This is a genomic window from Deltaproteobacteria bacterium HGW-Deltaproteobacteria-2, assembly GCA_002840505.1.
GTDB lineage: Bacteria > Desulfobacterota > Syntrophia > Syntrophales > Smithellaceae > Smithella.
On record PHBC01000005.1, the window covers coordinates 173,015 to 230,685 of the forward strand.

At 45.4% G+C, this 57,671-nt stretch carries 49 protein-coding genes and 1 tRNA gene (2 of these 50 running past the window's edge); 18 read left to right on the forward strand and 32 right to left on the reverse strand.

From position 1 onward, the window contains the following. Together CVU62_11440 and CVU62_11445 are read right to left on the reverse strand one after the other, a co-directional pair. Positions 1–1,116, reverse strand: the 5' portion of a protein-coding gene (locus CVU62_11440) for a hypothetical protein (GenBank protein ID PKN37209.1). The gene continues 150 nt to the left of window position 1, outside the view; the window shows 1,116 of its 1,266 coding nt (coding positions 1–1,116); it begins with the start codon at positions 1,114–1,116; the stop codon falls past the left edge of the window. Positions 1,117–1,311: 195 nt separating this feature from the next. Next, positions 1,312–1,512: a hypothetical protein gene (locus CVU62_11445; protein PKN37210.1), complete on the reverse strand. Its 201-nt coding sequence runs from the start codon at positions 1,510–1,512 to the stop codon at positions 1,312–1,314. A 140-nt stretch (positions 1,513–1,652) separates the two neighbouring features. Here CVU62_11445 and acs point away from each other — a divergent pair, with 140 nt between their 5' ends. After that, positions 1,653–3,632 (forward strand): acetate--CoA ligase, encoded by a 1,980-nt coding sequence (gene acs / locus CVU62_11450; protein PKN37211.1) that lies wholly within the window; start codon positions 1,653–1,655, stop codon positions 3,630–3,632. Between the two features lie 192 nt (positions 3,633–3,824). Here acs and CVU62_11455 read toward each other — a convergent pair whose 3' ends face one another. The 3 genes from CVU62_11455 to CVU62_11465 all read right to left on the reverse strand — a co-directional run bounded on the left by CVU62_11455 (position 3,825) and on the right by CVU62_11465 (position 8,877). Next, the gene (locus CVU62_11455) at positions 3,825–6,509 is read right to left on the reverse strand and encodes an acyl-CoA synthetase (protein ID PKN37212.1); all 2,685 of its coding nucleotides are present in this window, start codon (positions 6,507–6,509) and stop codon (positions 3,825–3,827) included. Positions 6,510–6,718: 209 nt separating this feature from the next. Beyond that, the gene (locus tag CVU62_11460; protein PKN37213.1) at positions 6,719–7,351 is read right to left on the reverse strand and encodes a DNA-binding response regulator; all 633 of its coding nucleotides are present in this window, start codon (positions 7,349–7,351) and stop codon (positions 6,719–6,721) included. Continuing rightward, a complete protein-coding gene (locus CVU62_11465) occupies positions 7,348–8,877 on the reverse strand; it encodes a hypothetical protein (protein PKN37214.1) in 1,530 nt (509 codons plus the stop codon). Before CVU62_11465 ends, CVU62_11460 begins: the two co-directional genes overlap by 4 nt. Positions 8,878–9,005: 128 nt before the next feature. Between CVU62_11465 and CVU62_11470 the strand changes: the two genes are divergently transcribed. After that, positions 9,006–10,463, forward strand: a complete 1,458-nt coding sequence (locus CVU62_11470; GenBank protein PKN37215.1) for a hypothetical protein — start codon at positions 9,006–9,008, stop codon at positions 10,461–10,463. A 1-nt stretch (position 10,464) separates the two neighbouring features. On the opposite strand, the gene CVU62_11475 is transcribed toward CVU62_11470, so the two are convergent. The 13 genes from CVU62_11475 to CVU62_11535 all read right to left on the reverse strand — a co-directional run bounded on the left by CVU62_11475 (position 10,465) and on the right by CVU62_11535 (position 24,488). Next, positions 10,465–10,540: transfer RNA gene (locus tag CVU62_11475), tRNA-Arg, on the reverse strand. 27 nt (positions 10,541–10,567) lie between these two features. Then, positions 10,568–12,034, reverse strand: a complete 1,467-nt coding sequence (locus tag CVU62_11480) for a B12-binding domain-containing radical SAM protein (protein ID PKN37216.1) — start codon at positions 12,032–12,034, stop codon at positions 10,568–10,570. A gap of 156 nt (positions 12,035–12,190) precedes the next feature. Next, the gene (locus CVU62_11485; GenBank protein ID PKN37217.1) at positions 12,191–13,348 is read right to left on the reverse strand and encodes a hypothetical protein; all 1,158 of its coding nucleotides are present in this window, start codon (positions 13,346–13,348) and stop codon (positions 12,191–12,193) included. Between the two features lie 334 nt (positions 13,349–13,682). Then, positions 13,683–14,843, reverse strand: a complete 1,161-nt coding sequence (locus CVU62_11490) for a hypothetical protein (protein ID PKN37218.1) — start codon at positions 14,841–14,843, stop codon at positions 13,683–13,685. Beyond that, on the reverse strand, positions 14,840–15,151 hold the full coding sequence (locus CVU62_11495) for an acyl carrier protein (protein PKN37219.1): 312 nt from the start codon (positions 15,149–15,151) through the stop codon (positions 14,840–14,842). Before CVU62_11495 ends, CVU62_11490 begins: the two co-directional genes overlap by 4 nt. Next, entirely contained in the window at positions 15,142–16,263 is a 1,122-nt protein-coding gene (locus tag CVU62_11500; GenBank protein PKN37220.1) for a hypothetical protein, read from the reverse strand. The genes CVU62_11495 and CVU62_11500 overlap by 10 nt, the downstream gene beginning before the upstream one ends. A gap of 188 nt (positions 16,264–16,451) precedes the next feature. Further along, positions 16,452–17,195, reverse strand: a complete 744-nt coding sequence (locus CVU62_11505) for an ABC transporter (GenBank protein PKN37221.1) — start codon at positions 17,193–17,195, stop codon at positions 16,452–16,454. Next, the gene (locus CVU62_11510) at positions 17,192–18,235 is read right to left on the reverse strand and encodes a peptidase (protein PKN37222.1); all 1,044 of its coding nucleotides are present in this window, start codon (positions 18,233–18,235) and stop codon (positions 17,192–17,194) included. Before CVU62_11510 ends, CVU62_11505 begins: the two co-directional genes overlap by 4 nt. 12 nt (positions 18,236–18,247) lie before the next feature. After that, positions 18,248–18,631, reverse strand: coding sequence for a hypothetical protein (locus tag CVU62_11515; GenBank protein PKN37223.1), 384 nt, complete (start codon positions 18,629–18,631; stop codon positions 18,248–18,250). A gap of 149 nt (positions 18,632–18,780) precedes the next feature. Next, the gene (locus CVU62_11520; GenBank protein PKN37224.1) at positions 18,781–19,833 is read right to left on the reverse strand and encodes a peptidase; all 1,053 of its coding nucleotides are present in this window, start codon (positions 19,831–19,833) and stop codon (positions 18,781–18,783) included. 18 nt (positions 19,834–19,851) lie between these two features. Next, the gene (locus CVU62_11525) at positions 19,852–20,262 is read right to left on the reverse strand and encodes a hypothetical protein (GenBank protein PKN37225.1); all 411 of its coding nucleotides are present in this window, start codon (positions 20,260–20,262) and stop codon (positions 19,852–19,854) included. A gap of 87 nt (positions 20,263–20,349) precedes the next feature. Beyond that, entirely contained in the window at positions 20,350–21,294 is a 945-nt protein-coding gene (locus CVU62_11530) for a lauroyl acyltransferase (protein PKN37226.1), read from the reverse strand. Positions 21,295–21,425: 131 nt separating this feature from the next. Next, entirely contained in the window at positions 21,426–24,488 is a 3,063-nt protein-coding gene (locus CVU62_11535; GenBank protein ID PKN37227.1) for a hypothetical protein, read from the reverse strand. Between the two features lie 540 nt (positions 24,489–25,028). On the opposite strand from CVU62_11535, the gene CVU62_11540 reads away from it, so the two are divergent. Both CVU62_11540 and CVU62_11545 read left to right on the forward strand, forming a co-directional pair. Continuing rightward, positions 25,029–25,373, forward strand: a complete 345-nt coding sequence (locus CVU62_11540; GenBank protein ID PKN37228.1) for a hypothetical protein — start codon at positions 25,029–25,031, stop codon at positions 25,371–25,373. After that, positions 25,373–27,355, forward strand: coding sequence for an amino acid transporter (locus tag CVU62_11545; protein PKN37229.1), 1,983 nt, complete (start codon positions 25,373–25,375; stop codon positions 27,353–27,355). Before CVU62_11540 ends, CVU62_11545 begins: the two co-directional genes overlap by 1 nt. Before the next feature lie 242 nt (positions 27,356–27,597). Here CVU62_11545 and CVU62_11550 read toward each other — a convergent pair whose 3' ends face one another. After that, complete coding sequence (locus tag CVU62_11550) at positions 27,598–28,311, reverse strand: glycosyltransferase family 2 protein (protein PKN37230.1); 714 nt, start codon at positions 28,309–28,311, stop codon at positions 27,598–27,600. 321 nt (positions 28,312–28,632) lie between these two features. On the opposite strand from CVU62_11550, the gene CVU62_11555 reads away from it, so the two are divergent. Further along, positions 28,633–29,352 (forward strand): FkbM family methyltransferase, encoded by a 720-nt coding sequence (locus CVU62_11555; protein PKN37231.1) that lies wholly within the window; start codon positions 28,633–28,635, stop codon positions 29,350–29,352. 73 nt (positions 29,353–29,425) lie between these two features. On the opposite strand, the gene CVU62_11560 is transcribed toward CVU62_11555, so the two are convergent. From CVU62_11560 to CVU62_11575, 4 genes are read right to left on the reverse strand one after another with little or no spacing between them, the layout of a single operon-like run. Continuing rightward, positions 29,426–31,144 (reverse strand): hypothetical protein, encoded by a 1,719-nt coding sequence (locus tag CVU62_11560; GenBank protein PKN37232.1) that lies wholly within the window; start codon positions 31,142–31,144, stop codon positions 29,426–29,428. A 1-nt stretch (position 31,145) separates the two neighbouring features. Beyond that, positions 31,146–31,562, reverse strand: a complete 417-nt coding sequence (locus tag CVU62_11565; GenBank protein PKN37233.1) for an acyl-CoA thioesterase — start codon at positions 31,560–31,562, stop codon at positions 31,146–31,148. Then, positions 31,559–33,112: a histidine ammonia-lyase gene (locus CVU62_11570; GenBank protein PKN37234.1), complete on the reverse strand. Its 1,554-nt coding sequence runs from the start codon at positions 33,110–33,112 to the stop codon at positions 31,559–31,561. Before CVU62_11570 ends, CVU62_11565 begins: the two co-directional genes overlap by 4 nt. 3 nt (positions 33,113–33,115) lie before the next feature. Beyond that, entirely contained in the window at positions 33,116–34,369 is a 1,254-nt protein-coding gene (locus tag CVU62_11575; GenBank protein ID PKN37235.1) for a radical SAM protein, read from the reverse strand. 214 nt (positions 34,370–34,583) lie between these two features. Between CVU62_11575 and CVU62_11580 the strand changes: the two genes are divergently transcribed. The 4 genes from CVU62_11580 to CVU62_11595 all read left to right on the forward strand — a co-directional run bounded on the left by CVU62_11580 (position 34,584) and on the right by CVU62_11595 (position 36,986). Continuing rightward, entirely contained in the window at positions 34,584–34,814 is a 231-nt protein-coding gene (locus tag CVU62_11580) for a DUF2905 domain-containing protein (protein ID PKN37236.1), read from the forward strand. A gap of 95 nt (positions 34,815–34,909) precedes the next feature. Next, complete coding sequence (locus CVU62_11585) at positions 34,910–35,698, forward strand: NAD-dependent protein deacylase (GenBank protein PKN37237.1); 789 nt, start codon at positions 34,910–34,912, stop codon at positions 35,696–35,698. Between the two features lie 226 nt (positions 35,699–35,924). Next, entirely contained in the window at positions 35,925–36,431 is a 507-nt protein-coding gene (locus tag CVU62_11590; protein ID PKN37238.1) for a hypothetical protein, read from the forward strand. A gap of 99 nt (positions 36,432–36,530) precedes the next feature. Beyond that, positions 36,531–36,986 (forward strand): hypothetical protein, encoded by a 456-nt coding sequence (locus tag CVU62_11595; protein ID PKN37239.1) that lies wholly within the window; start codon positions 36,531–36,533, stop codon positions 36,984–36,986. 257 nt (positions 36,987–37,243) lie between these two features. Here CVU62_11595 and CVU62_11600 read toward each other — a convergent pair whose 3' ends face one another. The 3 genes from CVU62_11600 to CVU62_11610 all read right to left on the reverse strand — a co-directional run bounded on the left by CVU62_11600 (position 37,244) and on the right by CVU62_11610 (position 41,004). Next, on the reverse strand, positions 37,244–38,293 hold the full coding sequence (locus CVU62_11600; protein ID PKN37240.1) for a C4-dicarboxylate ABC transporter substrate-binding protein: 1,050 nt from the start codon (positions 38,291–38,293) through the stop codon (positions 37,244–37,246). Positions 38,294–38,495: 202 nt separating this feature from the next. Then, positions 38,496–39,767 (reverse strand): hypothetical protein, encoded by a 1,272-nt coding sequence (locus CVU62_11605; GenBank protein PKN37241.1) that lies wholly within the window; start codon positions 39,765–39,767, stop codon positions 38,496–38,498. Then, the gene (locus CVU62_11610) at positions 39,760–41,004 is read right to left on the reverse strand and encodes a beta-ketoacyl-[acyl-carrier-protein] synthase family protein (protein ID PKN37242.1); all 1,245 of its coding nucleotides are present in this window, start codon (positions 41,002–41,004) and stop codon (positions 39,760–39,762) included. Before CVU62_11610 ends, CVU62_11605 begins: the two co-directional genes overlap by 8 nt. Before the next feature lie 302 nt (positions 41,005–41,306). Here CVU62_11610 and CVU62_11615 point away from each other — a divergent pair, with 302 nt between their 5' ends. The 5 genes from CVU62_11615 to CVU62_11635 all read left to right on the forward strand — a co-directional run bounded on the left by CVU62_11615 (position 41,307) and on the right by CVU62_11635 (position 46,662). Further along, the gene (locus tag CVU62_11615) at positions 41,307–42,182 is read left to right on the forward strand and encodes a hypothetical protein (protein ID PKN37243.1); all 876 of its coding nucleotides are present in this window, start codon (positions 41,307–41,309) and stop codon (positions 42,180–42,182) included. Between the two features lie 158 nt (positions 42,183–42,340). Beyond that, the gene (locus CVU62_11620; protein PKN37244.1) at positions 42,341–44,302 is read left to right on the forward strand and encodes a carbon starvation protein A; all 1,962 of its coding nucleotides are present in this window, start codon (positions 42,341–42,343) and stop codon (positions 44,300–44,302) included. A 57-nt stretch (positions 44,303–44,359) separates the two neighbouring features. Next, positions 44,360–45,394, forward strand: coding sequence for a hypothetical protein (locus CVU62_11625; GenBank protein PKN37245.1), 1,035 nt, complete (start codon positions 44,360–44,362; stop codon positions 45,392–45,394). Positions 45,395–45,500: 106 nt separating this feature from the next. Continuing rightward, positions 45,501–45,833: a hypothetical protein gene (locus tag CVU62_11630; GenBank protein ID PKN37246.1), complete on the forward strand. Its 333-nt coding sequence runs from the start codon at positions 45,501–45,503 to the stop codon at positions 45,831–45,833. Positions 45,834–45,999: 166 nt separating this feature from the next. After that, complete coding sequence (locus CVU62_11635; protein ID PKN37247.1) at positions 46,000–46,662, forward strand: flavodoxin; 663 nt, start codon at positions 46,000–46,002, stop codon at positions 46,660–46,662. A gap of 189 nt (positions 46,663–46,851) precedes the next feature. On the opposite strand, the gene CVU62_11640 is transcribed toward CVU62_11635, so the two are convergent. Then, entirely contained in the window at positions 46,852–47,064 is a 213-nt protein-coding gene (locus CVU62_11640; protein PKN37248.1) for a hypothetical protein, read from the reverse strand. A 219-nt stretch (positions 47,065–47,283) separates the two neighbouring features. On the opposite strand from CVU62_11640, the gene CVU62_11645 reads away from it, so the two are divergent. The 4 genes from CVU62_11645 to CVU62_11660 all read left to right on the forward strand — a co-directional run bounded on the left by CVU62_11645 (position 47,284) and on the right by CVU62_11660 (position 51,569). Beyond that, complete coding sequence (locus CVU62_11645; GenBank protein PKN37249.1) at positions 47,284–48,006, forward strand: peptidylprolyl isomerase; 723 nt, start codon at positions 47,284–47,286, stop codon at positions 48,004–48,006. A gap of 137 nt (positions 48,007–48,143) precedes the next feature. Further along, positions 48,144–49,052 carry an ATPase gene (locus tag CVU62_11650; GenBank protein ID PKN37250.1) on the forward strand — a complete coding sequence of 303 codons (909 nt, stop codon included), beginning with the start codon at positions 48,144–48,146 and terminating at the stop codon, positions 49,050–49,052. Positions 49,053–49,063: 11 nt separating this feature from the next. Beyond that, complete coding sequence (locus tag CVU62_11655) at positions 49,064–50,443, forward strand: hypothetical protein (protein PKN37251.1); 1,380 nt, start codon at positions 49,064–49,066, stop codon at positions 50,441–50,443. Continuing rightward, positions 50,379–51,569 (forward strand): hypothetical protein, encoded by a 1,191-nt coding sequence (locus tag CVU62_11660; protein PKN37252.1) that lies wholly within the window; start codon positions 50,379–50,381, stop codon positions 51,567–51,569. The genes CVU62_11655 and CVU62_11660 overlap by 65 nt, the downstream gene beginning before the upstream one ends. A 36-nt stretch (positions 51,570–51,605) precedes the next feature. Here the strand turns inward: CVU62_11660 and CVU62_11665 are convergent, their stop codons facing one another. The 5 genes from CVU62_11665 to CVU62_11685 all read right to left on the reverse strand — a co-directional run. After that, complete coding sequence (locus CVU62_11665; protein PKN37253.1) at positions 51,606–51,866, reverse strand: hypothetical protein; 261 nt, start codon at positions 51,864–51,866, stop codon at positions 51,606–51,608. Between the two features lie 460 nt (positions 51,867–52,326). Then, entirely contained in the window at positions 52,327–53,118 is a 792-nt protein-coding gene (locus tag CVU62_11670) for an activase (GenBank protein ID PKN37254.1), read from the reverse strand. Positions 53,119–53,160: 42 nt separating this feature from the next. Continuing rightward, positions 53,161–54,471: a 4Fe-4S ferredoxin gene (locus CVU62_11675; GenBank protein ID PKN37255.1), complete on the reverse strand. Its 1,311-nt coding sequence runs from the start codon at positions 54,469–54,471 to the stop codon at positions 53,161–53,163. Positions 54,472–54,513: 42 nt separating this feature from the next. Further along, entirely contained in the window at positions 54,514–56,034 is a 1,521-nt protein-coding gene (locus tag CVU62_11680) for a 2-hydroxyacyl-CoA dehydratase (protein PKN37256.1), read from the reverse strand. 243 nt (positions 56,035–56,277) lie between these two features. Further along, positions 56,278–57,671 carry the 3' portion of a 2-hydroxyacyl-CoA dehydratase gene (locus tag CVU62_11685; GenBank protein ID PKN37257.1) on the reverse strand. The gene runs 127 nt beyond the window's last position, so only the last 1,394 of its 1,521 coding nucleotides appear in the window; its start codon lies beyond the right edge, outside the window; it ends in the stop codon at positions 56,278–56,280.

Sequence of the window (57,671 nt, forward strand, 5' to 3'; positions counted from 1 at the left end):
CCAGCTTTTTTTAGAAATAATTTTTGCCTCTTTCATATCGGCAATAAAACATTTAACCAGATCGCCGGTGAGACTTTGCGGATCTTCCACTCCGATACAGCCGATTAAATTGGCCGCGTCATATAGTTCACTTTTATATCCGCAGAATTCCCAGTCAATCACACATTTAATATTGTCGGCGGACCAGATAACATTCAGCGGATGATAATCGCCGTGACAAAAAGCCACAGGCAGTTTTTCATACATGGGCATAAAATCTTTTTCCAGAAACCTGGCCACGTTTTTAATTTCATCTTTTATATCTTTATTGTAAAGATTAATTTCGCGGATTAGTTTGTAGATGTAATCTTTGAGAGAAAAAACGTTGCCTGGATTTTGAAAAGGCAGGCTTTTCGATTTACGTCGTAAATCAATCAAGAATGCGGCCAGCGCCGGACCTCGCCATTTATCATAAATGTATTTTCCGCGGTCAAGTTCGACACCCGGCACAAAAGGAATCATTTGCCAGAAATTGTTTCTGTGTTCGATGATAAAATCTCCTTTTCCCGAGGCCAGATAAGGCTGCACGCCCACTAGATTTTTCTTTGCTAAAAAATCAATCGTTGTAGCTATCCGTTTTTTGTTTTCGAAAGATTTCGGCGGAATTTGCTCCAGCACGAAATATTTACCATTTTCATCCTCCAGAACAATGCGAAAAACAGAACGTTCCGGGCTTCCCTGAATAGGAATATTTTTGTGTATTCTTTTTAGATTTACTTGCCAGAGAGTGGCTACGGATTTCAAAATTTCTTTGCGGAAAGGAATTCTCTCGGTAACACGGACAACGGATTTTAGCTTTTTCTCTGTATGTTTTTTCAGTGTGGCGATTTTCTTTGATTGAGGAAGTTTCTTAATTTCCAGTTCCAGACGCATTGCTTCGGTTTTTTCCATTTTCGCACTGGTTGCTAATAATTCCAAAGGTCTTCGGGAGCGTGTATATTTTGAGGCCGTTCCCTGATTATGAGCGGCTAAGCGTTTTCCCATGTTATTGGTTATGCCAGTATAAAGACTTTCGTCAGAACAACGCATAATATACACAACCCATGTCTTATTTTTTTTACAAGTCTTGGTATTCATGATGTTATTTTTCTACAATAGAGCGGTCAACTTTGCCATTTAATTTTATGGGGCCATTTTATGTTTATAGATTACCTGCTGTTTTCACATCATTATTTTTGCAAAACAGGTTGCCTTGGCATTTAAAAATAAAATAATCTTAATGATGCTTTGTGTTTAGTATTACCTTTAAATAATAGCCTGTAAGACAAACACCTACTTCTCGTAGGATAAAATCCCGCCTGGAATTAGGACTGAAGCCGATACCGCAAACCATTCAAAAGGTATATTCAATAATCGCTCTTTAGGGGGGACGTGAACTGCATCAGCCATCTGTAATATGTCCCCTATGTCCCCCGCAGGACGGCCGTTGAAAGAAAAGACTTTTGTTGAACTAACAGGAACGAGGCCAAACATAGGGGCGTACCCCCCCCTGAAGAGATTTTAAAAGACCGCATCTCTAAAACCAAAGGAGATGAATCGAATATAAAAAGAATATGCTTTTTCAGGAGAAAGCTGAAGGCATAAAAAAAATTTTAGAATAAAGGAGAACTGATATGGCTGAAGCAAATGAACAAGATTTTTACGACAAGGTATTCCCTGTGCCCGATAGAGTAAGAGAAAAATCTTATATCAAGAGCAGGGCAGAGTATGACAAACTTTACAAAGAGTCCATTGACGATCCCAATGCTTTCTGGGCGAAAATGGCTTCCGAAAGACTGAGTTGGTTTAAACCCTTCGATAAAAAGAAGGTTTCGGACTGGTCGTTTGACGCCAAAGACCTTCATGTCAAATGGTTTGAAGGCGGCAAGATCAACGTCAGTTACAACTGCCTGGATCGTCATCTTGCAACCAAGAAAAACAAGGCCGCGATCATTTTTGAAGGCAACGATCCTAATGACTGGAAGGTATATACCTATCAGGATATGTATCGCGAAGTAAATAAGTTCGCCAATGTTCTAAAAAAACTTGGTGTCAAGAAAGGCGACCGGGTTTCCATTTATCTGCCCATGATCGCTGAACTGGCCATTGTCATGCTGGCCTGCACGCGCATCGGTGCCATTCATGCTATCGTGTTCGGTGGATTTTCGGCGGAAGCTTTAAGAGACCGCATCAATAACTGCGGCGCTGAAGTTGTTATTACCTGCGACGGCACCTACCGTGGAGCCAAGGCTGTTCCCCAGAAAGCCACCTGCGAAAAAGCAGTGGAACAGTGCCCCTCCGTGAAAACCATGGTTGTTGTGAAACGCACCGGTATGGAAATAACCATGAAGGAAGGCCGCGACATCTGGTACGAAAAACTGATGGCCGAAGCTGACCGTTATTGCGAACCAGAATGGATGGATGCAGAAGATCCTCTCTTCATTCTTTACACCTCCGGTTCCACCGGACAACCCAAGGGTGTTGTTCATACCCAGGCTGGTTATCTGCTCTATGCTTCCATAACCCAGCAGTATGCTTTTGACGTGCTTGATGAAGATACTTACTGGTGCACGGCCGATATAGGATGGGTCACCGGTCACAGCTACGTGGTCTATGGACCGCTGTGCAACGGTTTCACCAGCATCCTTTTCGAAGGTGTTCCCAACTATCCTGACTTCGGCCGTTTCTGGGCTGTAGTCGAAAAATATAGTGTCAATAACTTCTATACCGCGCCGACTGCGATCCGCTCGATTGCCAAAGAAGGCGACAAATGGGTCGATATGCATGATATTACCTCTCTGCGCGTTCTGGGTTCGGTCGGCGAACCGCTCAATCCCGAAGCCTGGTGGTGGTATTACAATAAGATCGGCGCTGGCCGCTGCACAATCGCTGATACCTGGTGGCAGACAGAAAATGGCGGACACATGATCCTACCTCTGCCCGGCGCAATCGATATCAAGCCAGCCAAAGCCATGGTTCCATTCTTCGGTGTAGTCCCTGCCATAATGGATGAGGACGGAAAAGAAATAAAAGGTCCCGGCAAAGGTGCGCTCTGTATTAAAAACGCATGGCCTGGCATCACCCGTGGTTTGTGGGATGACAAAGAAGGCCGGTTCGCCGAGAATTATTTCTCCCAGTTCCCTGGTTATTACTTCTCGGGCGACGGTGCGGAACGCGATGAAGATGGCGATTACAAAATCACCGGCCGTGTCGATGACGTTATCAATGTTTCCGGTCACAGACTGGGCACTGCGGAAGTCGAGGCGGCTCTTACTTCTCACCCGGATGTCGCTGAAGCTGCAGTTGTCGGTTTCCCGCATGAAATCAAAGGGCAGGGCATCTTTGCTTATGTCACACTGAACCATAATGTGGACAAAACTGATGAACTCAAAAAAGCCCTGGTCGCGCATGTCCGCAAGGTCGTTGGTCCGATCGCGTCACCCGACCAGATTCAATGGGCGGATGGTTTGCCAAAAACCAGATCCGGCAAGATTATGCGCCGTGTTCTGAGAAACGTAGCCGCCAAAACGTTCGGTGACTTCGGTGATACGTCAACGCTGGCTGATCCGGCCGTGGTTGATGATCTGGTCGCCAACCGAAAGAAGATTGGTTAGCATCTCTTCTATGCGGAAAACATTACGAGTGTTCTCCGCATAGAAAATTCCTTCCTAAAAATGCCGTTTCTCTTAAAAAAGGAAACGGCATTTCCTTTTTTAGATTAAGGAAAGTTTTAAGTAGTTAAGATTTGAGTAATTAAGAAGGAGAGAATTATGCACATTTTTTTATGCGTAAATCTTTATTCTTTGTTACGATAGATTCAGCGACATCGAAACCATGTTCTCATCTTTGGAATCCATTATAAAGTCACAGTGCCGGAATATCCGTATCATGGCATAATTTTCCTGAAGTGTTTCCGCGCGAATTGTTTTGTAACCTTCCTTTTTGGCAAGTTCAATGCACTGCGCGGACAAGGTATGGCCCAGAGATTTATTCTGCCAGAGATCCGAGACGATAATGGCGTATTCCGCTTCGCCCTCGCAACGTTTGTTTTTAATTAAACGCGCAATGCCGAGAAATTTATGCTTATCGCCATCCTTCATCTCCGCGACAACGGCGACTTCCTCCTCCGGATTGAGATTGCAGAAACGCTGCGCCCGCTCCGGCGTGGCGGAAAAAGGAGACAAGAATCTGAGCCACAGAGACTTTTGTGAACAATTGTTGACGAAATCAGTCCATAGCCCGATATCTTTGGGATTAATCAGGCGTAGGTGCACGGGCCTGTCATCGACAGAAAGCGAATCCTTGGTAAGGTGACGGGCGATGGAATCGGCAATGGCGCCCTGGCGTCTGACGCCGTAATGATACATCTGGCTTAAGACTTCCGCCGCCATTTCCGCCGTGGAATAAATGGGGATACCGGCCTGTTCCATCTTGACCACATCATCAATCATGAATTCCTTGCAGGCAACGCAGCAGACAACCGTTTTTTCTTTATAATCTATGTTCTTCATGACATCCACGAATGAGCTCAATATCTCGCCCTGAATAATCACGATAAAGCTGTGCACGTCGTTGCTTTCCACGCCAATTTCAATCAGATCTTTCACCTGCTGCGGTGTCATGGAAAAAGAGCAGTCGATAGGATTGCCGATACTGACATAATCGGGCATAACTTTCTGGAGCCGATTTTGAAAATACGGTTCCAGAGTAGCCAGACGCATGTTGGAGAGATACAACATATCCGTCGCGGCAACGCCCATCGAGCCGGTATAGGTGATTACCAGGACCCCATTGCCTTTCGGGACAGGCTGTTTGGAAAAAGCTCGCGTCAGCGCGAACAGATGCTCGTTGTCTTTGGCCCGGATTAAGCCGCTTTGCTTAAACGCCGCGCTGTTGATTTCGTCATTGCCGGCGAGCGATGCGGTATGGGAAGATACTGCCTTTTTACCGGCTTCCGTGCGTCCCGATTTCAAAACAATGACAGGCTTGCGCACCGCTGCACGGCTGGCCACGTCCACAAAACGTTTACCGCTACGGATGTCCTCCATATACATAACAATCACGGAAATATTGTCATCGTCACTTAAATATTCCAGAATATCCGTTTCATTGATATCCATCTTATTGCCGATAGTCGCCACAATGCCGAAATCCAGAACGTTGCTCAATCCTGTAAGAATACCGGCGGCGTAAACCCCGGCCTGCGCGACCATGCCGACATTGCCCTGGCGCAAATCGGATAGCAATCCGATAGATTGTACCATATTGTGATGGGTGTTGATGATGCCGGAACAATTAGGTCCCAGAACGCGACAACCATGTTCACGGATTATTTTTTCAATTCTTTCCTGAGCCTGTTTTCCTTCTTCGCCGGTTTCCGCAAAACCAGCGGCTTCTACCACAACGTACTTTATTCCCTTGGCGCAGCAATCGGCGATGGCCGCCTCGACCGCTTTGGCTGGAACGATAATGATGGCCATATCCACCAGTTCCTGCACGTCCAGAATCGATTTGTAGCATTTGACGCCCTTAATGGATTCTTTACGGGGATTGATCGGGTAGAGTCTGCCGGGAAAGTCATGATTAATCAGATTCCAGAAAATATTATAGCCGAGTTTTCCTTTGACGTCGGACGCTCCGATTACCGCGATGCTTTTAGGATAGAAAAAATCACGCAGGTTCTCACGGCCCGTCGGCGTGAGATTTTCTTTCGATGACGGTTCACTGACAAACATCCGGGCGTCAACGGTGATATAACCGTCCGGATACAAGAACAACGGGTTAAGATCAAGTTCGCTTATTTCATGATTTTCCACAACCAGTTGAGATATTTTTAAAAGCAGATGACTGAGCGAATCCAGATCAACAGCCTTGCCTCGATATCCCTCCAAAATAGCGGCGCCCCGGATTTCCGCGATCATTTCCGAGGCGTCCTTTTCGGTGATCGGCAGAATTCGGAAAGAAACATCGCGCAATACTTCGACAAATACGCCGCCCAATCCGAACATGATGAGCGGTCCAAAGCTCGGATCGCGCGTCACGCCGATGATGGCTTCAATACCCGGCTTAGTCATTTTCTGAATGGTTACACCTTCGATATGCTGGTATTTAAATGTCTCTATGATTTCATGGTATGCATTACGCACGTCCTCGGGAGAGGTCAGATTAAGTTTTACTCCGCCCGCGTCTGTTTTATGAACGACATCGGGTGAAACAATTTTCATAACGACGGGAAATCCTATTTTTTCGCTCATGACCAGCGCTTCGTTTTCGGATCGGGCAACCAGAAAGCCTGTGGTCGTAATGCCGATACCTTCGAGGATTTCCTTCGTTTCGTGCTCCATCAGATAACTGCGGTTATCCCGGACAGCCTGATGGATTATTTCGGCTAATCCTTCTTCCAACAGCTTTCCCTTTGCGGAAGGTGAATCGGCTTTTGTATCTTTTTTACAATTTTTTGAATTGCCTGATGCTAAAAATGTCTGGTTCATACTGCCCCCTTTTGTTGATTTATCCCCGCGTGTTACTGTACCGCGGCAGAATAATAACAAACCTGAACATGGTAATGGATTAGCACAGGCATGAAAAAGATAATATCAGCGTGAGTCTTGTTTGTTTGTCAGAAAAAAACTGGATAGTCTGACAGTTTTTGTCTGACAAACATCACCATCATTCTTAAAAGAATTAAATTAAAAGTAAGCTAGTTTATGAGTTTGTTGTGAACAGCGTAAAGCGTGAGTTCGGCATTCTTTTTCATACCCATTTTGGACATAATGCGGGTGCGGTAGGTGCTGATGGTTTTGACGCTTAAGCAAAGTTCACCGGCAACGTCGGAAACGGTTTTGCCTTCCGCCAGCATCAGCATAATCTGGTGTTCACGGTTGGAAAGCCTTTCGTGAGGCAGTTTTTCAGTATCTATTTCCATTTCATCAGCCAACTTTTCCGCCAGCGATGAAGTAACGTATTTACCGCCACACGCCACTTTGCGGATAGCGCCGATTAGTTCCTGAGGAGCGCTGGCCTTGGTGAGATATCCTGAAGCACCAGCCTTTAGTGCGCGAACTGCATACTGTTCTTCCGGATGCATGCTTAAAATCAACACAGCGAGCTTCGGACACTGGGCCTTAATATCTTCGAGCACTTCTAATCCACTGCGGCCGGGCATGGAAATATCAAGAAGTACCACATCATATTCATTTTCTGTCACCTTTTTCAGTGTTTCAGGACCGTTTTGTGCTTCGTCTTTAACGGCCATGTCCTTTTCGTCTGCAAGAATTTGTTTGACGCCCTGACGTACAACGGCGTGATCGTCCGCAACCAATATGCGTATCATGATGGTTTTTCTCCTTTATCCAATGGAATCAATACCCTTACTGTTGTCCCCGAAGGTTTGGCATTGCGCACATGGACTGTACCGCCCCATAGATGAGCGCGTTCGCGCATGCCGATCATACCGAAAGAATGCGAATCATCAACCTGCCATTGGGTGATGCCGATACCATTATCCGTAACCTCCAGACACAACTCTTTGTCTTTTTCCGTAAGGCTTACTTTGCACTGCGTGGCTTTTGAATGTCTCGCGATATTAGTGAGCATTTCCTGAAAAATACGAAATATTGATGTGGCCATTTCTTTACTGATGACAGCGGTGTCGCAACGTATATTCGCCTGACAGCGAATTCTGGAGCGTTTCTGAAAATCACCAGCCTGCCATTCAATTGCTGCCGGCAGTCCCAAATCGTCGAGCAGACTGGGACGAAGTTCCATCGTAATTTTATGCACGCTTTCAATAGTTGAGTTGACCAGAGCAGACATATTCCTTGTCTTTTCCATGATATTTTTGTTGTTGGCCGGCAGACGATTCTCCAGCCAGGATAAATCCATTTGCAGAGCAGTGAGCGACTGACCCAGCTCGTCATGGATTTTGCGGGCAACACGCGTGCTTTCTTCCTCGCGCACCGATTGAAGATGAATGGAAAGATTTCGCAAATCCTCACGCGAGCGCTCCAGTTCTTCCTGTGCTTTCTTCTGCTTGGTGATATCTTCAAAAGTAACTACAATACGTTTTTCGCGCAGCTTTTCTCCGATACGCGAAGCCTTCATCCGGCAGATAATTTCCCGTCCGTCCTTGCACATGCAGGGAAATTCTGTTTCATAGGTTCTTTGTTTTTCCAAGCTGGAATAAAAAATATCGCCTATTTCATCAGCTTCTTCTTCGTTACGATAAATCATGCGGATGCTATTGCCGATGAGTTCCTCGCGATGCCAACCAAATATTATTTTGACCGCGTTATTGGCAAAATTAATCCGGCGTTCATGCAAACCGACCACCGCCTGTGGAATAGCATCGAGAATGGATGATTCCAGAGCTTCCAGTTCTTCCAGCCGGCGGCTGGCTTCTTTCCGTTCTGTCACATCCATCGAGTTACCCAATATAGCGCGCCTTTCTTTAAATTTAATGGACATGACTGTTTCCATAATCCATTTAATCCTTCCATCTTTGGTAATAATGCGGAATTCATAGGGTGAAAAGCGCTGTTCCTTTAGCATCATAATCGCGTTTTTGGCCGTCTTACGGAGGTCTTCGGGCAGAATAAATGAAACAGGATTCATTCTGAGCATTTCTTCTTCAGTGTAGCCAGTGTAGTCCCGAAAATGTGAATTGATAAACTTAAAATGTCCGTCCTGCATGATATAGAAACCCACTTGAGAACTATGAGCCAGAATTTTGTATAGATCTTCACCGGAAGCTGCCATCGATGCGGAGGCGTCCTGTCCAGCCAATTGCGTCCGGAGACTTTTTACCATATCGATCAACTCTTTTTGGGACATTCGTGCCAGATTCATCCGCACCTCCATTTATCGTCAGGCAGATGTTTTATTTAATCATAATCGGCTGGAAAAATAAATGTCTTTGATCGATAGCTTCACAGTTTTCTCTGCCGAAACATATCAGAATATCCTGGCTAAAATCCTGGATATAATTGGTGCTCCTCGCGAGAGTTGAACACGCGGCATTAGTAAAACTCAAATATTACAAACGTGATGCAGTAATATTTTTAAATTTAATAATGCCCCCGCGGCTTGCTTTGGGATTCATATTCATGATTGACATACAAAAGACTTCTTTATATGTTTCCATCATGAAAAAGTGGTGCCCAATGAAACGAATACTATTTTCTATAGTCTGCATTTTTTTAATACCTGTTGTTTTTGCTGAGGCGGGTATTGCGGATAAAAATGCCTCATTGATTCAAGCCGCGGAAAAAGGAAACCTTCCGGAAGTTCAGGTTGCACTGAATAACGGAGCTGATATTAACGCAACGTTGATCAAAAAATATTATGGCATTTTTGTAAAAGGTGTAACGGCATTGATAGCGGCATCGGAGAACGGTCATACGGAGGTCGTCAAATTCCTTTTGGAAAAAGGTGCTGATGTAAATATAAAAAATACCGACGGCTTAACTGCCCTGATGGTGACATCGCAAAAAGGTCACATGGAGGTTATCAAACTCCTTTTGGAAAAGGGTGCTGATGTAAATATAGAAGATACCAACGGCGTAACTTCTCTCATGGTAACATCGCAAGACGGCCATACGGAGATCGTCAAACTCCTTTTGGAAAAAGGCGCTGATGTAAATGTAAAAAATACCAACGGCTTCACTGCTCTCATGGTGACATCTCAAAACGGCCATACGGAGATCGTCAAACTCCTTTTGGAGAAAGGCGCTGATGTAAATACAAAGAATCGTGACGGCGTAACTGCCCTGATGATGGCTGCGGAGAAGGGTTATACTGATGTCGTCAAACTCCTTCTGGCGAAAGGTGCTAATGTAAAAACAAAAAATACCGACGGCTTAACTGCCCTCATGGTGACATCGCAAAACGGCCATACCGAGATCGTCAAGCTCCTTTTGGGAAAGGGCGCTGATGTAAAGGCAAAGAATCGTAATGGTGTAACGGCCCTGATGCTGACGTCGCAAAAAGGCTATACCGAGATCGTCAAGCTCCTTTTGGAGAAGGACGCTGATGTAAAGGCAAAGAGTCGAGACGACGTAACTGCCCTGATGATGGCTTCGGAAAAGGGTCATACGGAGATTGTCAAACTCCTTTTGGAAAAGGGCGCTGATGTAAATGTAAAAAATACCGACGATATAACTGCTCTCATGGTAACATCGCAAAACGGACATACTGAGATCGTTAAACTCCTTTTAGTTAAAGGCGCTGATGTAAATGTAAAAAGATCCTCAGATGGTGTTACTGCCTTGATGATGGCATCGGAGAATGGTCATACGGAGATCGTCAAACTTCTTTTGAAAAAGGGTGCTAATCTAAAGGCAAAGACGACGATTGATGATATTGACTATACTGCCCTGGGCATAGCGAAAATGAAGGGCAAAAAAGATATTATAGAAATACTGGAGAAAGCCGGTGCAAAGGAATAATTGGTGCCCCTGGCGTGAGTCGAACACGCGGCCCACAGATTAGGAATCTGTCGCTCTATCCTACTGAGCTACAGGGCATCCGGCATCTTGACCCATGATCCTTGCTACGTGACCCTTCTTTCTTTCTTTTCCGGTTCAAACTGATTTTTCGCCGACCAGAATGCCGGCAGATGGCGCAATAAATACATAAGGCTTTTGCGATGTTGCCAAATGCGTTTGCGGAATTTCTTGCGCCATTCTTTGTCGGAATAAAAACGTTTTACATGTTCGTTGTATAGTTGATCGAGTCTTTCTCGGGACGCTATGTCTTTAGGAACAAATACAAAGTTCAGACAGTTCATCAGCCGCCAGTCTTCATTAAAAATTCCTTCTTCTTTTATGATGCTCCAGAGAGGCGCGCCGGGAAAAGGCGTAAATTTGGCCATGTTCATATCATCTAATCCCAGCGAAATGATAAAGTCGGATGTGCGCTTGATGGACTCTTCCGTCTCGCCCGGCAATCCCATCATAAAAAGTCCTTTGGCACGTAAATCTGCATTTTGAATCCGCAGGACGGTATCGCGAACAGCATCCAGCGATACGTCTGATTTATGCTTCTCTAGCATTTCCGGATCAGCCGATTCTATTCCCAGTGAGACCATGAGACAGCCGGCTCTTTTCAGCATTCCCAGCAAATCATCATCAGTGTAACCCACGCGCACGGCACAGTTGAAATTAATTCCCAGAGGATAGCGGCTGAGTTTTTCGCAAAGGCTTACTATTCGCTGGCGGTTGGCGGTAAACAAATCGTCGTAAATATTGATATGTCGAACGCCGAATTTTTCCCGCAAATGTTTCATGTGTTCATAAATGTAATCGGCGGAATTGTAACGGAAACCTTTTTTGAAAACGGAACGGTCGCAATAAGAACATTGATACATGCAGCCACGTGAGGTGATCATTGTTGCTCCGGGCGTGTTGATGTAACTGAATAACGGTAGGTGATAGTCACGGGGAAATCCATTAAGTTTTTCATAAGCTGGAAACGGCAGAAAATCCAAATCCTGTATCTTCGGGCGCGGATCATTGACGATGACGTCCGCTTTTTGCCACCGGATCAATCCTTTGATTTCAGCAGGGTCAAGACCGGCAGCAAGCTCGGACATTGTTATTTCACCTTCGCCGGCAACCAGAAAATCAAAATCCGGGTAATCCCGCAGAAGTTTTTCTTCTAAAGCGGAAACATGGACTCCGCCGCATACCGTCATCGTGTTGGGAGATAGTCTTTTAATTATTTCCGCCAGATCAGCGGCATCGGGGAATGATGATGTTGTTGCCGAGAATCCGACAATATGAGGTTGATAAGATAAAATCGTTTGCGCCTGTTTTTGTAAATCTGTCAAAGCGCCGGGGCCCAGGCAATCGTAAACGAAAACATCATGTTTTTTTTGCGTCAGATAGGCGGCAATGGAAAGCAGGCCCTGCGGTACCATGCGGTTGGCGATATCGGTAATATCGCGCTTGCCGGGGAACCAGTTGAATCCCCGCGGATGAACAAGGACGATTCGTTTTTTTTGTTGAGAGGAAGCCATTTAAATATTTTCTTCCTGCGTTTGTCCCCCGCTGGCGGGGGATTAAGGGGGTGGAAGCCGTTGGGTACTACTAGGGGAAAAATTCCCCAAATATCCACCTCCGTCACTGCGTGACACCTCCGCCAGCGGAGGACACGGAATGACAGACAATTATATTTATTTTGTTGATCCCACAACAAAAACCTGTTTGCCCGAAGCGTGGCGGTTATAATGCACGAAAAGGGTGGATGGTTTTTCCCTAAGCGCCCGGGCTATGCCAAAAGCAGCTGCCGTTGAGTGAATTCCGCAGCAAGGCAGATAATCTTCAATCGCCCATCCGTCACTTTTCCAGAGGTCTGTTTCTGTTTTGTTAATGCGGAAACCGGGCAATAGAATTCGATTTTTTTTACGTCCGTTGCCGTCTGAAAGAGATGCCGTGGAAATAATCTCTTCGCAATGTTTTAAAATATCGTTGTTTTTGGAACAATTTTCCGACGCAATAATTTTATTTCCGAATTCCACTGCCAGAATATTGCCGATATTTATTTCTGAGTCCTTGCCCAGCAAAAGCCAGGAGCTGCCTTCCCCCATGGGCATTTTACGGGAATTGCCGCAATTCAGGTTTACACGTTCGCGGTATTCTTCAACAGTAGGAGTAAAGATATCGCACCCGCCGACCAAGGCCAATTCTATTTCCCCGCTTTCCAAATAGCTTTGTGCCAGCCAGAGAGCCGATTCAAAGGATAATTCTTCCTGAGAAATGGTGAGCACCGTTCCCGTAACTTCGCAAATTTTTGCCAGAACAAATGCGGCGGCGTTGCTGACCGAATTGGCGAACTGATTGGGGCTGGGGAATCCTCCGCCGTGCTTGAACACTTCCGTAATAAACGGCAGAATCTCGTCGACGTTTCCCAATCCCGTCGCCAGAAAGATTCCGGTTTTCCGGCCTTTCAGATAATCGAGCGAAACTTGCTGCAGGCAGGCCAGTCCCCCGCAGGCCACCATTTTGATGAAACGTCCGGCGCGGCGCATCGGCTGCCCCATGACTTCGTTCACCAGACCATCGGCATTAAGGGGTAGTTCGCTTTCTTCCCAAAGCGCATCGCGATTGGGCATCAGCGGCGGGCCGATATAACTCGCCGCGATCACCGGCATGGCCGCTGTAGATTTATTTTGTCTGATATTTTCCATATTCATAATTTTTTTGTCATTCCCGCGCAGGCGGGAATCCAGTTTGTAATTAAATAGAATTATTTCCTTTTCGCCTTTTATCTTTTTTTCGGAATAAATTATTAAACCAGCTAAAGTCGATGGAAGCATAGTAATCATTTCCATCATTCTTCTTAATTACATTTCCAAAGAAAAACTTTAACGGCCAGTTATTGCCTCGCCAAGCATACATTCCAAATAACGCGGCAAGCGCAAGTACTAATATGGAATCAGTCCAATTACCTACTATTATTGAATTTAATATGTATCCCCAAGTAAGGAAGACCGCCAAAATCCCGGACAGTATTCGCCACTGTTTATTCATAGATCATCCTTTTCGTTTCTGGATTCCCGTCTGCGCGGGAATGACAGGCGAGTGTTATTCCCGTCCATACACAATGACATCGTTTTAAGATTGCCACGTCCCGACAAGTCGGGACTCGCAATGACATTTCCTATTTCATTCCTTGATAATCAAATAACTCGAGCATGTTCCGCCGAAGCCGAAAAATGTAAACAGATAAGCTCCGTCATGCGCTGCGATGTTTGTCTGAGAAGGCGCGAAACCAATTTCCGGATCAATTTCGGTAAAGCCGAAACTGCGCGGGATAAATCCTTCTTCACAGCAGGAAAGCCATGTGGCTGTTTCCACCGCGCCTGCCGCGCCCAGCGTGTGGCCTATAGCTCCTTTGAGGGAAACCACCGGAGGAAGTCTTTCTCCAAAAAGTTTGACCAGACCTCTTCCCTCGGAAAGATCATTGTCTCTTGTGCCTGTGCCGTGGGCCTTAATGGCCACGACATCGTCGGCGGATATGCACGCAGATGTTAATGTTTGTTGAACTACCTCGCTAACAGTTACTCCATCAATTCCCGCGGAAGTCATACTTTTGATGTCGTTGTACTGATAGCCGCCGGCAAATTTATATTTTGAGGGAGATGATTTATCCGCATCCAGAATAACAACGGCGGCGGCTTCACCGATTTGCATGCCGGCACGGGTCGCGCAAAAAGGCCGGCATTGGTCGTAATCAAACAGGAGCAGGCTGGCAAATCCATGCAGGGTCATGTTCAGTAGCGGTTCAAAGCCGACAACTATCGCGCGGCGGATTTTTTTTCGCTGGATAAGATCGGCAGCAACAACCAGAGCATGCGAGCTCGAAACACAGGCCATACTGAAGGTCAGCGCCATGCCAGTGATGCCATATTTATTGACGATTAAATCGGCCACCTCGCCAGGGCCGCGGTTGCGGCACGATATAGCCGGTGATTCCTTATCCGGATTTTTACGGACAGCTTCGGTAAATTCATATTCGTTGCGGATAAAAAGACCGCCTGTCGTGCCCACCAGCACACTGGATTCGGCAATTTCCTCCGCGGAAAGATTCGCCCGCGTAAAAGCTTCCGTAAGCGCGCTCTCCAGCATGGCCATGGATTTATCGAAAGGATTGCCGGAATAGGAAACTTCGAAAGCCTTATATTCGCGGTTGATTAAATGAGAGGAGACGCCTGCCGCTGCCGGAGGTGCTTTTCCCGCGATTAAATTACATGCTGAATCAGGAGCGCTCCACCCCAGTGAAGTTACAGCACCCCAGCCACGCACATAAATATCCCCATTGGTCATCTTTTAACCTTCGGTGCGTCGATGATAAAATCGGCCAGCGAGTCAAACGATTGCATCGCTTTGGCCGCCGTCGAGGCGTTTTTCAGTTCCACGCCGAACTCAAATCTTATTTCCATGGCGATTTCCATGGCGTCGAGACTATCCAGTTGTAGCGGTCCGGGACCGCCGATAAAAGGAACATCGGTAGGTACATCCTCCGGCTTCACGTCCGTAATTTCGCAGGCCCTGATAATCAATTCCTTGAGCTTGAAAATTAATTCTTCCCTTGATGATACATTTAATTCTTTCAACTTCTGATTTACATCCATTTGACTCTCCTTCCCGCTATAAAGAAACAAGCCAGCGCGAAAAACAGCAAGACGACCAGTTTAGGCAATATCGTGCTGAATTCCGCGTTGCGTAAAAAAACATCCAGATAAGACTGATGTGCCCAGTATATCGGCGATATCATCGCCAGCTTTCGCATCGTATTTGACATGACAAAGTGCGGTATCATAATGCCGCCCAGCACCCCCATCAGAATTGCACCCGTTGCCGCCAGAGTTGAAGTCTGCTCCAGCGTTTTGGCCAGCGTCGCGATCAATACACCGAAGCTGGTTGTCGCGGCCGCCACGACCAGTGTAATAGGGATTAAATGCCAGACATGGGTTCCCATTTGAAAAGGGGTACCGATAACGTAGGGTGCTATAAAAGCACCGACAAACAGCATTAACACAAATTGAATAATGTTGATGATGTAATAAGGGATAATTTTCCCCAGGGCAATGACGCTGGGGCTGACGGAATATGTAAAAAGACGCTGCAGGGTACCGTCATTTTTTTCTTTCAGAAAAAAGATGGACATGGGAATGGCAATAAAAAACATCGCGAATATCGCGTAAGCCGGTACCGTCAGCTGAAGAGGGCTGGGGACATCCATTTCTTTCTTTGTTTTCTCAGTGATCATACCGGCCACCAGGGCATCAATGTTGTCTATGCCCATGACGACTTCCACGGTCAGGCTGGTCATCAGCGAACGGACGGCGACTTTGTAGCCTGTATCGAATACGGGATCAAAATAAAGTTCCACAGGTCGTGTTCCTTCCTCGAAACCTTTGGGAATGATCACCAGCACCTGCGTTTTACCATACTCAAAAATACGATCTTTATCAAAACCTGGCGGCAGTTCAACTCGTTTAATCATCTTATTCGACTGTATTTTTTGCTCCAGCAGGTTCGCTTTGGGTGATTTGCATTCGTTTTCAATAACCGTAGTAATTTTTTTTTCATATATTTTGTCCGCGTAGAGGCCCTTAAACGCCAGAGTCATGAAAAAAATCAGGGCCAGCGGCATGAAAAAAAGAAGCAGGATCGTCTGCTTGTCGCGAAGCATGATCAACGTTTCTTTCTTGACGATTTCTTTCAGTTGCTGTTTAATCAAGTTATATTCACCTGCATTAAAAAATTTTACTTCATTTTTGCAAATTTACAAATGGATTATTCACAGCATAACGCGGCGGCAAGGAGGAGGCCCCGCCGTCGTATTGTAATACGTTGAAGAAGTCGACCCCGGCCTGCGCCGGGGCAGGCTCGCCAACAAAGTTATGCAAAGAAGAATCCTTTTGTGCTTTAATCATCACGCAGCCCCCGCCCTGTCTTTTCCAGGAAGAATTTTTCCAGATTGTCTATTGAGGACATCGACCCGTCGAAAATGATCTTGCCCCTGTCCAGCAATGTTATATTGGAGCACAGGCGGGCGGCTTCTTCCATTATATGCGTGGATAACAAAATAGTCATGCCCGATGAATTAAGTTTCATCAGCGTTTCGTAAATATGGTTACGGCTCTGCGGATCGACGCCAACAGTTGGCTCATCGAGCAGTAACAGTTTCGGCGAATGCAGCAGCGCCACGGCCAGATTCAGGCGTCTTTGCATTCCTCCGGAATAAGTTGAAACCAGTTTGTCGGCATGATCGGTAAGTCCTGTCTGGGCAAGCACATAATCCGATCTTTCGGCGACCTGTTTATCGGAGAGATTGGCCATAACACCGAAGAAATGCAGATTCTCCAGGGCCGTCAGAGACATGTAAAGCGCAATGGCCTGAGGCGCGCAGCCGATGGACATCAAAGCGGTGTTATCGGGCATTTTATTTCCCAGAACAAAAACTTCTCCCGAGTAGCCTCTTAAAACGCCGGTGATGATTTTCATCAGCGTGGTTTTACCTGCTCCATTGGGGCCCAAAAGCGCGTGAATCTTTCCCTGTTCCACCGACATGGAAAAATTATGCAGGGCGTACTCGATTCCTCCGGCTGCCGATTTATCAGTCGGTGAATTATAAGAAAAAGATATTCCGGAAATTTCCAGAGCCTTCATGCTTTGAGTTTCCTGACAACTTTCTGCAAATTGTTGAAAAATGCTTCTTCGCGGTTCGCGCAGGTCAGCATCAATTCCCCCGCTTTGGCAAACGTCGCTTCCTCTTTGCCTCTTTTCTTGATGATGCGTGCGGATACCACGGAAAATTCACGCCAGTTGTTGCCAATGGCATCCATCTCTTCTGCCAGACCGGCAAGCTCGGCCGAACCGAACAGCCCGGCGGCTTCATGCATAAAGGCGGCATACATGTAACGGAATCCGGCGCCACCCGTGCCGGTCTCTTCCACCCATCGGACTAAACCGGCAAGATTACGACAGGCTTCCTGAAAACCAAGTTTATCGGGACTTTTAACGACTCTTTTTGCTAAAAAACGAATACCCCGAACGCCAAAAATCGGTATGGGGATTTTCAACATTGCGTTGCAGGAATCCTTCATTCCCTTGATGCAGGCTGTGCGCAAATCAGGATGGGGATTTACGGATTTGGTGTAATACATATGACCACGGGGGTTCAAAGGACCAGGCACGAAACGTGCCTGCTGCAGGCCATCCGCCGTACAATCGACCACAGCAAATGTCGGGTCGCTGATACGAAAACCGCATTCGATCTCACGCAAAACAATGATGTTGTGTCCGCTAAAATTATGGCGGTGACGTTCGGATACATAGGGAAGCCAGTAGAGATTAGTAGCCAAACCGACAATCTTTCCGGTTTTAAGCACCTGTCTTAGTTCGTCCATGCCTTTTTGCGGATCGCGATAAGTCTTGATCACAAAATTCGCACCCAGCCTTTTGGCCGCCTTGCGAAAGACCGATCCGGGTTTAGACCGAAAAGCAGTGATCGGCAAATGTGAAAGTTTCAAAAACGGCAGATAGCCGAAAAAAATACCGCTGCCGATACCGAAAACCATCGGCTCGGAAATATCCACGCCCTGATGACGAAACAGGGCGGATGTAACACCTGTCTCACAATGCGCGGCCTGCTGATGGACAAATGGTTTACCATCGGTTGCGAGTTCTGTCGTCATAAAAAATAGCATCCTTCCTCAATTTTAGATATTCGGCACGGTTTTTAATTCTTCCAGTGTAATCCTTAGGGCCTTTGTGTAACGATTTAAAACGGATGGTTTAAGTTTGGCAAATATCTCGGGGCGCAAATGCCTGTTGACCCGGAATACCGCTATACCCGCTGCCTTGGCCAGCATCTTCGGGGTCAACTGACGCATTTCTATATAATAACAAAGAGGGCTTTTCTGACCGGCAATCACTGCTTTTCTGATTTCCTCGAGATTGGCGCGATTACCGGAAATAAGCAGGGCTACAGATACTTTTTCCGCCCAGGGAGCGTTTGTCTCAAGAACATATTGCCCTTTATCGTTTTGCTTGTAATACGCTTTCGGCAACCCATCATTAAAAAGTTCATCTTCTAATTCCATGGCCGGTTCCTTTTGATTGTATTGAAGTTTTTCTTCTTATACTAATATCAGCAAGGTGAAAAGTAATTTTTCACCTAAAAGAATCTGATAACTTACATTGATTGTAACAAAAAACAGAAAAAAATTGATGAAGAAAATGTTATGTTACTTCAGGCTTTTAGCTTTCCCACTACATCCCGCAGGTTTTTGAAAAGTTCTCCTTCTCTGCCCGCGCAGATCAGCATCAAACCGCCTGCTTTATCGAATGTTTCTTCTTTTTTTGATTTTCGCTGTTTGATAATGCGCGAGGATACCACGGCAAATTCACGCCAGGTATCGCCGATGGCCGTCATATCATTGGATAATTCATTAAGTTCTTTCGAGCCGAAAAGTTCGGCGGCTTCCTGCAGAAATGCCGCGTACATATAGCGGAATCCGGCACCGCCGGTACCCATTTCTTCCTGAAAGCGCAAAACGTGAGCGAGTTGCCGACAGGCTTCGACATAACCCAGTTTTTCCGGCCATTTAATAATTTTCCGGGCAACAAGACGTATCCCTTTTACACCGAAAAGAGGTATGGGGATTTTAAGCATCTGATTGCAGGTATCCAGCATACCGTCAATGCAGGCCTTTTTGATGTCGGGGTTGGGATTGACGTACATGGGGTAATACATCAAACCGCGGGCTTCCATGGGACCGCGCGCGAAACGCGCCCTTTCCATATCGTATGCTGAACAATCCGTCGTGTATTCCATCAAGGCCGGGTCGCTTATCCGGAAACCGTTTTCATTTTCATACAGGACGATGAAGTTGTGTCCGCTGAAATTAAAGCGATAGCGTCTCGGAAAAAAGGAAAGCCAGTAGACATTGGTTGTCACCGCGGCAATCTGTCCGGTCCGGATAACGCGGCGCAATTCATCCATGCCTTTTTGCGGGCTGCGAAAGCGTTTTCTGTAGACCTTTGCGCCCAGCCTTTTGGCCGTTTTTTTGAAAACAAGTCCCGGCATTGACCTGAAAGTGGTGATGGGCAGCCCTGTCCATTTGATGAACGGCAGATGGCCGAAAAAAAGACCGCTGCCGATACCGAAAATCATTGGTTCGGACAGGTGAAGGCCCTTATCGAAAAACAAGGCGGATGTCACTCCCGTTTCACAATGTGCGGCCGTGCAATGGGTATAAGTTTTGCCGTTGGCTAAAGTTTCTGTTGTCACGGGTGTCGTCATGAATAATGATTACCTTTCTTATGGATTTCGGGGTACGGTGCTCAGCTCTTCCCTTGTGATGGCTAGGGCTTTCGCGTAACAGTCCAATACATCGGGCTTCAGTTTGGCAAATATTTCCGGACGTAAATGCCGTTTGACCCGGAATGCGGCAATGCCGGCTGTTTTCCCCAAAAATTTTGGTATCATCTGCCGCAGTTCCATATAATAAGCAAGGGGGCTCTGCCGACCGGCTAGCACCGCTTTTCTGGTTTCTTCAACTTTGGCTCTATATTCATCATAGGCCATTCTGTTTACCATTTCATCTACCACCCAGCCCTTACTGGGCACCATGACATATTTCCCCTTGTCATCGAGGGCGTAATTTCCTTTTTTTAGCCACCCCTCTGTAAAATCGGGTACGTCATCCTGAGGAACTTCATTCACTTTCATGGATAACTCCTGTCAAGTTTGATGATTATTTACAGGTTATTTCTTATACTAAATTTAGTAATGCGAAAAGAGAAAAGTGACTTTCCTTTACGATTCTTTTTTGTTTATTTTTTTGCCTAAAAAAGGTTCGAAATGATGCCACTCGAAAGGATGCTTGCGGGCAAACTCTGCCAAATCATCAGCATAAGCCTGCGCCGATTCCTGCACCACTTTTTTCCTGTCCGCGCGGGAAGCAGCAATAGCCTTGCGTCCCGGCGATACCTTGATATGGTATTTTCCGATGGCCTCCTGATAAACAAAAAAAGTCATTAGCGGCGCGCCGGTCATCAGCGCGAACAAATGCGGCGTGTCCGGAAGGTTGACTTCATGCCCCAAGAAATTCACCAAGACATTACTCTGTTCTCCCCACAGACGATCGCCCGTCATGGACACAATGCCGCCCTCGCGTAAAAAATTGATTCCTTCGATCAAGGCGAAAGGTGATTTTTCATCTTCGGAGGTTACCACCACTCTAATGCCGCTTTTCGCCAGAATCTGTTTTTGAATATGTTCAATCTGCTCTTTGTGTTTAGCTCCCAGATACAGCATGATCGGCAGGCCTTTTTTGTTCAGCGTTTGCGCTGCCAGCTCCCAGTTGCCGATGTGCGACATTATTAAGATAGCGCCCGTCTTTTTTTGTACCGCCTCCTCCAGATATTCCCATCCTTCCTTGACATATTCAATATCTTCTTCATCAAGGCGGATGAACCTGTGGATATAGACATCGGTAAATTTATGATACTGACGCCACGCGCACCCCAGATGATAGAAAAAGTTTCTGTCGGAAAAAAGAGCTCCGTAAAATTTCAGGCTATCCGCCACGCGCACCGGGAAAAGGAAAAAGTAACCGGTAGCGATAAACCAGGAAAAGATGCGGAAAAACCACAACCCCAGCCACCGGGTTAGATAAAGCAATATTTTATAAGGCAGCTTTTTCATAAATCCATTATTCCCCCTCTTTTCTAAAGAGGGGTGAGGGGAGATTTTTGTCATGTCGAACCGCAGGGAGACATCTTTTATTATTTAAAAAGATTTCTCTTCACCCCGACAAATCGGGGTTCATCGAAATGACAAACTGTTTCAAATCCCTCTTGCTCTCCCTTTAGAAAAGGGAGAAATTTTTATCATTTCTTCCCCACAAACCATTTTTCTTCGATTCCTTTTGAGTCAGAAGTGGAAACGCTGACGGCAAAGCCCGCCTTTTTCATGAAATCGGCAATTTCCAGTTCTGCGCGGAATCGGTTGGGCATGCGCGTAATTTTTAATCTAACTGTCTCTATCCAGCGTTTCCACGGATTGGGTTTATCCGATGGAATGGTTGCGCGGACAAGCAATGTGCCGTCCGCGGTTAGTTTATCGTAAATCCGTTGAAAAGCAATTTGAACTTCCTTATCGGAAATTAAATGCAGCATATCCAGCATGAGCACGTAATCGACAAGTCCTTCAACTTCGGGCAAGTCCGGCGCTCGTCCAACAACAATTGAGCCGCGATTGCCGATGACACGCGAGGCAATAAGCACGCGCTCCTCATCCGGTTCAATGCCGAAAACATGGGCCTGCGGATAAATTTCCAGAAGCCAGGTAGCGGGGACTCCAAACCCGCATCCGATGTCAATTATTCTGCTGGGGTTCTGGACATACTTGTTCAGTTCCTTGAACATCGGGTCAATCATCATCTTCATGCGGGCGAAAACGCGCGGATAAGCGGGCAGATGACGGTAGCGTAAAATTGTCCGGCGCAAATGTTCTTTGGAACCAATCGTAAATTCACCCGTAGGATATTGAACCGGGGCAAATATTTTTTTCATCAGAACCGGAAGGATAAAGAACACTCCTATCAAACAATAACTGATTCCTAAAAATGAAACTATTCCGATGCTGCGCAAAAGCGCGTGATTCGCAAGTGCCAACACACCAAAACCTATTAATGTGGTAAATGCCGCCAGAAAAATCGCCAGCTTGATGGTATGCATTGCCGGATGTTTTTCATCAAAGTTGCGCTGATAATGGCAGATATAGTAAAACGCATAATCATCCCCCATGCCCATAATGACAATCCACAGCATAATACTGGGGATATCCAACGGATGGCCGATAATTTTCAACGTTCCCAGAGTGGCGCAAAGAGCGAAAACGATCGGTGCCAGCGCTGCAAGCGACAATTGCCAGTCCAGGAAATATAAAAAAGTAACAAGCACAATCCCGATGCTGATGATAATAGCGATTTCCAGAAAAAGATTTTTCAGAAAATCGCCCAGCCTTTTGTTGAACAAATCCCCGTCAAATATCTTGGCCAGGCCGCTTTGGGAAATCCGTTCGAAAAAATCTTCCGCGTTATAATTTTTTCCGGCAACAAGCAGGCTCAGTTGTGTAAAACCGGTAGGGCTTTGGGCAATACCAAGCATTTCAAAATACTTTTGAGGTATCTCGAAGGATTCGGGACTTTCCTGATTCATTATTTTCCAGAAGGGTTCAAAAGCATTGGGCGCGAAGCCGTTTTCTTTGGCTGCCGCGTTTATATCTCGCTTAAAAGCAGCTATGCGGTCTTTATTCCAGAAAGCGCGCCAGGCCGCAAAATTGCTTTTGACTGTATTCTGAGACGGAAACAAGATGGAAGGTAGAAAAGCAGGAGATAACTTTTCCTGCCGCACATCGCTTGACAGCCATGCCATTAACTGATCATTTTTTTTCTGCATTTGAGCAATGCTTGGAGCTTCCAGAAGAACATAGCATTTGCCGGAAAGATTGCCCCACACACTTTGCATTTTTTTGTCGGCGTTTATTGTCTCGTTGCTCATGGAATTCATGGTGTTCATATCGACATTAAATACTGGTTTGGCGAAAAACAGCATTATCAGACCAAAGACAATAGCAGCAATAAATTTCCAATTCGCAGGTGCGGCAAATTTCTTAACCGCATTGAAAAGAAGGGGATTGCTTGGTTTTGCTGCCGGCGGCATGGCCGGAAATATTTTCGGAAAAACAAAGTGAACAAAAAGAAGAGCAAAGGTAACTCCGAGAGCGGAAAAAACGCCAATTTGTGCCAGAATTTTAAAATCGCTGATCAGCAGTAAAAGGAACGCGCCAACTGTTGTCAGTACCGCCAGAAGTTCCGCCGACCAGACCTCCCGCGCAACCTCCTTGCCGTAAGTAGTCTGGGGCTGATCCAGAAAAAGCAGGTACGCAATTCCCAGATCAACAGTAAAAGCCATAATGGCACCGCCGAAACCGACGGCCAGCATCGACATGGATTTAAACAAGAAAGAACAAATAAACAGGGCGGCAATTGCTCCCACGGTCGATGGCAGAAGCGCCAGCAGGCCGATGAGCGGACGGGGAAAAGCGAAGATAAGCAAAAGAGCGATGCCCAATGTCGTTAATATTATGGCCATCTGCATGTCGCGTTTGGCAATGGTTTCATTATCCAGAGCCACGCGATAAGCGCCGACAGATGTCAGTGTATATTTATTAGTTGAATCCACATTTGCTGCCAGTTCTTTACTGCAATCATCAAGGAGTTTTTCAATTTTAACGGCGGTTGATGTATCAGTTCCCGAACCTTTGATTCTGGCGATGATAAGAGCATTTCTCCCGTCTTCGGAAATCAGCTGTGCCTGATAAAACTGGGCTTTGTTGGCGGGAAGCAGAGCGGACATCTGCCCCAGAATAACGCCGGAAAAACCCAGCGGGTCTTTGGCAATCATTTCGCTTCTGCCGATTCCTTCAAGCTGTTCCAGTGACTGCCGATTTTGCACCATTGCTTCTCTGATTTTATCAGGCGACAGAAGCGGCGCAATTTTCTGTTCCAGATCGGCAGCGCTCAAAAGCGCGGGTAGGTTATCGTTTACATGCGCCATGAGTTCCGGAAAGTTCTTCGCGTCATCTCCTATACCGACTTTGGTGAAAAGGTTGCTTTTGCTAAGTTTTTCCGAAAGGGTTACTGCCGTACTAACCAGTTTGTCGCGATCAGGGTTTGTCTGTTCAAGGTTGATGAATATTTTATCCTGAACGGGCAGGTGTTTGATAATAAGACGCGCGTCAGCCAGCACCGGATCATTGTGCGGCATTGATTCCAGAATGTCTGTTTCGATTTTCAGATTTTTGGATTCCCAGAAAAAAAGCACCGCCACAATCAGAGTAACTACAAAAACAATGGACCATTTGATTTGATATTTTTGCAGGGACATGAACACCTTTAAATTCGTTTATTTATCGGTATTTGACAATGATTTTATTGTGAGACTCAAATTTCAAAAACGAATAACCTAAAGGTCACTATAGGTGTATTGAAATTTGTAAGTCGTAGTGAGTCCCAAATTTCAGAAGCGCAGCTCACTGAAATTTGTTGGACGAACTATCCAATTCCGATTAATCGGAATTGGGAACAATCCCGCAAAGCGGAGGGTACTATAGTACCAGTGATAAACCATATTTTGCCGGTAGTGGCAAGACAAAAAGCCTTGGAGAAAAGCTTTATCAATACTTGTTTCCTGTGTTCAGATGATTGACAGGATGTTTTCAGGCGACCCGCAAAATCAGCCCTTCTGTTTCTTGAATTAAGTGGTATGCTATAAGAAATTCAAAAGCTTATACAATTGGCTGAAATTCATAAATTCGTAGCCATGTCTATGCCTTGTCAAATTGCTTGCAATTGCTTATAAAGAAGAGTAAAAGCACGCGCTAGTGATTAGGGGAAGACGGTTAAGGAGCCGTATTTACAAAATATTATGGCATCAAAAATTATTTTTTCTAATCTCAGCCGTAACGATGATTATACAATATTGCTTAATGGTCAGGACATGGGCACCATTTTTCCGCTGAAAGCTATTACAATCGACGTGGAAAAGGGGAGATACGAGCTGGATGTCAAAGGCAGTAATGAAGAAGGATTGCCGAGTATGTGCAATCCTGTTCAGATTACTATAGCAGATGGCAAGAACGTCCATTTGAAGATAGTTGCTCTACACTTTGCGATCGGCATATACGACGAAAAGGGGAAGCAGTTAAATGACAAGGATGGTGTCTTTTGCGGATATGTTGCCGATGGTGTTCATATAGATAATCCTGAATAATGAATATTCCTGATAACAAACCGCATCAATCGCTCTTTGATCGCCTGAAACATCGTTTTATCGGCGAGCCTCGCAATATCAACGAACCATCTCTCTTTCACAAAATTTCACTGATTCCGATTCTTGCATGGATCGGTTTAGGCGCCGACGGCCTGTCATCGTCCTCCTACGGTCCTGAAGAAGCCTTCAAGGCCTTGGGGCCCCACACCTATCTGGCTATCTTTATTGCTATAGCGACCGCGTTCACGGTGTTCATTATTGCTTTCGCTTATTCCCGCATCATTGAAAAATTTCCCCACGGCGGCGGCGGATACATGGTATCCACCCACACGATCAGCAGTGGCGCGGGCGTAATTTCCGGTTCGGCCCTTCTGGTCGATTATATCCTGACAATTACCGTCTCTCTGGCCGCCTGCGGAGATGCCATTTTCAGCTATCTTCCTGCCGCCTTTTTGCATTACAAGCTACCCTTTGTTATGGGGTTGATCGTTCTGCTGGTCTTTCTCAACCTACGGGGCATGAAGGAGTCGGTAACTTTTCTCGCGCCTATCTTTATAACTTTCGTTATCACCCATGTCCTGCTGATAGGTTATGGATTATATTCTCACGTCGGTGAATTAGGACCGGTGGCCCAACGATACAGCGGTGGGATCAGCATGGATCTATCCACGATAGGGTTTGTCGGGATTATGGCGATTTTTTTACGCGCCTTTTCCATGGGCGGAGGTACTTATACAGGGATTGAGGCCGTTTCCACGGCCATGCACATCATGCGGGAACCGAAAGTTCAAACGGGGAAGCGCACCATGCTTTATCTGGCCGTGTCGCTGGCTATAACGGCATCGGGCCTGCTTTTCTGTTACGCACTGTTTGATATCAAACCGGCAACAGGGAGAACCCTTAACGCCATTCTGGCGGATATGACCTTTAGTGGCTGGTATCTGGGAGGTGCCCTGGCTTTTATTACCATCCTGTCCGAAGGAGCCCTCCTTATCGTCGGCGCTCAGTCTGGCTTTGCCGGCGGTCCCAGTATCATGGCCAACATGGCCAAGGACTCCTGGCTGCCCAGACGTTTTTCAGCTCTTTCGGAACGCCTGACTATGCAAAACGGTGTCCTCCTCATGGGAGCGGCTTCCCTGGCGGTGCTTTTATATACCAGAGGTTCTGTAACGGCCCTTGTTGTCATGTATTCGATCAACGTTTTTCTTGATTTTACACTCTCCCAGTTCGGCATGTCGAAGTTCTTCTTTCAAAACCGCAGTAAGGATAAGGCTTGGGCAAGCCATATTTCTATTCACATCATAGGATTAATTCTTTGTTTGACGATCCTGCTCGTGACGGTTTTTGAGAAATTCGGAGAGGGGGGCTGGGTTACTCTGGTCATCACGTCAACGCTGATTGGCTTGTGCTATCTGATTAAAAGCCATTACCTGAAAGTGCGCAAGGGCGTGCGTCAGTTGGAGGAAATCCTTTCTTCCATTCCATCCGGGCAGAAGCCTAATGAAGAGCCTCTTAATCAGAATGAACGGACAGCCATTCTTTTGGTTAGCGGTTATAACGGATTTGGCCTGCACTCATGGCTTTCTGTCTTCAGAGAATTCCCCAAACTCTATCGCAATTTTATTTTTGTGTCCGTGGCGGAAATTGATTCGGGGGCTTTTAAAGGTGCCTCGGAGATAGACGCACTGAAAGCATCGATCGCAGAGCAACTCGAAAAATATGTCAAGTTAGCCCGTTCTTATGGTTATGCCGCTGATTATCGTATGGACGTAGCAACGGATGTTGTAGAGGCAGCGACCAACCTCTGCCAGAAAATTGTACAGGAGTTTCCTAAATCGTCAGTATTTACGGGTAAGCTCGTTTTCCGTCAGGAGAATGCCTTCCAGAAGATTCTTCACAACGAGACTGCCTTTGCCATTCAAAGACGCCTGCAGTGGGAAGGCATCACAACTGTTATTCTCCCGGTTCGTGTGAATATCTGATGAGACGAAGATATTACAAACGGAGTACGGTAATATCTGTTAGTCGAATTATCCAATAGCTAAGGGCTATTGGATATTATCCCAGGTGCAGAGTGACGTAGGATAAAGTACCATATAAATCTTTCCTCACTTGAGGGGAGGAAATTAAAAGGAGGGTGAAATATTTTTATCAAAGCCCCCTCCCTTTAATTCCCGCCCACCAGGGGCGGGAAAACTATATTGCTATTTTATAAAATTAATTATTATTTCAGGAAAAATATCCGACTGAAAATTAACCGGCTGAAGGTTGAGGAATTGCGTAAGAAATCAACGAATGGGCGAAAGTGGGAAATTCTTTCTCCATTGGGATTGTAATTAACACGTACCGGAGCTTCTATTACCGGAATGCCGTTTCTTCTGGCGTGAACTAGAATTTCAACTTCAAACTGAAACCGCCGCGCCTTTGTTTTTAAATTAAGCACCTCGGGCAAGGGATATATGCGAAATCCGCTTTGAGAATCCGAAATAGCCGGTCCTCCGGAAGTTCGCACCCAGAAGTTGGAAAACTTCCTCCCAAAACTGCTTGTCCAAGGCACATGTTTGCCTTCCATACCGGTTCTGGCTCCCACCACAATCGGCCTTATTTTTTTCGGAATAGCTTTAATTATTTTTCGCGCATCTTCCGGATAGTGCTGGCCGTCAGCGTCGATAGTGATGGCCCAGTCGGCCACATTTGATGCCGCGGCAAAGCCGGTTAAAATGGCTGCGCCTTTGCCCTGATTTTGCTCATGCCGCACGATTTTTATACCGGCTATATCTTTAATTTGATCATACGAGTTATCAGTTGAGCCGTCGTCAACAACAAAGACGGGATAGCCCATGGCCTGCGCATTCTTAACAACCTGCGCCACAGTTCCCGCATGATTGTAGACGGGAATGACAAACGCAAAACGGGTGTTTTTGTTTTCAATTCTCATTATCTTTCGACTTTAACAAACAGTGTCTTAAGCCGTTTGTTTATCTTCCTTATTAGTTACAAATAGCATAAAAAGTTAAATTGATAAACAATTGTCATACCGGCGAAGGCCGGTATCCAGGAAAAATTAAATCTGGATTACCTGGTCACGCCAGGCAATGACATTTTATACCAATTTTTAATCTAACTTTCTTGATATCAAAAGAGTGTGATTCTGTTTGACAAGCGATATTAAAGAAAGATAGGCTTTAGAAAAATTAAGGCAGAATTATTGTTGGACCGGATGAATTACCTTATTGCAGTAGTTTAGTTAGAGGTAGTGATGAAAATAACCAAGTCCATTTCAAAATTGATGCATGCAGCAATATACCCATTCCTCGAAAGAAAATCTCTTCATTTGTCTCAGGCCGGGCAGGACATCTGGGTGTTTGGCGAAGTTTTTAACGAAATGAGAAATGGGTACTTCATAGATTTAGGCGCACATGACGGGATCTATTTAAGCAACACATATATATTGGAGTGCAAATATGATTGGAGGGGGATTTGCGTTGAGGCAAATCCGGCTAGTTTTAAACTGCTGAGGAAAAACAGGCAAGCCGTATGTATCAACGCGTGTCTCGATGGTCAAGAGGGCTTTGTTGATTTTGCCAAAAGAGGTTTGATGGGCGGCATAATAGCACCGGATAAATTCAATAAAGATGGCGAATCATGCGAGGTATTCAGGGTAAAAACACAAACCTTAAATAATCTTTTAAAAGAAATGGACACACCTCATGAAGTTGATTACCTTTCTATTGATATTGAAGGAGCGGAAGAAAGCGTATTGAAGGAATTCAACTTCAACGATTATCTATTTAAGTGCATAACCATAGAACGTCCCACCGGTACGCTTAAAAAAATATTTACCGATAATGGATACATTCTCATCAAGGAAATTCCTTTTTTTGAGTGCTTTTATGTACACGAAAGCTTTTTCGGCCAATACTGTACCAATCTGTTTGACTTCTACAATAAAAAGTATCTGGCGATGCGCTGGAAGTGAGGCGTATTTTTCATACGCCGCAGCGCCTCAAGGATGAAGCGCAATCCCGATAACATCGGGACAGGTGGCCTCTTTACGGAGTCGTCCCATCCGGTAGGAATGCTACCCCCCACGTCCCCGGTCCCATATGCGCGCCGGAAGTCAGAGACAAAGGTTGCACAATAATTTCTGCCTGCCTGTAGAGGTTCGTCACCATTTTTTTAACGGTGCCATTCACCCAGTTTTTGTTGTTGGAATATTCCAGCATTATCAATGCGCGGGAATCATTTTTGAGTGAAGCGGCAAGTTTTGCCAGGGCGAACTTTACCTGATCTTCCTGATTTCTGACCGTACCGACTTTTTTTGCTCCTTCGGGCAGAGGCGATATTACCGGTTTCATGTTCAGCTTATCGCCAAAGAAGGCGCTGGTTTTGGAAAGACGGCCGCCTGCCGCTAAGTATTGTAGTTTATCGAGAAACACGTACTCCTCACATTTCTCCACAGCTTTTTTGGCGAAATCAAAAGTATTTTTAATATCATTTGTCCGGGCAAGATGTTGAGCAGTTGCCAACGCGATTGTCCCCAATCTGCCGGAGGCCGCACCGGTGTCAATTATTAAAAGCCTGTCATCCTTGTCATGTTCTTTTTTCCACGCAAGCGCTTCCTGATAATTGCCGGTAAATACGGAACCCACGCACAGATATAAAACTTTTTCAAACCGCTCCAGAACGCTTTCGTAGAACTGATGCCGCTCGTAAACAGAAGCTTGAGAAGTGGTTACTTTCACTTCCTTGTTCATCGCGCTATAGAGTTCTTCGGGATGAAAGTTAGTCTCCGGCAGGCATTTTTCACCGATGGTCAGATAACTGTTCAGAAGCGTGAAACCGTATTTCCTGGCGTCCTGACTGGTCACGGAACCCGCGGCGTCGGTCATGATGTGCAATGGCCCTGTATTGGCATGTTTGAATTCTTCAATTTGAGAAGCCAGATTGTCATCTTCCCAATTTATTACGTTGCCCAGACCGGAAATTTGAGACCGTACCTTTTCCTTGTCTTGAGTGTGCAAATGGATTTTATAAAAATCACCTTCGGGAATAATAATAACTTCTTCCTGCGTACTGGTGATTATCTTTAATTCATCGGGAGAATAGTTGGGCGCTTTGACGACGAAATCAACGCAATAACCTGATTCCGTGTTTTCCTGAAAAGAAGACGATATTCGTAAACGATTTTTAAATGTCTCCGTGACTGGGCGGCAATTATCAGGAATGCTGGCCAGCGCGTAAAAAAAACCTTCAAAAAAGATATACATTCCCAGAGCGCCCGCATCCACTACTCCCGCATCTTTCAACCGTGGCAGTTGCTCATTAGTTGCATGAACTGCTTTTTCCAGACCGGCGATTATTTTATCAACAGTTTCTTTATCGGTAGTTACTTTCCCAGGCAGGACATCCGCAAGAGCATCAAAAACGCTGAGCATTGTGCCGGGCCGTGGATTGCTCAAAGCCTTCCAGGCTTTGGCCGTTCCCTCCCTCGCGCGGTCCGCGAGTTCAGAGATATTCTCCATGGCGCAAAAAGCAGAAAAAAACTGAGAAGCGATATTGCCGGAATTGCCGCGTGCCGATAAAAGGAGCTGATGAATAATTTTTTCTTTCGGTTGGCCGGCATTGCGCAAGGGGAGAAGACTTACCGAGAGGTTTCTTCCTGTATCACCGTCAGCAACAGGGAAAACATTGATGGAATCAAGCAGGTCGGCGCGGGCAGCCAGACGTTCCAGCCCGGCGATAAAAGATTTTTGCAAAGTTTCTTCCATTTCAGAAACCGAAAGCGCGGCGAATTTCCTCCGGCATGCTGAACAACATTTCCATTCCCGGAATTTTTACCGCCACCTGTTCCGTGCGGCCGCGCGTGCATATTTTCCCATCTGTCGCTTTGCGAATTTCAAAATCAACAATCAATTTTACATATGCGTCAACAAGCGTTGCCTTGCAGATTATTTCGTCGTTGTGACGCAGGGGAAGAACATGCTTGGTCGAGGTTTTGATAATGGGAAAGATTAACTGATACTTTTCAAAGAAAGAGTATAAATCAATACCGTTATGTTCGAAAAGCGCCGCGCGCGCGATTTCAAAGTAGTTCAAATAGTTAGCATGCCAGACTATTTGCATCGGGTCGAGATCGAAAAACGGGACTTTAATTTTTACTTCAAAACTTTTTTGTTTTTCTTTCATGGCTTTATCTTAAAAAAATCGGAATATTTAATCACTTCGCAGATATTTTTTATATCTTTATCCATTTCCCTGTCTTCTAAAATCGGCGCGCTGACTGACCGGATTTTTCCCATGATGGCGGCCAGCAGGGGTCTTGCTTCGATATTGTTTCTGATGTCGCAGGCCTGTGCCGCTGCCAGAAGATGAATGGCGACAACTCGTTCCGTTAAAGTGCATATTCTTTCGGCATCGCGCGCCGAAATGGTTCCCATGCTGACCTTATCTTGATTGTGCGATTCCGTGGAGCGTGAGAAAGAAGCCGCCGGCATGGTTAATTTCAGAGCTTCCGCAGTCAGTGCGGATGATGAAATGGACATGGCCTTGAAGCCGTGCCGCAAGCCCTTTTCGTTAGGCGGCTTTCTGACCAGATCACCGGGAAGCCCTCGGTTTAAACTCGGACTGACCAGGAGCATTATCTGGCGGTCGCACATATCGGCAACAGATGCCAGCGCGGCTTTCAAGCCGTCCATGGCGAAAGCGATATGCCCGCCGTAAAAATTGCCGCCCATCAGCACTTCGCCGGTTGCGGGATTGAAAATAGGATTATCGTTGGAGCTGTTGGCTTCAATCTCGACCCATTTCTTTATCCAGTCGAGGCTATCATATAAAACTCCGGCTACCTGCGGAGAACAACGCAGAGAATAAGGATCCTGCAGGGTTTCCAGAGAATCGTCCTCCAGGTGTCCTGCCGACACTTTTGTTTTCAAGAGACGTAGAATCTGCGCGGCTACAAAAGTTTGACCGGGAAATGGTTTCGCTTCGGAAATTACCGGGTGGTAATGATCTGCGTTTCCTTTAAGTGCGTGAATGGAGAGCGCTGTGGCGTAAATCGTGGCGGATAAAATCCGCAAGGCTCTTTCGATATCCAGAACCGCTATGCCCGTCATTGTAGTTGTGCCGTTGACCATGGCCAACGGCTCTTTGGGACGATAATGATAGGGTTTTATTCCGGCCTTTTTCATGGCCTTGGCCGCGGTCATTTTTTTACCCTGATAAATAACCTCGCGCTCACCCATCAGACATGCTCCAATATAGGACATCGGTGTCAAATCACCGGATGCGCCGACTGAGCCTTCGCAGGGGACAATCGGCGTTATGCCGTTATTTAGAAAATCAGCGAGTTGCTGAAGCAAAGCAATTGATACACCGGAGTAACCGCGCGCCAGGCAAATGATACGGCACAACATGGCTGCTCTTGTTTCTTCGATGCCGATGGGTTCTCCCGTACCGCAACCGTGAAAAGTAAAAATATTGACACCGTTTTTCAAGGCAATATCCAATGGCATGCGCTTGCCACATGATTTGCCGTAACCGGTTGTTACTCCGTACACAGGTATTCCCTTGCGCATGGATTCCATAAGAATATTTTGAGTTTTTTCCATCTTCCTGACAAATTTACTGTCTTTACTAATCCGTACAGGCACACCGTAGCGGGCCACGGCAATAATATCCTCAAATCTGACATTGCTACCGTCAATGACTACGGAGGCTTTGTTCACATTTCTTTTCATCAGCTAAAATTTCCTTTCCTGTGTTACCGGTTGACGCACGCGTGGCTTGTACGTCCCGTCCACTTTTTCTTTATCCACAACATTTTTCAACATCTTGAACATTTTATAATTTTGAGGTTCTTCCTCGTAAAATTTGTCCCAGGCGTAATAATAAAGCGACTGCAATTCATCCGAAGTTAATAATTTAGGCTGAAAAACAACTTTTCCGCAAGTATAATCATTCCAGTCGTAAGAAAAAATTCTTTTTTCGTTGTGCAAATCATCAAAAGTGCGTGTATGCGGAAAAGGAGTAAGCACGGTGAATTCCGCCATATCCAAATCGATTTCCAGCAGAAAATCAACCAGCTTCTTTATATAATTTTCGTCGTGATAATCGAGGCCCATCAAAATGCTTCCTTCCACGGCGATGCCATAGTCGTGATAGCGCTTGACACGGTCGCGGATAAAATCGGAAGAATCAAAAATTGCCTGATAAACAAACCATGCACCAGCCCGCGCTGCCAGATCCAGCACCTTGTCGTCATCTTCAATGGGATGACAGCAAAACTTCTTCTTCAGCGGAATCATTTCTCTGAATAAATCTATTTCCCATTGTTTGTCCTGCGCCAGCGAATTATCCACCAGAAAAAGCCTGTTGTTGTTGATACTGGACAATTCTTCGACAACTTTATCCAGTGGGCGGGGACGGAATTTTTTACCACCCAGGAATCTCACTGCGCAAGGATAACAATTAAAGCGGCAGCCACGTGAGGCGTGCACCAGATCAACCATCTGGATGCCGCGATAATTATAAACCTCGCGATCTAAAATGCTGCGGCGTGCAGTACCGACAGTTTCAATAGCAGGTAAATCCTGCATATAGTCGTATACCTTCTGCAATTTGCCATTCCGGAAATCAGAAAACACCTGCTCCATCCGGCCTTCGGCTTCTCCCAGAAAAACGCAGTCGGCGTGTTGTTGTGTTTCTTCGGCGTGCAGCATGGTGGCGATACCGCCCATCATTACCTTGATCCCTTTTTCGCGAAACTTGTCGGCTATTTCCCAGCCGCGTTTTATTTGTGCCGTCAGCATGACCGAAATACCGACAAAATCGGCAGGCTGGTCAAAATCAATTTCCTGTATGTTTTCGTCGATAAAATCCACTTCTACATAATCAGGCAAAGTAGCGGCAAAAACAACCGGTCCGTGCGGCGGCAGAATAAACCGTGTTTGACGATCCAGCTTTTCCCATTTTGGATAAATCAGTTTAAATTTCATGTTTTTTCTTTCAAGCAGTTAATAGTTTTTATAATACGCTTCATTGTTTACAATATTTTATGATTTCCGCCAATAAAAAATTATACGTCAGCCCTATTGGCTATTTTAAATTATTTCCTCCAAAGATATTGCAGGAATAATTTCCTCATTTTTCTATTTTATTATTTTATGATAAGTTCCAGTCAGTAATCCTTGATTTTCATAGAAAGATGGTATGGAATTCAGTACACAACAAATAGGTAAATTTTTAATTCTAACAGGAGTTTTGATTGCGCTGGCGGGAGCGTTGTTAATGATTTTAGGGCGTGCAGGTTTGTTCAAATTGCCCGGTGATTTTGTATTAAGCGGTAAAAACTGGAAAATCTATTTCCCTGTAGCCACCAGTATAGTAATATCAATTATACTGACTATTATCATTTGGATAATAAATTATTTCCGTAAATAAGAAATTGCGTGTAAAGAAGATGGCATATAACTATTTAAATGACAGGCGTCTTGTTAGATACCGGTATGATATTTTGAAATCAGGGAGGAACCCAAATGTCTTCCATTGAACAAGCGGCTAAAATCATTTCTTCGGCCCGGAAAGGCGCGGCTTTTACGGGGGCCGGCATTTCCGCTGCCAGCGGTATATCCACCTACCGGGATTCCGGCGGATTGTGGGATCGTTACGGATCACAGGGCATGCTCAATGTCTTAGCCAAACATCCGGACAAGACGCATGAGATTTTGGACGGTTTCTTCTCTGCCCTGGAAAAAGCCCGGCCGAATCCGGCGCACCTGGCCATTGCCCAACTCGAAGAAATGGGTCACCTTGAGGCTGTCATTACCCAGAATGTGGACAATCTCCACAGGGAAGCCGGAAGCAAGTCCGTCTACGAATTGCATGGAAACCTGTTCCGGTTTCGCTGCATGACCTGCGGGAGGAAACAAGGATCTAGGCGGGAGGCTTTTTTTGAGATCGTCCGCCCGGTGCTGAACAAAGCCGATGCATTTTCTTTGGAAGCGTTGTTGAATGCCTTTCCCAAATGCAAATGCGGGGGAATGACACGGCCGGACTTTGTCAGTTTTGGGGAGGCCGTTCAGGATTTGCCCGAGGCGAAAATCGCCGCTCAAACCTGCGATGTCATGTTGATCGTAGGTACCTCAGGCGTGGTCTACCCGGCGGCCGCTTTGCCTGAAATTGCTAAATCCTCTGGTGCGTGCCTCATAGAGATCAATTGGAAGGAATCGGAACTGACCTCTTTGTGCAATCTCTCAATCCGGGCTCAGGCAACCGATGCCTTGCCCCGGATTCTGGCATGTCTAACGCCTTCAAAAACACCGTGAAAGACCCCATTCTTTCTTTATGTGTGGAGTCGGCTCAGAAAAGAAGAAACCTTGATTAAATATTTCAGCCGGTAATGATCAATTTTATAAATGAGAATTTCATAATGGGTTACTTCTTGAAAATCTCGTTTCTAAAGTATTAATTTTATGCTAGGTAATAACCACACAACTACAGGCTGTATTCATAGAAATATACTAAACGTTGTCAGTCATTGAAGGAGAACACATGAACGCTCTTAGAAATACTTTGATAGTTATTTTGTTAAGTATAGCAACCACTTCAATGGCAGCACCAGCCAGTGAAAATTCGATAAAGCAATTGCTGGCTGTTACTCAAGCACAAAAGCTTGCTGATAATATGCAAACCCAAATCAATTTACAGATGAACAATATCATTCAGCAGGCACTTAAGGGAAAGACTCCTACCGCAAAACAACAAAAGGCTATATCAAATATGAAGAACAGAGTGACGGCTCTCATGCAAAAAGAGTTTGCATGGGAAAAACTGGAAAAAATGTATATCCGCCTTTACAGGGAATCGTTTACTGAAGAAGAAGTCGCCGGAATGTTGTCGTTCTACAAAACAACAGCAGGTAAGGCGGCTATCAACAAAATGCCGGTGTTGATGCAAAAATCCATGCAGGAGATTCAGGGTATGATTTCTGAATCAATTCCGCAAATGCAAAAAATCGAAAGTAATTTCGCTGCTGAAATGAAGTCTGCAAACAATTAAAGCTGGCATTATTATTTTTTTCTGCCTGAGATCCTCAATTTTGATGTCCTCTGAACTTTACTTAATATGCTTTAATATTATTAAAGTGAGGTCAATATCATGGATGGTTTAGTATCTAAAAAAGAAACATTGATAAAGTTGCAGCACCTGGAAGGTATTAAATGCTTTGCCTGCAGTCCTTCAAATCCCGTCGGCTTGAAGATGGATTTTTATGCTGATGAAACATTTGTTTCTTCATGGCTTACGTTAGCAGATCATTTCTGTAGTTGGGACAAATATGCCCATGGGGGGATTGTGGCAACTGTTTTGGATGAAATCATGAGTTGGGCTGCGGTCTATTTTAAGAAAAAGTTTGTTTTTACCAAATCAATTAATGTTAATTATTTAAAACCTGTTTTTACGGATACCGAAATTAGGGCAGAGGGAAGGGTTCTGGAGTGTTTAAGCGAAAGGAAGGTCGTTATGGAAGGGTGTGTTTACAACAGTAACGATGAACTATGCGCTAAGTCCACAGGGGAATATGTTCTTATTGATTCTTTTACAGGAAAAACTTAATCTCTCTAATCTGAACATCTGCGGATTATGTAGTCGTATACCATTAACATGTTGATGATTTTTACGTTACTCTCTTTCCATCAGCAATTTTCACTTGTCAGCGCACAATAATCCTGAGCACTTGCAGATGTAATCTTTTGCTCTTTTGGGATAACTGAAAATCTGAGTGTCGGTTGTTCAATTCTGCCCTGATCCACAATAACAAAAAGGGATTAACCATCGATGGTTAATCCCCTTTTTGTTGATAGTTTTTTAATTTACTTTTTGCTTCGAAATTCCGCTAAAAGTTTTTTAACATAATCCAAGTCGTCTTTTGAGTAATACTCCTTTTCGGCAAAGTCATCCCACACATGAAGGACTCTATTTTTAAAAGCTTCAGTTTCATCCGGCGTCATTTTAACCTCTTTCATTCCGTGTTTATACATGGCGGCAATGCCCTTTTCATTAATTGCCCGGATTTTCTCTCTAAAATCCTTCTCCATTGTTTTTATGTAATTATCAACAGCTATTTGCTCTTCCTTGGGAAGTTTGTTCCATGCTTTTAACGATACAACACCGCCAGCCGGAGAATATCGTATGGGAAGAGGATTAATGTATTTCATCACGCTATATAGCTGAGCACCGACCGCCCATATTGCTGGGCTGATAAGAGCATCACATATCCCTGTACGGACTGCCGCAGATACTTCAGTAGGTCGAACTGGTACGGGACTTGCGCCCAAAGCCATAAGGGTCTTTTCTTCCATTGGACCATACCATGTTTGAAAGCGGCTTTTCTTAATATCATCAAAAGTCCTGATTTCGCGCTTTGTGGAGTAAATTTGATCAAAGCCCTGTTCTGCCAGAATAACAAGGTGATATCCTCTTTTTTCAAACCATTCATTAATGCGCGGCCTCATCTTTGAATAAACATATTCAACTTCGTCATAATTATTAAACAAGAACGGAAGCGCAAACAAGGTCATCTCCGGACAAACCATCACCATTCCATGTCCGGAAAATCCGCCTCCCTGCAACTGCCCGTTTATCATTTTGGCCAATATATCCGGGTCATCTCCCATCCTGCCGCCGTAATACCAGTCCAAGACAACTCGGCCATTTGTCGCCTTATCTATCCCGGGATTAACAATATCTCTTATTAAAGCAGCCCATCCCAACTGTTCCGGAGCTATTGTCCCCATTTTAAAGACATAAATCGTTTTATCGCTTTTGGTTTGTTTAATGTTTTCCCCCCATGCCATAGAGAAAGACCCCATAAAAAACACAACAATTCCTATAAACAAAAGCCATACGATATTGCGTTTCATAAAAATCTCCTTTCTAAAATATTTTTAAAATATAATTACAAGTTTTTCTTTTCCAGATAAATTTAATACATAATAACACTATTAATTTTTTTTAAAAGAAAAAAAACTGTTTGATTTAGAAACAATTGGTATGTTTTATTAATTAGGGTACTCTTATTGTTGGGATAATGTAATTTATTTCTGTTACAGCAAAAAATCTAACCTACTGAAACTCCTCGCTATACGTACGACATTTTTTCCCAAAAATCAAATAGGCATAAGTGCCGCCGAAAGAAATTCCGGCCAGAACGGCATTATTGATTTTCAGTTCTTTTTTCTCTCCCATGACTAATGCAAGTGGTCTTAGAGGATTCGTCAGTCCAATCACCGGTGGCAGAGTATTTTCTCCCATTGAAAGCGCCAGAGCGCAAGCTCTGATGCCGCCGCTGGAAAAACTCTCTCCTGTTGATCCTTTTATTGACGTGACAAACGGTTTTTTCTCCGAAGAGGCAAATATTTCTTCGTAAGCTTCAGCTTCCACAGCATCGAGTGTTTTGTCGCCGTTAGCCGCCGCGAAAATAGCCTGAATATCATTGATCGAAGTGTCTGCGTTTTTCAGCGCACGGTTAAATGTCTTTTTTATACATTCCGGTTTTTGCGGCCACGCGGTCGGTTTTGTCGGTGATGAACCCATGCCTGCTCCTTTGATTTCACAATAGGGCTGGCGTCCTCTGGCGATTGCCGATTGCAGGCTCTCCAAACAAATTATGCCGCATCCTTCTCCGGCAATCATTCCATTTCGTTCTTTATCGAAAGGTCGGCAGGCTTCAATGCCACCGTTTTGGGGAGAAAGCGCGTGAAATTTTGTCAGCGATTTGTAGTAAAATTCAGATAAAATGTCTACGCCGCCGGCAAAAATAAAATCGGCAGTGCCGCGTCTGATTTCCGCGGCGGCATAGGCAATCGCGTTTTCGGCAGAAACGGCAAAATGCGTTATAGTCGTGTTGATGCCGCGAAATCCCAGTTCGATAGAAGTATGACCGGCAGCGGCGTTCATAACAGTATTTGGTACCAGTATAGGGTTGACAGATGCGGGTCCTCCGGAAAACAGCGTTCCCAAAAATTGAGCGGTTATATCAGTTGCTCCGAAAGCAGTACCGAGAACAATGCCAACGCGATCGCGGTTTGCTTCTGTGATTTGAAATCGGGCATCATCCAGAGCAATGCGTGACGAGGCCGCCGCCATCAGTGATATTTTATCCATCTTACGCATGTTTTTCGCGGAGATGAAATCACGCGGATTGAAATTGCTAACCTCTGCGCCCAGATGCGAGGGAAAATTGCTTGTGTCAAATGATTTGATTTGAGCAATTCCGGTTTCGCCGGAAAAAAGCCTGCGGCCAAATTCTTCCTTGCCGATTCCCAGAGGAGTTACCATGCCGATGCCGGTTACAACCACACGTTGAGCGTTGTCTGTTTGCTGATTTCTATTCATGGGCAGGACCCCTTTCGGAATACCTGCCGAAAATTAAAGTGGTGTTGTTTCCTCCGAAAGCGAAGGAATTGGAAAGTACTGTGCGCAATGACGATTTTCTGGAACCGGATGTGACATAATCCAGATCGCACTGCGGGTCATTTTCCTGATAATTGATTGTCGGCGGTATAAAACCGTCCTGCAGGGCCAGCGTCGAAACAATGCCCTCGAGCGCGCCGGAAGCCCCTAATGTGTGTGCGTGCATGGATTTGGTGGAACTGACCGGAATCGAGTAAGCGCGTTTACCGAAAACTTCCTTAATAGCTTTAGTTTCGGTAACATCATTGACCGGAGTGGCCGTGCCGTGCGCATTGATATAATCGATGTCGTCAACAGAAAGACCGCTGTCTTTCAGCGCCGCCTGCATGGAACGGATAGCGCCGGAGGCCTGTTCGTCGGGAGCGGTCATGTGAAAGGAATCGCAGGTTATGCCATATCCTAAAACCTCAGCGTAAATTTTTGCTCCTCTCTTAAGAGCGTTATCCAGTGATTCCAAAACCATTATTGCCGCGGCTTCGCCCAACGAGAGCCCGGCGCGATTTTTATCGAAAGGCCGGCATGTTTCAGGGTCAACTGATTTGAGTGCGTTAAAGGCGGCGTAAGTAAGCCGGCACATAGGCTCTACGCCTCCGGCAATCATGATAGAGGCATGACCGTTGGCGATTAAATCCCGCGCGTAGCCGATGGCGGTGGCGCCTGCGGAACAGGCTGTCATGAAAGTTGATTTAGGCCCCATAAAGCCGAAAGCGGAAGCAATATGGTCAGCGGAAGACGCGCAAAACAAAGACGATAGGGTGGAAAAATTCGCATCTTTGCCGTTATTATTTAAGTAATCTCTATAGAATATTTCAGCCTCTAGAAGCCCGCCCGCGCCGCCACCGATGGCAAGGCCGATTTCTTCTTTCAATTCTTCCGGTGGAGGATAAAGCCCGGCGTCGCGCAATGCTTCCAATGTTGCGGCAAAGGAAAGCATATCTGCCCGCGACATTCTTTTAATAGAAAAATTTTCGGGAATATAATCACGGGCGATAAAGTTTTTGATTTGCCCGCCTGTCTGAGAACGAAATCCGGAGGCATCAAAAAGATCAATCGCTCCAATGCCGCAGACGCCTTCCTTAATGGCGCATGCAAAATCCGGCACATTCTTGGCGATTGCGTTTAATGTTCCTAATCCGGTGATGACGATGCGTTTTCTCAAATCAAATCCTTATCAATAGGCTGTTGAAAAACACTCGTCTGCTGCGTTGTGCTGCAAACCGCACCGCTCGACGTATGTCTATATACGCCTCGCGGTTCGCTTCTTACGCGCCTTGCATCTGAGCATTTTTGAGCAGCCCATCAAGTGAAGTAAGAAGAGTGTTCTGGACCTTAAGAAAACTTAATTTGGCCCCGATAAAAAGTCAAACAAATATTGACATATAAAACCGGACTTCCTATACTTTTAGCGGCCAATCTTTGTCAAGATGGTCTTAAAATTGTAAGGATGCTCAAGGTGCAGATGTGATTTTTCCCAGTCAAGTTACAGATAATCTCAGGATTTTAGGCAATGAATATTTTCATTTTTATCTGATACAGGGGAACGATACCTGTGCCCTAGTGGAAATTGGAATATCTGCAACGGCCGATATTCTGTTGGAGCAATTATCCTCCATGGGTGCAGAGCCTGATTTCCTGATTGTCACCCATCCCCATAGCGATCATGTTACAAGTTTGGATTACCTAAAGCAGGCTTTTCCCAAAGCGAAAGTAATAGCGGGCAAAGGAGCAGAATCATTTCTCAATCATCCCAAGGCCATGAAAAGTATGATGACTGAAGACCGTCATATGATGGAATCTATGATATCTCAAGGTCTCTTTACCTGCAGGCCGGTAATTGCGTTTCCGCCATCGCTATCCGGATGCACGATCATGAACGATGGCGACGAACTTGATCTCGGAGGATTGATGATCAGCTTTTTGGAGGCGAGAGGACATTCTCCGGGAAATATCCTCGTTCATATTCCTGATTTAAAAACTCTTCTGGTATCGGACAGTCTGGGGAACCGCTATCCCGGGCAAGGATTTTTCCCTACCTTCTTTACAGGTTATACCGATTACCTGGCAACAATTGATCGTCTTTCGGCACTTAATCCGCAGATTCTCGGCCTTGCCCACAACGGTTTGTTCTCCAGAGATGAAGATATTAAGGCGATATTTCAAAAATCCCGGGAAGCTGCAAATTATGTGAAGAAATATATTATTAATGATGATCGTGATGATGAAACGATCGCCCGAAATCTTTTCAAACTTTATTACAATGATGAACTCACCATTTATTCGCCGGAAAATATTTTGAACTGCTGCAGGTTATTGGTACGCAGGATCAGAGAATTATAATTTGCTTGGCGTAAGAAACAAAAAGGAAATAAAATGGTTGACATACAAAATTCTTCTTCATAATGTTTCCACCGTGATTACGGGTACGACTCCAATGCAATCTTATGGATATAACCTTTTCTTTGATGTCGTAAATAAATCTTTTGTTGAGGAACAGAATGATTAAGAAAATATTTTGGATAATAATTTGCTTAATCGGAGCCGTGGCATTTGGCGCGGTTGTGGGAGTATGGAATCCTTCAGAAAAAGTGAACGCTCTGTGGATTGTAACTGCCGCTGCGTGCATTTATCTTGTGACATACAGATTTTACAGCGCCTTTATTGCAGCAAAGATATTCGCGCTCTCCGGCGACCATAAGACGCCTGCCTTTACAATGCGTGACGGCATAGATTATCATCCTACGAACAGATATGTACTCTTCGGGCATCACTTTGCGGCCATCGCCGGCGCCGGTCCGCTCATCGGGCCGATGCTGGCGGCTCAGTTCGGTTATCTTCCCGGTTTCCTGTGGATACTTATAGGAGCAGCGCTCTGCGGAGCCGTGCACGATATGGTGATTCTGGTGGCTTCGGTGCGCCGTAACGGGCACTCACTGGCGCAGATTGCACGGGACGAAGTGGGTCCAATTGGAGGAGTTGCCGCATCATTCGCTATTCTTTTTATCATCATCGTTGCTCTTGCCGGTCTGGGGCTGGCGGTGGTCAATGCCCTCACCCACAGTGCCTGGGGCACGTTTACAATTGCCATGTCGATTCCCATTGCTTTTTTTATGGGCTTCTATTTGTACAAAATACGTCGAGGGAAAGTGGGTGAAGTAACTGTCATCGGAGTTACACTTCTCATCGCGGCAGTCATTGGCGGTCATTATATACCAGGCTCTGGGCTTGAACCCATATTCAATCTCAACAGAAACACTCTGATAATCTGCATGGCCCTGTACGGCCTTATTGCATCGGTTCTGCCCGTATGGATGCTTTTATGCCCCAGGGACTACCTCTCAACGTACATGAAGATAGGGACGATCCTGCTGCTGGCGGTAGGCGTGATTTTTATCGCGCCGAATCTGCAAATGCCGGCCTTGACAAAATTCATAGGCGGCGGCGGTCCGGTTATTCCCGGCAGGATATTTCCCTTCATGTTTATTACCATCGCGTGCGGAGCCATATCCGGTTTCCACGCTCTGATATCTTCCGGCACTACACCTAAAATGATAAGCTCGGAGAAAGACATACGCTTGATTGGTTTCGGGTCGATGCTGGTGGAGGGTTTCGTTTCGATGATGGCGCTTGTTGCGGCGTGCATCCTGCTGCCGGGCGATTACTTCGCGATTAACACTACTCTTTCGTTCGACCAACTGGCGGCCATTGGTTTTCCCGTTGACCGCATCAAGGAACTTTCCGCTATGGTAGAAGTCAACGTGGTAGGACGTCCCGGCGGCGCGGTTTCTCTTGCTGTGGGTATGGCCTCTATTCTGGGCAGTCTGCCCGGAATGAATGGCCTTATGCCTTACTGGTATAATTTCGCGCTGATGTTCGAAGCCTTATTCATCCTTACCACTGTTGATACAGGCACGCGCGTGGCGCGTTTTCTAGTTCAGGAAATGGGGGGATTCGTCTATAAGCCGCTCGCACGCCGGGGATGGTATCCCGGCATATTCATATCAAGCTTGTTTGTTGTTGGCTGCTGGGGATTTCTTATTTACACCGGGACGGTAAAAACTATCTGGCCGATGTTCGGCGTGGCGAATCAGCTTCTAGCGGCCATCGCGCTGGGTGTAGGAACCACGATCATCATTAAGGAAAGTAAACTGCGTTATTCCATGGTAACTTTCATTCCCATGCTTTTCATGTTTACAACGACCTTGACTGCTGCAGTTCAGTTGATCATATCCTATTGGACAAAAGGCCGGGCTGAGATGGCCTTGGGCCTTGCCACTTTACATACAATTCTTGTTAGCGTGATGGCAATATTAGCGGTCGTGGCGCTGCTGAACATGATCCATCGCTGGTATTTGCTGGTCATTAAAAAAGAGGGATTGGCGCCGCGCTCTCCGGACGGCAAAGTGATGTATCCGAACGTTGCCGGCGAGACATGCGATGCAAATGAGTTACATTTGTAATTTATTTTTCTCCGCTGACATACGTTTGATTTAAAAAAGTGTAAAGGAAATAATTCCATGAGAAGATTAGTCAACATTCCCTTAATTGTTTTGATGTTGCTCCTATGGAGCGGTTGCGTTTTTAGCCAGGACAATCTTCAGTTTATAAACCTGGGTAATTATCGTCTGGAGAATGGCCAGATTATCCGTAACTGTCGCCTAGCCTATCGCACCTTTGGCGTTTTGAATACAGATAAATCCAACGTCGTTCTGTTTCCCACCTGGCTTGCCGGAACGACAAAAGATTTGGTCGATCTGGAATTAATCGGACCGGGAAAATTGGCTGACAGCTCAAAGTACTTTATTGTGGCAGTCGATGCTTTTGGTAGCGGCGTATCCTCTTCGCCGTCCAACAGCAAGCGTCAGCCTGATCAGTCCTTTCCGCCATTTTCCATTAAAGATATGGTGAATGTCCAGCATCTTCTTCTAGCCAAATATCTGCATTTAACTCGTATTCATGGCGTAATCGGTATGTCTATGGGCGCAATGATGGCCTATCAATGGATGATTTCCTATCCCGACTTCATGAATAAGGTTGTTGCTGTTGTTGGGTCGCCTCGGTTGACTTCGTATGATCTTCTTCTTTGGCAAACAGAACTTAATGTCATCAATAATGCTTGCGCGAGAAAATCAAAAAAGGAAAATACAGGCATGAAAACAGTAGCGGGAGTTCATAATCTGCATTCAAGAACACCTCATTACATTACGGCCAATACACCGCCTGAATACTTTCCTCAATTTTTGGCCGAAGCGGAAAAGAGCATCATGAAGTTTAACGCCTATGATTGGGCGTGGCAATTAAAGGCTATCATGGGTCATGATATTTATCGTTCGTTCGAAGGGGAAATTGAGCCCGCCGCAAAAACTATACGGGCAAAAGCACTCATTGTCTGGGCCGGGCAGGATCTTACGGTCAATTCGGAACCAGCCCGGACGCTGGCCAGGTATTTGAATGCCGACACCCTGGAATTGCAAGGCGATTGCGGTCATTTGTCTTTTCTTTGTGAGAACGAGGTATTGCGTGATAAGGTCAATCAATTTTTGAATGATTGACCGATCATTTTAATTGACATACACGATCACCCATCGTATTATTTTAACTGTGCAGCGGAGAGGTTCAGGGAACATTTGGAATAAAAAATAATAAAGGTGGGAGAAAATGATTCAAGATCGTCTTGATAAAATTGAAGAGAAACTGAAGCAGAGCAATGCGGTTAAAGAAAACGATAAAGCTGAATTGTTGAACCTCCTGAAGACTCTGAGAACGGAAATTGCCGACCTTTCCCAAACTCACCATGAGCAGGCGGAAAGCGTTGTAAGATTTGCCGAATTATCCGCCCATGAAGCCACGCGCAGCGAAAAGAGTTCGGACCTCATTAATTTGTCGATTGAAGGTTTGACTTCATCGGTTCAGGGTTTCGAAGTATCTCATCCAAGACTGGTGGAGATTATCAATACTTTTTGCACAATGCTTGCTAAGCTTGGAATATAGATCCTCTGTTTTGGATGCCTGTCCCATTGATTTATTTACTTCTGAAGTTGATTATCGCTCTGATCAAAAATGCAACAACGAAATGTATGGAAATTGGTAAGTTGAATCCCAATGTATGGGGATAAAGCTTGAGACAACATACGTAGCAGGGGAAAGGCAGCGAGATATGATGGTTATCGGTATCAATGGAAGCCCGAGAAAAAACGGGAATACAGCGACTCTGCTGACAAAAGCACTGGAAGGTGCGGCGTCACAAGGGGCTGACACCGAACTGGTGCATCTGTACGATCTTTCTTTTAAGGGATGCAGCAGTTGCTTTGCGTGTAAGCTCACTGGTGTATCGCACACCGGAATATGTGCTCAGAAAGACGACTTGAGTCCGATACTCAAAAAGATTGTGAACAAAGCTGATGCTCTTATCCTGGGGACACCGATATATTTCGGATCGATGACCGGTGAAATGCGTTCATTCATAGAAAGACTTCTGTTCGCTCCCCTCGTATATAGCATGCCGCCCAGGTCTGTATTGCCGCGAAAAATCAATACGGGGATTCTCTACACTATGAACATTACCGAGGAAATGTGCGAAGAACAAGGTTTGAGAACAATGTTCCAATCTACGGAGAAATCGTTTCGCATGATCTTTGGTGGGACGGTTGAAACCTTTTGCTGCTATGACACCTGTCAGTTTCCCGACTATTCTAAAGTCGTTATGGAGTATATGGATCCGGTACAGAAAGCGAAACGGCATGAGCAGGAGTTTCCGAATGACTGTCGGAAAGCATTCGAGTTCGGTTGCCGGATTACCGGTAAATCACGCTATATTTAGTGAGTTCCAAGCCTAATACCCTGAATAACCTTAAGGTCACTATAGGGGTGCCATGGCGCTACCTGGATACGCGATGTAACTGCGTCGGAATTGATAAGTTGAATCATGATATATCGAGACAAACCGGAAAATAATATACAAAAATAATATACATGGTTGACATAAAAGACCGATATCCCTATACTGTCCTCACAAGAAGATGGTTTTTATATACTTCTGCGGCAGTTGTAAAGATGCGTTAATGCAGAAATAATCGTAATCATAAATTATGACGGGGGAGGTCTTTATGTTGAAAATAGCTAAAATATGTTTTGTTATATCCGGATTTCTTCTTATTGCAGATTCCACTTTAATGATTCTGAATAAGCCGAATCCCCTTGGACTTCCGCTTCCCTGTCCCATAACACTCTCTATATTAGGTATAGGTTTGATTTTATTTTCACTAGCAAAAAAATAAGACTGAAGTGTATTCGAGATCACGGCGTTGCTATTGGTAAATCGATTTTAAGCGTGTCAAAACAAAGCGCAGTAGGATATACGTGGATAGGATCATGGTTCTTGTAACTCAACCATGAATAAATATTTTATAAAATAAAATTTATGATTCAAGAAAGGAGTTTTATGCGTAGATTTATTATTTGTGTTTTTATTTTTCTGTTGGCTGTTCCGGCATGGGCTGCCCAGCCACAAACTGAAGACCAGAAAGCCCTTTACGCGCTTGGAGCTGATCTGGCTAAAAAACTGTCTATTTTTAACCTGTCTGCCGAGGAGTTTGACTTTGTCAAGCAGGGTATGAGCGATGCAGCTGCCGGTAAAAAGTTAGATGCAGAACCGGAAGCCTATCAGCAAAGCATTGGTATTTTGTTTCAAACAAGAATGCTGGCCGCCGCGCAAAAGCAAAAAGAATTGTCCAAACCTTTTTTAGAGAAAGCAGCCAAGGAAAAAGACGCGCAGAAGATGGCCTCAGGTCTTATTTACCAGCCAATTAAGGCCGGAACCGGCGCTCAACCCAAATCCTCAGACGTCGTCAAAGTTCATTACACAGGCACTTTTATTGACGGCAAGGAATTTGACAGCTCTGTTAAGCGTGGTCAACCTTTGGAATTCCAGTTGGGACAGGTTATCCCCTGCTGGACAGAAGGTCTCACGAAAATGAAAGTCGGCGGCAAGGCTAAATTAATATGTCCTTCGGATATCGCTTACGGCGATCAGGGTAGACCGCCTATAGTTCCCGGAGGATCAACACTGATCTTTGAAGTGGAACTGCTGGATACTAAACATACTCCCGCAGCAGCTTCAACTACCAAGAAACCATCAACGTCCAAGGCAAAAGCAAAGAAATAGTTCGTTTTAAAAATCATATGAACGTAAGAGCGGGCTGAAAACCCGCTCTTATTGACATATGAAGATGATTCTTCTATACTCACACCCCACGGACAAATTCTTTATTATCTGTATAATTTCAGAAGGATTAAGTTATTATGAAATATGAAAGTGTCGCGGATGTTCAGTCACGACTAATAAAGGCCGGATACATCCCCTCTAAAGAAATTGCTACAGTCGTTTTTCTGGCTGCGGCGACGCAAAAACCGGTTTTAGTTGAAGGGCCGGCCGGTGTCGGCAAGACAGAACTGGCCAAAGCCGTAGCCCGCTCTCTGGACCGGGAGCTTATTCGTCTCCAGTGTTATGAAGGATTGGATGAAGCCAAGGCTCTTTATGAATGGGAATATGCCAAACAGCTTCTTTATACCCAAATGGTTAAAGACCGGCTCAACGACATCATTTCTTCCGCTGCGACCCTAACTCAGGCAGTTGATCAGATAGCCGCTCAGGAAGACGCTTTTTTCTCTGACCGTTTCATTCAGTCCCGGCCGCTTCTGCAGGCCATCAGCTCGGAGAAACCAGTCGTGCTTCTTGTGGACGAAGTGGACAAATCCGATCCGGAATTCGAAGCGTTTCTGCTGGAGCTTTTAAGCGACTTTCAGGTTTCCATTCCCGAACTGGGCACCCGCAAGGCCATTCAGATTCCTTTTGTACTTTTGACATCCAACAACTACCGCGATATGAGCGATGCGCTGAAACGCCGCTGTGTTCATCTTTACATCGATTATCCCGCACGGGACGCGGAGATTTCCATTGTCCGGCTCAAAATTCCGGGAATCGAGGAAAAACTCTGTAACTCATTGGTTGACGCGATCCGTAAAATTCGCACACTGAATTTGAAAAAAAGTCCCAGCATTTCCGAGACGATTGACTGGGCGCAATCGCTAATCGCTCTGCAGATCAACGAACTGACGCCGGAGGTTGTTTCGGAGACACTCAATATAATTTGCAAATACCAGATTGACATGGAAAAAGTTCGTAAAAATATAAATCGTATTTTGCAGTAGATTAAAAATGTATGGTCAAACTCATTCAACAATTTGTGTCCTGCTGTCGTGCGGCGGGAATGCGTGTATCAACTTCGGAAGTCCTCGACAGTCTCAACCAGATGAAATTGATTAATCCGACCGATGAGTCGCAATTCCGGTCTCTGCTTCGCGCCAATTTTGCCAAAAGTATGCGCGACGTGCAGCACTTCGACCGCCTCTATCATCTCTTCTTTCATGAAATGCGCATGGATACTGCCGATATTAAACAGGCGGCCTCTTATTCCGAGCAAATAAAAAAAGCCGCGGAAATTCTCAAACAAATGCCGCATGATGATACTGTTTACGACGCCGTCGTGGACTTTATGCAGGGCAATCCCATGGCACTTCTCAAGGAAATGCGCCGGATTCAAACGGAAGAAGAAGTGACCATGTTGCGCTTTAACCTGGGGCCTTTGGGCAATCGCCTCAACGTGATGATCCAGATTAATAAAGCTGCATCCGCCGCTAAAGATCTGGTAGAGGACAACTACGCGAAAACTGATTCAGTCGCCGGGCGCGAACTTGCCGCCTATTTCGAAGAACGCGTGGCTGCCGCCCGCTCCATTCTTGCCTATGAACCACATCCGGGAGATTCCGGCACCAGAACAACCAAAACGGAAGAACAAAAACTCAAAGGGCTGGGCGAAAAATCATTTTCTTCTTTTACCCGCGAGGAATTGGAAGAAATGCGTGAAGCAATTGATAAGCTGGTCCGCAAATTAAAAAACATTGTCAGCCGCCGGTATGCTGTCCGCAACAGAGGAAGTATAGATGTCAAAAAAACTCTGCGCGCTTCGGCCAAATACAATGGCGTTCCGGTGGAGATCAAATACCGACGCAGGGCAAAACGCAAAAGCCGAATTGTCACATTGTGCGATGTATCCGGTTCAGTTTGGGCGGCAGCGCGTTTCATGCTTAATCTGCTTTACTCCTTGCAGGATTGCTTTGACAAAGTTAACAGCTTTGTCTTTATTGATCAGTTATCGGACGTAACTTCCATATTCGAAGAAAATGAAATTAACGAGGCGATTCGTCTGGTGCTGGAGAAATCTGATGTGAATTACAACGCATCAACCGATTACGGCGAAACTTTTCGCAATTTCAAGAAGGATCATATGGATCTTCTGACCAAGAAGACAACGCTGATAATTGTCGGTGATGGGCGCACCAATTATATGAATCCCGAAGACGCGATTCTCGGCCAGATGCGGGAGAAATGTCGTAGAGTTATCTGGCTCAATCCAGAGCAGGAAAATCTCTGGGGCTCCGGTGACAGCGAAATCAGGTCTTATACGCCTCACTGTCATGAGGTGCGCCAGTGCCGCAACGTCAATCAATTATTTACTTTCATCGAGGAGCTGGTTTTATAAAATGAATACTATCGCATCAGAAAAATCTTACAGTTGGATATCTCGCTTTGCCATCGAACACATCGCTTCACGCTCAGATTTACAGACAATTCAGAATTTCCCTCAGGACATCTGGCAGAAAATGGGTGAAGCCGGATTTTTTAAAATAGGAATAGCGCCGGAGTACGGTGGCAGCGGTGGCGGATTCAAGCAACTTACCGAAGCGGGCGAAGTTTTCGTTCGCAGTGGTTACAATATGGGGCTGGCACTGTCATGGCTGTACCAGCAGATTATTGCCCTGCGCGTTATCTCTGCTTTTGGCAATGAGAAACAACGAAAGCAATATCTGCCGCTGATGGCTCAGGGAAAGTTAATCGTGTCCTTTGCCGTTTCCGAACCAAAGCACGGAGCGCGTCCCAAATTACTGACCTCTACAGCAGTGCCTGACGGTAATTTCTATAAAATCAATGCGGACAAAATTTATTTAACCAACGCGCCGATTGCCGGACTTTTCATTGTCATAGCGATAACCGGTGAAGAGAAAGGACAGAAAAAATTCAGCGCCTTTCTGGTTTCGACTAATGATAATGGAGTTATCGTCAAACCACAGATGAAATTCGACTTCCTAAAACCTGCACCGCACGGCGGAATTAAATTAAATGACTGCCGTATGCCTTCTTCTGCCATTTTGGGTGAAAAAGACACCGCTTATACGAATATTGTCATACCATTTAGTGATGCGGAAAGTGTTGTTCTGATGGGCGCAGTGACAGGCGGAATGGGTGCTGAACTTATGGAATTAATCGTGGAAAGTGAAAAGCGCAACATTAATAAAGATAAACTTTTGCAAAGCGAAGTGGGAGCTTTAGATTCCCTGCTGGAAACAATGCGCGCCATTGCCCGCGATGCAGCGCAAAAGCTGGACGAACACGATAGCGCCGCTGTACCTCTGATAGTCACATTCAAAGAACTGGTTGCCGGTTTTCAATTGAGGATATCTGCCGCGGTTGCTAAATGGGAAATCAAAACAAAAGAACGTTATAATGTTCTTCAGACAGACATCAACGTTCTGGGAGCGCTGCAGGAAAAAACCTTACAGGATAAGCAGGCAAAGCTGGGCGACGAACTGCTACACGGAGCCAGATAAAAAATCTGGCCGGAAAATGAAAAATGAAGGTTTTTGTTATTTAATTTCGTCGATCCACTTTATTATGGATTTGTTGAGAATAAGGCTGTCTTTTTTTTCTGTTATTTTTGTAGATAACTTGAAAGACTGCATCTGCTCTTGATAATTAATTTCCACGTCATTTATTAATACAAAAGCTTCATTGGTGCTTTTAATTATATCAAAGAGCTTTTGTCCTGGTAAAACATTAATAGAGCATTTTATGGAAGTGCCATCCGTGCAAATAATAGTTGTTTGCTTTTTTTGCATTTCTATCATTCTTATCGCCTCCTCCTTGCCTTACACCAGTTTATTAATCAGCCATTTTTGATAATATCTTGTTTAAACCTCAGGAAAGATGGAATTTTACAAATTTTATTCTTACTTATGCTTTTTACTATACCGCAAATTAAGTCTATTTCAAGTAAATTATTATCGGATGTTTTGTTTTATGAAAAGATATACCGGTGAATAGAAAAACTGGATTTGGGAAGGGCAAGGTATCATATATAGCGACTGGTTTTTCTTTATTTTAAATTATTGTCAGACAGTGCAACCCGGCATATGAATAGATATACGCCGGGTTGCTTGCAGGTCTAACGCTTCCAAGAGGGGGGATAAAAATGGACAGCATTAGGTGGTGACATAATCATGTATGCATAGCTTTTATAATGTTGTTTACGGCTTTCTTTATTTTCCTCCAAGGTGTATTATCAATACACCTACAAACATTAAATCATTATTTGCGACGCTGAGCAAAGACAGCAGCACCCAAGGCACCGATTATTTGCGGGTCAACGGGCAGAGGTGTTACTTCCATATTGATGACTTTGGTGAGCGCTTTGATCAAACCATGGCTTTTGGCACATCCGCCGGTTACGGTCACCTGGGGGCGCATACCAATACGTTTAAGCAAAGAAAAGCAACGTTTGGAAACAGCCGTCTGGATGCCGGCGGCGATGTCTTCTGGTGGATTACGGCGGGCCAGAAGACTAATGACTTCGCTTTCAGCGAAGACACTGCACTGGGCCGTGACGGGAATAATCTTTTTAGCCTTTAAGGAGAGGTCTGAAAATTCATCAAGATCCATACGGAAGATGCGGCTCATCGCTTCGAAAAAGCGACCGGTCCCGGCTGCGCACTTGTCGTTCATAGCGAACTCCAGCACAGAGCCGTCGCCGTCGATGGAGATGGTCTTAACATCCTGTCCGCCGATATCAACAATAGTTTTGATGGCCGGTGCGCAGGAAAATGTTCCCATCGCGTGACAACTGATTTCCGAAATATTTTCATTGGCAAAGGCCACTTCGTTGCGGCCATAGCCGGTGCCGACCAAGTAGGTCAGATTTTTGTAGCTGCCGATGTCCGGGACCTGGGCACAGGCCTTTTCCAGTGCCTGTATGGAAGTAACTTCCGGGTCTATCTCGCTGGGCACGATGATGCTGGCAACCATATTGCCGTTTTCATCCAATATTACCGCTTTACCAGTGGTGGAACCTACATCGCATCCACCAAAATATTTTTTCGTCATGTTTATTCTTCTCCCTGTTATTATAATATTATCCTGTTGTATTTATAGATCCAGCATCCAACCCTTACCCTGTATTCGGGCAATGCTTCTGGCTGAAGATAGAAATGAGGATCTGAAAATATTACTCATAAGGGCCTGCTTAACCGGAGTCAGCTTCAGAAAAGCCCCAACGAATGTTCTCATATAGTCCTGGGTTATACTCATGGGATTATCGAATAGTTGATTCTGCAGTGTGCCGCGCTCGAGCGCTGCCAACATAGTCACCTCGAAAAGAGATTCCGGGTGTAAAACCTTACTTTCCCGCGGTATCATTTCCATTGCCTTGAAGGAACATTTGGCAATACATACTCCGCAACCCACGCATATATCGGTATTCAGCTTGCAAGTTTTCTTTTTCATATTTTTGGGATCATTTGCAGATACCAGGCTCAAGGCATTTACAGGACATACTTTGACGCATTTTCCGCACCCAGTGCACTTGCCTGCATCAATCTTGGAAATGAAATTGGAAGTAACGACGCAATTCTGATATCCGTACTTGGTCAATCCGCCTAAAAAGTTGCAGCAACACTTGCAGCAGTGACAGATGGCCACGGGATTCTTTTTAGTATTGACGGCGCAGAAGACGAGACTATATTCCTTTGACCGGGCGAAATTGTCCAGCATCTCGGATTTCGTGACTTTGCGCGCAAAGTTGTTCCTTATGCCATAATCTGCTCCGATTCCTAAAAGACTGCAGCAATCCGTGGGTGCATCGCATCCCCTGGTTCCGTTATGCAGTTTTTCGCTTCTGCAGGAGCAAAGACCGATGGCCCACTTATCAGTGCTTTCAATTAGCGATGAAGCTTTCTCGTAATCGAAGAATTCCGTGTGACTGTCAGCCGTAATTGATTCTTCGACGGGAATAACGCGAAGCGCGGAGACCTTTTCATTGTTTGAAAAATTAGCTGCGTGTACGGAGCCGAAGTATTCGTGAAAGAGATCGGCCATTCTCTTCTTGTTGAGATTGTTGTCGGTCCTCATCATGGTAAATTCGAATATTCCTATAGCTATAGGCCAGGGCATATAGTAGTACCGGCCATGTTTTTCGTTCCATGTGTCCATGACAAGCCCCTTCCTGCACAGACTATCTAATATGTTTTGCAGGCTGGTCTTCTCGATTTTGGTGATTTGTGAGATTCTTTCCAGCGTCGAGAGAGTATAGGGCATCTTTACCACGACATCAGCCTCATCAGTGGTATAAAGCTCTTTCAAAATGCTGTGCCAAGTTTCATTCCAAGGTGCCTTCACATGCAGGTTATCTATCTTTTCCCCAAGCTTACGATAAATATGGCCATCATCGGTAATGTGCATATGCAAGTCTCCTATATTGAACTAAAGAAGCAACAATCCTCGTTATTGATCAATTGGCTTAGCCTTCATAACGTTTTCCATGAAAAAATCAACCTGCCGCATCATGTTTTCGTGAGAGACAATGCGCTCGTCGGAAAGATCGTAATCCAATACAAGCAAAGGAATGCCTTTCTCCCGACATTTTTCGCGCAGTATTCCGTTCATTGCCTGACCACCCTTACAGCCCACGTGATTGGAAACCCAGACCATATCCAGATCGAACTGCTTGACCATGCGGAATATATCTTCCAGATAGTTTTCGGCCGGACCTCGGGTATGGCGAACCATCGGACCCTGCATGATGGTCTTTCCCCAGCCTTTGACCATAGTCTCGGGTGAAGTTGTGTCAATTGGTTCATGATGATTATAGGTCATGCTATCGTTAATAAGAAAAATGCCGTATTTCTTTTCAGCCCATATAAAAATGTCACTGAAATGCAAAAAGGGCGGATTCCAGAGAACTGCCCTGTACCGCTCGTTCTTCTTGGCAGGAATATTGTTTTCCAGATTTTTTCGCGCCATTTTCACGAGCTTTTCGTAGTGCTGAATTGAAGCAGGATCACCGGCGGAAACGTTGAAATGCCACAGGTGACTCAACCACACTGCTATGCCTGCCACAGGGGAAGGCCTTTTCCTACTCATTTCCCATAACTCCATTTCAAGTTCCAGCATGCGATTGCGTCCTTCAAAGAACCGGCGCATACGATTCCAGTCCATGCGTTTAGGGGTGTGTTTTTCCAGAAAGCCGATCATACCCATAACGTCTTTGGCGAAAAGTTGTTCTGCGCGCTCGTTGTAGAAATTATAGGGAGCATCCAGCCGGTAGGTGGGGATATCACCATATGCCCGCTGGATGAAGGCATAAGAAGCCGCTCCTGCATCGCAGGGCAGGTTAGAACTCACCATGGCCACGCCCTTGGGCGTATGACCTTTAAGAACCATACCTACAGTTGCCTTGGGCAAACTGCATGCATCGGGATTCATGCCAGAGTTTTCCGCCTCATCAATGTATTTTAAAGTGCCGTCCGATACCAGAATGGGCAGGATAATGCCCCAGAGTTCAAGCATGTAACAGTTCAAGCCCATTCCACGTGCGATATCATAAGGGACAAGGTCCTCAAAAATAACTAGATTCTCAGCATCCCACAGCATATTCCGCAGTTCATTAATAACACCTAATGTTACAGAGTGAACCGTTATGCAAATTGCATCATGATAAATACCTGTATTATCTCGCGCCGCACGATTGGCCAATCCGTTAACACGAATCAGTATCAGTATCCACGGATGTTTGATCAGCTTACGAATAAATGTAATAGGACCGAGCTTGAAAATGGAATACAATATCCATTGAATAATTGCCGCCCAGTTCATGATCCAGTATTTCGTAAAAACAAGAGCCTCCCTGGGATGCGGCGCACTGAAATAATATCCGATAAGAGATCTTTTAAAAAAACCTTTCGACAATTCCGGCAGACGCATGATTGTATTTCTGGTATTATCAAAAACAGTATTGAGCTTCACGTAAGCCTCCTTATGAATTCATTATTTGCCCATGCTTTCAATAAACGCCTGTACGAAGCTGACCTTCACCGCCAAGACGATATTCCCGCTCCACCTTGAGTACCGGTTTGCCCTTTTCACGCAATGCGGTTACCAACGGCATGGCATCTTTACCACCACATCCACCTAATCAGGAGTATAAAGCTCCTTGGTAATGTGCATATGCAAGTCTCCTATATGGAACTAAAGAAGTAATAATCTTCTTTATTGATCAATGCGTTTAGCCTTCATGACATTTTCCATAAAGAAATCCACCTGCCGCATCATGTTTTCATGAGATACAATCCGCGGGTCAAAGAGGTCGTAATCCAGGATGAGCAGGGGGATACCTTTGGCGCGGCACTGTTCGCGCAGAACGCCGTTCATGGCCTGACCGCCCTTGCACCCAACATGGTTGGCGATCCAGATCATATCGAGATCGAATTGCTTGTACATACGAAAGATATCGTCCAAGTAGTTTTCAGCCGGTCCGCGGGTATGGCGCACCATGGGTCCCTGCATGATGGTCCTGCCCCAGTCCCTGATCATTGTTTCAGGGCTAGTTATGTTGATGGGTTCATGATGATTATAGGTCATGCTGTCGTTGAGAACGACTACACCATACTTCTGCTCGGCCCAATTTAACATGTCAACAAAATGGAGGAAGGGGGGGTTCCAGATTACTGTACGGTATTTCTCGTTCTTCGTGGCAGGAGTATTATTCTCAAGATTCTTACGTGCCATTTTAACGAGCTTTTCGTAATGTCGAATCGACGTCGGATTCCCGGCTGAGACATTGAAATGCCATATATGACTCAGCCACACTGCCGCGCCCGCCAGAGGGGCCGGCTTGATCCTGGTCATTTCCCACAGCTCCATCTCGAGTTCCAGCATGCGGTTGCGTCCCTGGCATATCTCACGCATACGATCCCAGTCCATGCGCCCGGGGGTGTGTTCTTCCAGAAATGCGATCATGCCCTTAACGTCCTTGGCAAAGAGCTTCTCGGCCCGCTCATTGTAAAAATTATACGGCACATCCAGTCGGTAAGTGGGGATATCATTATCTACACGCCGGATAAAGGCATAGGAGGCCGCGCCGGCATCACAGGGCATATTGGAACTCACCATGGCCACACCCTTGGGCGTGTGACCCTTGATGACCATGCCCACGGTGGCCTTGGGCAGACTGCAGGCATCGGGATTCATACCCGAGTTTTCGGCCTCGTCTATATATTTTAAAGTTCCTTCGGATGTTAAGATAGGCAGGACAATGCCCCAAAGTTCAAGCATGTAACAATTCAATCCCATTCCGCGCGCAATATCGTAAGGAACAAGATCCTCGAAAATAACCAGATTTTCAGCATCAAACAGCATGTTTCGCAGTTCTTCAATGACGCCTAAGGCCACGGTGTGGACCGTTATGCAAAGCGCATCATGATAAACGCCGGTCTGGCCACGCGCTAAACGATTGGCAAGTCCGTTGACACGAAGCAAGGTCAGTATCCAAGGATGCTTGACCAGAGCGCGTATTAATCCAATGGGCCCGAGCTTAAAAATGGATTGCCCTATCCAGTACAGAATTGCCCCCCAGTTCATGATCCAGTATTTTGTAAAAACCA

Bases quoted from the DNA above. Each gene is read 5' to 3' on its own strand.
- CVU62_11540 (PKN37228.1), top strand. From the start codon at position 25,029: ATGGCATCAAAAATTATTTTTTCTAATCTCAGCCGTAACGATGATTAT.
- CVU62_11520 (PKN37224.1), bottom strand. From the start codon at position 19,833: ATGACGACACCCGTGACAACAGAAACTTTAGCCAACGGCAAAACTTAT.
- CVU62_11605 (PKN37241.1), bottom strand. From the start codon at position 39,767: ATGAATAGAAATCAGCAAACAGACAACGCTCAACGTGTGGTTGTAACC.
- CVU62_11595 (PKN37239.1), top strand. From the start codon at position 36,531: ATGGATGGTTTAGTATCTAAAAAAGAAACATTGATAAAGTTGCAGCAC.
- CVU62_11485 (PKN37217.1), bottom strand. From the start codon at position 13,348: ATGGAAATGATTACTATGCTTCCATCGACTTTAGCTGGTTTAATAATT.
- CVU62_11580 (PKN37236.1), top strand. From the start codon at position 34,584: ATGGAATTCAGTACACAACAAATAGGTAAATTTTTAATTCTAACAGGA.
- CVU62_11550 (PKN37230.1), bottom strand. From the start codon at position 28,311: ATGAGAATTGAAAACAAAAACACCCGTTTTGCGTTTGTCATTCCCGTC.
- CVU62_11465 (PKN37214.1), bottom strand. From the start codon at position 8,877: ATGGAGGTGCGGATGAATCTGGCACGAATGTCCCAAAAAGAGTTGATC.
- CVU62_11620 (PKN37244.1), top strand. From the start codon at position 42,341: ATGATTAAGAAAATATTTTGGATAATAATTTGCTTAATCGGAGCCGTG.
- CVU62_11650 (PKN37250.1), top strand. From the start codon at position 48,144: ATGAAATATGAAAGTGTCGCGGATGTTCAGTCACGACTAATAAAGGCC.
- CVU62_11455 (PKN37212.1), bottom strand. From the start codon at position 6,509: ATGAACCAGACATTTTTAGCATCAGGCAATTCAAAAAATTGTAAAAAA.
- CVU62_11640 (PKN37248.1), bottom strand. From the start codon at position 47,064: ATGGGACAGGGAAGCGGAAGTCCAAGGGGATTCGGCTTATTCAGAATC.
- CVU62_11545 (PKN37229.1), top strand. From the start codon at position 25,373: ATGAATATTCCTGATAACAAACCGCATCAATCGCTCTTTGATCGCCTG.
- CVU62_11510 (PKN37222.1), bottom strand. From the start codon at position 18,235: ATGCTATTTTTTATGACGACAGAACTCGCAACCGATGGTAAACCATTT.
- CVU62_11515 (PKN37223.1), bottom strand. From the start codon at position 18,631: ATGGAATTAGAAGATGAACTTTTTAATGATGGGTTGCCGAAAGCGTAT.
- CVU62_11480 (PKN37216.1), bottom strand. From the start codon at position 12,034: ATGGCTTCCTCTCAACAAAAAAAACGAATCGTCCTTGTTCATCCGCGG.
- CVU62_11445 (PKN37210.1), bottom strand. From the start codon at position 1,512: ATGTTTGGCCTCGTTCCTGTTAGTTCAACAAAAGTCTTTTCTTTCAAC.
- CVU62_11555 (PKN37231.1), top strand. From the start codon at position 28,633: ATGAAAATAACCAAGTCCATTTCAAAATTGATGCATGCAGCAATATAC.
- CVU62_11635 (PKN37247.1), top strand. From the start codon at position 46,000: ATGATGGTTATCGGTATCAATGGAAGCCCGAGAAAAAACGGGAATACA.
- CVU62_11660 (PKN37252.1), top strand. From the start codon at position 50,379: ATGAGGTGCGCCAGTGCCGCAACGTCAATCAATTATTTACTTTCATCG.
- CVU62_11495 (PKN37219.1), bottom strand. From the start codon at position 15,151: ATGGATGTAAATCAGAAGTTGAAAGAATTAAATGTATCATCAAGGGAA.
- CVU62_11625 (PKN37245.1), top strand. From the start codon at position 44,360: ATGAGAAGATTAGTCAACATTCCCTTAATTGTTTTGATGTTGCTCCTA.
- CVU62_11535 (PKN37227.1), bottom strand. From the start codon at position 24,488: ATGTCCCTGCAAAAATATCAAATCAAATGGTCCATTGTTTTTGTAGTT.
- CVU62_11525 (PKN37225.1), bottom strand. From the start codon at position 20,262: ATGAAAGTGAATGAAGTTCCTCAGGATGACGTACCCGATTTTACAGAG.
- CVU62_11575 (PKN37235.1), bottom strand. From the start codon at position 34,369: ATGAAATTTAAACTGATTTATCCAAAATGGGAAAAGCTGGATCGTCAA.
- CVU62_11600 (PKN37240.1), bottom strand. From the start codon at position 38,293: ATGAAACGCAATATCGTATGGCTTTTGTTTATAGGAATTGTTGTGTTT.
- CVU62_11530 (PKN37226.1), bottom strand. From the start codon at position 21,294: ATGACAAAAATCTCCCCTCACCCCTCTTTAGAAAAGAGGGGGAATAAT.
- CVU62_11590 (PKN37238.1), top strand. From the start codon at position 35,925: ATGAACGCTCTTAGAAATACTTTGATAGTTATTTTGTTAAGTATAGCA.
- CVU62_11560 (PKN37232.1), bottom strand. From the start codon at position 31,144: ATGGAAGAAACTTTGCAAAAATCTTTTATCGCCGGGCTGGAACGTCTG.
- acs (PKN37211.1), top strand. From the start codon at position 1,653: ATGGCTGAAGCAAATGAACAAGATTTTTACGACAAGGTATTCCCTGTG.
- CVU62_11505 (PKN37221.1), bottom strand. From the start codon at position 17,195: ATGAAGGCTCTGGAAATTTCCGGAATATCTTTTTCTTATAATTCACCG.
- CVU62_11655 (PKN37251.1), top strand. From the start codon at position 49,064: ATGGTCAAACTCATTCAACAATTTGTGTCCTGCTGTCGTGCGGCGGGA.
- CVU62_11665 (PKN37253.1), bottom strand. From the start codon at position 51,866: ATGATAGAAATGCAAAAAAAGCAAACAACTATTATTTGCACGGATGGC.
- CVU62_11460 (PKN37213.1), bottom strand. From the start codon at position 7,351: ATGATACGCATATTGGTTGCGGACGATCACGCCGTTGTACGTCAGGGC.
- CVU62_11490 (PKN37218.1), bottom strand. From the start codon at position 14,843: ATGACCAATGGGGATATTTATGTGCGTGGCTGGGGTGCTGTAACTTCA.
- CVU62_11565 (PKN37233.1), bottom strand. From the start codon at position 31,562: ATGAAAGAAAAACAAAAAAGTTTTGAAGTAAAAATTAAAGTCCCGTTT.
- CVU62_11670 (PKN37254.1), bottom strand. From the start codon at position 53,118: ATGACGAAAAAATATTTTGGTGGATGCGATGTAGGTTCCACCACTGGT.
- CVU62_11570 (PKN37234.1), bottom strand. From the start codon at position 33,112: ATGAAAAGAAATGTGAACAAAGCCTCCGTAGTCATTGACGGTAGCAAT.
- CVU62_11630 (PKN37246.1), top strand. From the start codon at position 45,501: ATGATTCAAGATCGTCTTGATAAAATTGAAGAGAAACTGAAGCAGAGC.
- CVU62_11675 (PKN37255.1), bottom strand. From the start codon at position 54,471: ATGCACATTACCGATGATGGCCATATTTATCGTAAGCTTGGGGAAAAG.
- CVU62_11585 (PKN37237.1), top strand. From the start codon at position 34,910: ATGTCTTCCATTGAACAAGCGGCTAAAATCATTTCTTCGGCCCGGAAA.
- CVU62_11645 (PKN37249.1), top strand. From the start codon at position 47,284: ATGCGTAGATTTATTATTTGTGTTTTTATTTTTCTGTTGGCTGTTCCG.